Origin of the sequence: Anabaena sp. WFMT (assembly GCF_051781005.1) — a bacterium.
GTDB lineage: Bacteria > Cyanobacteriota > Cyanobacteriia > Cyanobacteriales > Nostocaceae > Anabaena.
In genome coordinates, this window is the sequence record NZ_JBPWOA010000017.1 from 230,686 (window position 1) to 288,356 (window position 57,671).

At 39.3% G+C, this 57,671-nt stretch carries 50 protein-coding genes and 1 pseudogene (2 of these 51 only partly in view); 30 read left to right on the forward strand and 21 right to left on the reverse strand.

Annotation, left to right across the window (positions count from 1 at the left end):
- The 5 genes from ACSQ6I_RS09855 to ACSQ6I_RS09875 all read right to left on the reverse strand — a co-directional run.
- On the reverse strand, positions 1-397 hold the start of the coding sequence (locus tag ACSQ6I_RS09855; RefSeq protein WP_438890163.1) for a CHASE2 domain-containing protein. It extends 1,838 nt beyond the left edge of the window; only the first 397 of its 2,235 coding nucleotides appear in the window; its start codon is at positions 395-397; its stop codon lies off the left edge, out of view.
- Positions 398-402: 5 nt separating this feature from the next.
- Entirely contained in the window at positions 403-1,152 is a 750-nt protein-coding gene (locus ACSQ6I_RS09860) for a DUF928 domain-containing protein (RefSeq protein ID WP_438890164.1), read from the reverse strand.
- A 453-nt stretch (positions 1,153-1,605) separates the two neighbouring features.
- Positions 1,606-2,748 carry a tetratricopeptide repeat protein gene (locus tag ACSQ6I_RS09865; protein WP_438890165.1) on the reverse strand — a complete coding sequence of 381 codons (1,143 nt, stop codon included), beginning with the start codon at positions 2,746-2,748 and terminating at the stop codon, positions 1,606-1,608.
- Between the two features lie 167 nt (positions 2,749-2,915).
- Positions 2,916-6,002 carry a plasmid replication protein, CyRepA1 family gene (locus ACSQ6I_RS09870; protein WP_438890166.1) on the reverse strand — a complete coding sequence of 1,029 codons (3,087 nt, stop codon included), beginning with the start codon at positions 6,000-6,002 and terminating at the stop codon, positions 2,916-2,918.
- Positions 6,003-6,465: 463 nt separating this feature from the next.
- Entirely contained in the window at positions 6,466-12,168 is a 5,703-nt protein-coding gene (locus ACSQ6I_RS09875) for an MG2 domain-containing protein (RefSeq protein WP_438890167.1), read from the reverse strand.
- Between the two features lie 385 nt (positions 12,169-12,553).
- On the opposite strand from ACSQ6I_RS09875, the gene ACSQ6I_RS09880 reads away from it, so the two are divergent.
- The 3 genes from ACSQ6I_RS09880 (at position 12,554) to thyD (ending at position 16,258) form a co-directional block, all read left to right on the forward strand.
- Complete coding sequence (locus ACSQ6I_RS09880) at positions 12,554-14,935, forward strand: penicillin-binding protein 1C (RefSeq protein ID WP_438890299.1); 2,382 nt, start codon at positions 12,554-12,556, stop codon at positions 14,933-14,935.
- 98 nt (positions 14,936-15,033) lie between these two features.
- Positions 15,034-15,183: a hypothetical protein gene (locus ACSQ6I_RS09885; RefSeq protein ID WP_438890168.1), complete on the forward strand. Its 150-nt coding sequence runs from the start codon at positions 15,034-15,036 to the stop codon at positions 15,181-15,183.
- Positions 15,184-15,331: 148 nt separating this feature from the next.
- Positions 15,332-16,258, forward strand: a complete 927-nt coding sequence (gene thyD / locus ACSQ6I_RS09890) for a thylakoid membrane protein ThyD (protein WP_438890169.1) — start codon at positions 15,332-15,334, stop codon at positions 16,256-16,258.
- A gap of 84 nt (positions 16,259-16,342) precedes the next feature.
- On the opposite strand, the gene ACSQ6I_RS09895 is transcribed toward thyD, so the two are convergent.
- From ACSQ6I_RS09895 to ACSQ6I_RS09905, 3 genes are all read right to left on the reverse strand, one after another.
- The gene (locus tag ACSQ6I_RS09895) at positions 16,343-16,591 is read right to left on the reverse strand and encodes a hypothetical protein (protein ID WP_438890170.1); all 249 of its coding nucleotides are present in this window, start codon (positions 16,589-16,591) and stop codon (positions 16,343-16,345) included.
- A gap of 78 nt (positions 16,592-16,669) precedes the next feature.
- Positions 16,670-17,089: a tetratricopeptide repeat protein gene (locus ACSQ6I_RS09900; RefSeq protein WP_438890171.1), complete on the reverse strand. Its 420-nt coding sequence runs from the start codon at positions 17,087-17,089 to the stop codon at positions 16,670-16,672.
- A gap of 92 nt (positions 17,090-17,181) precedes the next feature.
- A complete protein-coding gene (locus tag ACSQ6I_RS09905) occupies positions 17,182-17,538 on the reverse strand; it encodes an iron-sulfur cluster assembly accessory protein (protein WP_438890172.1) in 357 nt (118 codons plus the stop codon).
- Positions 17,539-17,981: 443 nt separating this feature from the next.
- Between ACSQ6I_RS09905 and ACSQ6I_RS09910 the strand changes: the two genes are divergently transcribed.
- The 5 genes from ACSQ6I_RS09910 to ACSQ6I_RS09930 all read left to right on the forward strand — a co-directional run bounded on the left by ACSQ6I_RS09910 (position 17,982) and on the right by ACSQ6I_RS09930 (position 24,743).
- Positions 17,982-19,613 (forward strand): DUF6930 domain-containing protein, encoded by a 1,632-nt coding sequence (locus ACSQ6I_RS09910; RefSeq protein WP_438890173.1) that lies wholly within the window; start codon positions 17,982-17,984, stop codon positions 19,611-19,613.
- Positions 19,614-19,902: 289 nt separating this feature from the next.
- Entirely contained in the window at positions 19,903-20,076 is a 174-nt protein-coding gene (locus tag ACSQ6I_RS09915; protein WP_323311774.1) for a ribbon-helix-helix protein, CopG family, read from the forward strand.
- A 209-nt stretch (positions 20,077-20,285) separates the two neighbouring features.
- The gene (zds, locus tag ACSQ6I_RS09920) at positions 20,286-21,725 is read left to right on the forward strand and encodes a 9,9'-di-cis-zeta-carotene desaturase (RefSeq protein WP_438890174.1); all 1,440 of its coding nucleotides are present in this window, start codon (positions 20,286-20,288) and stop codon (positions 21,723-21,725) included.
- 182 nt (positions 21,726-21,907) lie between these two features.
- Complete coding sequence (locus ACSQ6I_RS09925) at positions 21,908-22,345, forward strand: SRPBCC family protein (protein ID WP_438890175.1); 438 nt, start codon at positions 21,908-21,910, stop codon at positions 22,343-22,345.
- Between the two features lie 289 nt (positions 22,346-22,634).
- Complete coding sequence (locus tag ACSQ6I_RS09930; protein ID WP_438890176.1) at positions 22,635-24,743, forward strand: lipoxygenase family protein; 2,109 nt, start codon at positions 22,635-22,637, stop codon at positions 24,741-24,743.
- Between the two features lie 287 nt (positions 24,744-25,030).
- Here ACSQ6I_RS09930 and ACSQ6I_RS09935 read toward each other — a convergent pair whose 3' ends face one another.
- From ACSQ6I_RS09935 to ACSQ6I_RS09945, 3 genes are all read right to left on the reverse strand, one after another.
- Complete coding sequence (locus ACSQ6I_RS09935; RefSeq protein ID WP_438890177.1) at positions 25,031-25,270, reverse strand: 2Fe-2S iron-sulfur cluster-binding protein; 240 nt, start codon at positions 25,268-25,270, stop codon at positions 25,031-25,033.
- Between the two features lie 15 nt (positions 25,271-25,285).
- Positions 25,286-26,764 carry a cobyric acid synthase CobQ gene (gene cobQ / locus ACSQ6I_RS09940; protein WP_438890178.1) on the reverse strand — a complete coding sequence of 493 codons (1,479 nt, stop codon included), beginning with the start codon at positions 26,762-26,764 and terminating at the stop codon, positions 25,286-25,288.
- A gap of 245 nt (positions 26,765-27,009) precedes the next feature.
- A complete protein-coding gene (locus ACSQ6I_RS09945; RefSeq protein ID WP_438890179.1) occupies positions 27,010-27,414 on the reverse strand; it encodes an Npun_F0494 family protein in 405 nt (134 codons plus the stop codon).
- Positions 27,415-27,532: 118 nt separating this feature from the next.
- Between ACSQ6I_RS09945 and ACSQ6I_RS09950 the strand changes: the two genes are divergently transcribed.
- Positions 27,533-27,970, forward strand: a complete 438-nt coding sequence (locus ACSQ6I_RS09950) for a peroxiredoxin (RefSeq protein WP_438890180.1) — start codon at positions 27,533-27,535, stop codon at positions 27,968-27,970.
- 127 nt (positions 27,971-28,097) lie between these two features.
- On the opposite strand, the gene ACSQ6I_RS09955 is transcribed toward ACSQ6I_RS09950, so the two are convergent.
- Positions 28,098-28,475, reverse strand: a complete 378-nt coding sequence (locus ACSQ6I_RS09955; RefSeq protein WP_438890181.1) for a hypothetical protein — start codon at positions 28,473-28,475, stop codon at positions 28,098-28,100.
- A 43-nt stretch (positions 28,476-28,518) separates the two neighbouring features.
- Entirely contained in the window at positions 28,519-29,394 is an 876-nt protein-coding gene (locus tag ACSQ6I_RS09960; RefSeq protein ID WP_438890182.1) for an ABC transporter permease, read from the reverse strand.
- 221 nt (positions 29,395-29,615) lie between these two features.
- Between ACSQ6I_RS09960 and ACSQ6I_RS09965 the strand changes: the two genes are divergently transcribed.
- Positions 29,616-30,527 carry a hypothetical protein gene (locus ACSQ6I_RS09965; RefSeq protein WP_438890183.1) on the forward strand — a complete coding sequence of 304 codons (912 nt, stop codon included), beginning with the start codon at positions 29,616-29,618 and terminating at the stop codon, positions 30,525-30,527.
- Positions 30,528-30,607: 80 nt separating this feature from the next.
- On the opposite strand, the gene ACSQ6I_RS09970 is transcribed toward ACSQ6I_RS09965, so the two are convergent.
- Entirely contained in the window at positions 30,608-31,627 is a 1,020-nt protein-coding gene (locus ACSQ6I_RS09970) for an ATP-binding cassette domain-containing protein (RefSeq protein WP_438890184.1), read from the reverse strand.
- A 766-nt stretch (positions 31,628-32,393) separates the two neighbouring features.
- Here ACSQ6I_RS09970 and ACSQ6I_RS09975 point away from each other — a divergent pair.
- Positions 32,394-34,277 (forward strand): alpha-amylase family glycosyl hydrolase, encoded by a 1,884-nt coding sequence (locus ACSQ6I_RS09975; protein WP_438890185.1) that lies wholly within the window; start codon positions 32,394-32,396, stop codon positions 34,275-34,277.
- A 28-nt stretch (positions 34,278-34,305) separates the two neighbouring features.
- Here the strand turns inward: ACSQ6I_RS09975 and ACSQ6I_RS09980 are convergent, their stop codons facing one another.
- A complete protein-coding gene (locus ACSQ6I_RS09980; protein ID WP_438890186.1) occupies positions 34,306-35,115 on the reverse strand; it encodes a pentapeptide repeat-containing protein in 810 nt (269 codons plus the stop codon).
- 10 nt (positions 35,116-35,125) lie between these two features.
- On the reverse strand, positions 35,126-35,764 hold the full coding sequence (locus tag ACSQ6I_RS09985; RefSeq protein ID WP_438890187.1) for a hypothetical protein: 639 nt from the start codon (positions 35,762-35,764) through the stop codon (positions 35,126-35,128).
- 206 nt (positions 35,765-35,970) lie between these two features.
- On the opposite strand from ACSQ6I_RS09985, the pseudogene ACSQ6I_RS09990 reads away from it, so the two are divergent.
- From ACSQ6I_RS09990 to ACSQ6I_RS10010, 5 genes and pseudogenes are all read left to right on the forward strand, one after another.
- Positions 35,971-36,969, forward strand: a pseudogene (locus tag ACSQ6I_RS09990) (RNA-guided endonuclease InsQ/TnpB family protein); the annotation flags it as partial.
- A gap of 212 nt (positions 36,970-37,181) precedes the next feature.
- Positions 37,182-38,300, forward strand: coding sequence for a magnesium chelatase ATPase subunit I (gene bchI / locus ACSQ6I_RS09995; protein WP_438890188.1), 1,119 nt, complete (start codon positions 37,182-37,184; stop codon positions 38,298-38,300).
- A 91-nt stretch (positions 38,301-38,391) separates the two neighbouring features.
- Complete coding sequence (locus ACSQ6I_RS10000; protein ID WP_438890189.1) at positions 38,392-38,709, forward strand: hypothetical protein; 318 nt, start codon at positions 38,392-38,394, stop codon at positions 38,707-38,709.
- 176 nt (positions 38,710-38,885) lie between these two features.
- Positions 38,886-40,178, forward strand: coding sequence for a glycosyltransferase (locus ACSQ6I_RS10005; protein WP_438890190.1), 1,293 nt, complete (start codon positions 38,886-38,888; stop codon positions 40,176-40,178).
- Between the two features lie 348 nt (positions 40,179-40,526).
- Entirely contained in the window at positions 40,527-40,799 is a 273-nt protein-coding gene (locus tag ACSQ6I_RS10010; RefSeq protein ID WP_438890191.1) for a hypothetical protein, read from the forward strand.
- A 143-nt stretch (positions 40,800-40,942) separates the two neighbouring features.
- On the opposite strand, the gene ACSQ6I_RS10015 is transcribed toward ACSQ6I_RS10010, so the two are convergent.
- The gene (locus ACSQ6I_RS10015; RefSeq protein WP_438890192.1) at positions 40,943-42,109 is read right to left on the reverse strand and encodes a pyridoxal phosphate-dependent aminotransferase; all 1,167 of its coding nucleotides are present in this window, start codon (positions 42,107-42,109) and stop codon (positions 40,943-40,945) included.
- A gap of 170 nt (positions 42,110-42,279) precedes the next feature.
- Entirely contained in the window at positions 42,280-42,762 is a 483-nt protein-coding gene (locus ACSQ6I_RS10020; RefSeq protein WP_438890193.1) for a hypothetical protein, read from the reverse strand.
- A 392-nt stretch (positions 42,763-43,154) separates the two neighbouring features.
- Here ACSQ6I_RS10020 and uvrA point away from each other — a divergent pair, with 392 nt between their 5' ends.
- From uvrA to ACSQ6I_RS10050, 6 genes are all read left to right on the forward strand, one after another.
- Entirely contained in the window at positions 43,155-46,124 is a 2,970-nt protein-coding gene (gene uvrA, locus ACSQ6I_RS10025; protein ID WP_438890194.1) for an excinuclease ABC subunit UvrA, read from the forward strand.
- Between the two features lie 190 nt (positions 46,125-46,314).
- Positions 46,315-46,647, forward strand: coding sequence for a hypothetical protein (locus ACSQ6I_RS10030; protein ID WP_438890195.1), 333 nt, complete (start codon positions 46,315-46,317; stop codon positions 46,645-46,647).
- Positions 46,648-46,709: 62 nt separating this feature from the next.
- On the forward strand, positions 46,710-47,126 hold the full coding sequence (locus tag ACSQ6I_RS10035; protein WP_438890196.1) for a XisH family protein: 417 nt from the start codon (positions 46,710-46,712) through the stop codon (positions 47,124-47,126).
- The gene (locus tag ACSQ6I_RS10040; RefSeq protein WP_438890197.1) at positions 47,114-47,455 is read left to right on the forward strand and encodes a XisI protein; all 342 of its coding nucleotides are present in this window, start codon (positions 47,114-47,116) and stop codon (positions 47,453-47,455) included. The genes ACSQ6I_RS10035 and ACSQ6I_RS10040 overlap by 13 nt, the downstream gene beginning before the upstream one ends.
- A gap of 545 nt (positions 47,456-48,000) precedes the next feature.
- Complete coding sequence (locus tag ACSQ6I_RS10045) at positions 48,001-48,291, forward strand: hypothetical protein (protein WP_438890198.1); 291 nt, start codon at positions 48,001-48,003, stop codon at positions 48,289-48,291.
- A 114-nt stretch (positions 48,292-48,405) separates the two neighbouring features.
- On the forward strand, positions 48,406-48,807 hold the full coding sequence (locus ACSQ6I_RS10050; RefSeq protein WP_438890199.1) for a hypothetical protein: 402 nt from the start codon (positions 48,406-48,408) through the stop codon (positions 48,805-48,807).
- 131 nt (positions 48,808-48,938) lie between these two features.
- Here ACSQ6I_RS10050 and ACSQ6I_RS10055 read toward each other — a convergent pair whose 3' ends face one another.
- From ACSQ6I_RS10055 to ACSQ6I_RS10065, 3 genes are all read right to left on the reverse strand, one after another.
- Positions 48,939-50,342 (reverse strand): NAD(P)(+) transhydrogenase (Re/Si-specific) subunit beta, encoded by a 1,404-nt coding sequence (locus ACSQ6I_RS10055; protein ID WP_438890200.1) that lies wholly within the window; start codon positions 50,340-50,342, stop codon positions 48,939-48,941.
- Complete coding sequence (locus tag ACSQ6I_RS10060) at positions 50,339-50,632, reverse strand: NAD(P) transhydrogenase subunit alpha (RefSeq protein ID WP_015214883.1); 294 nt, start codon at positions 50,630-50,632, stop codon at positions 50,339-50,341. Before ACSQ6I_RS10060 ends, ACSQ6I_RS10055 begins: the two co-directional genes overlap by 4 nt.
- Positions 50,633-50,776: 144 nt before the next feature.
- Positions 50,777-51,931 carry a Re/Si-specific NAD(P)(+) transhydrogenase subunit alpha gene (locus ACSQ6I_RS10065; RefSeq protein WP_438890201.1) on the reverse strand — a complete coding sequence of 385 codons (1,155 nt, stop codon included), beginning with the start codon at positions 51,929-51,931 and terminating at the stop codon, positions 50,777-50,779.
- Positions 51,932-52,887: 956 nt separating this feature from the next.
- On the opposite strand from ACSQ6I_RS10065, the gene ACSQ6I_RS10070 reads away from it, so the two are divergent.
- The 8 genes from ACSQ6I_RS10070 to ACSQ6I_RS10105 form a co-directional block, all read left to right on the forward strand.
- Complete coding sequence (locus tag ACSQ6I_RS10070) at positions 52,888-53,400, forward strand: DUF2808 domain-containing protein (protein WP_438890202.1); 513 nt, start codon at positions 52,888-52,890, stop codon at positions 53,398-53,400.
- Positions 53,401-53,552: 152 nt separating this feature from the next.
- Entirely contained in the window at positions 53,553-53,687 is a 135-nt protein-coding gene (gene rpmH / locus ACSQ6I_RS10075) for a 50S ribosomal protein L34 (RefSeq protein ID WP_015209090.1), read from the forward strand.
- 25 nt (positions 53,688-53,712) lie between these two features.
- The gene (rnpA, locus tag ACSQ6I_RS10080; RefSeq protein ID WP_438890203.1) at positions 53,713-54,135 is read left to right on the forward strand and encodes a ribonuclease P protein component; all 423 of its coding nucleotides are present in this window, start codon (positions 53,713-53,715) and stop codon (positions 54,133-54,135) included.
- Positions 54,122-54,508: a PH domain-containing protein gene (locus ACSQ6I_RS10085; RefSeq protein ID WP_438890204.1), complete on the forward strand. Its 387-nt coding sequence runs from the start codon at positions 54,122-54,124 to the stop codon at positions 54,506-54,508. The genes rnpA and ACSQ6I_RS10085 overlap by 14 nt, the downstream gene beginning before the upstream one ends.
- A 185-nt stretch (positions 54,509-54,693) precedes the next feature.
- Entirely contained in the window at positions 54,694-55,851 is a 1,158-nt protein-coding gene (gene yidC, locus ACSQ6I_RS10090) for a membrane protein insertase YidC (RefSeq protein ID WP_438890205.1), read from the forward strand.
- A gap of 2 nt (positions 55,852-55,853) precedes the next feature.
- A complete protein-coding gene (locus tag ACSQ6I_RS10095) occupies positions 55,854-56,393 on the forward strand; it encodes a protein jag (protein ID WP_438890206.1) in 540 nt (179 codons plus the stop codon).
- 73 nt (positions 56,394-56,466) lie between these two features.
- Positions 56,467-56,970, forward strand: coding sequence for a YceD family protein (locus tag ACSQ6I_RS10100; RefSeq protein WP_438890207.1), 504 nt, complete (start codon positions 56,467-56,469; stop codon positions 56,968-56,970).
- 345 nt (positions 56,971-57,315) lie between these two features.
- Positions 57,316-57,671: the 5' portion of a DNA cytosine methyltransferase gene (locus tag ACSQ6I_RS10105; protein WP_438890208.1), read on the forward strand. It continues 883 nt past the right edge of the window; 356 of the gene's 1,239 nt are visible here — the first part of the coding sequence; its start codon is at positions 57,316-57,318; its stop codon lies off the right edge, out of view.

The window sequence follows — 57,671 nt, forward strand, 5'->3', positions numbered from 1 at the left end:
CAACTACTTTCTGAATACCAACCAGATTAGATGTAGATTTAAATACCTGTTCTAATTCTGAAGTACCAGGTGGTAAAGGTAAATTCCGGTAAACATCGAGGCCAATGGCTCTTGGTTGTCTGGCTTTGAGTTTGTTGAGTAATTTGGCTAAGATGCGATCGGAAATGGTTGCCTGTTTGAGATTATCCAAGTCTGTTTCATCAATACCAACTATGACAATGCGCTGATCCTGGGCTTCTTGAGGTCGCCAACGCATATATTGGTCAAAAACTCCCCACTCCCAGGACTGTAATAACCCTGCAAAGCGGATGAGAATAATAAACATGGCGATTACAGGGGTGGTAATCCACAAACCGCGTCCTTGCCATAGAAGATGTTTAAGTTTGTCCAGATCCATCTGTACTAAGGTTCCGGGTTTTGTTGACAACACTTAAGGATAGGTTCTTCAGCTATGACCTCTAGACCTACTGATTTTAAAAGTTCTTGCCATTCATCTGGCTTTTGAGTGCGTAATTGAGCAATATTGTTTAAGGTTTCTGGCCACAAATCATTTTTGGCATAAATCTCTGCCTGTTTTAAAGGTGTTGCTTGCTGGAGGTCTTTATTCAATGATGAACTGATAGTTGTTCGTTGGATATCCCCTTCGGTATATTCATCTCCACTTCTGTCTTCAGAATTGCAAATTAGGGTGAAGTACCATTGATATTTTTTGCCTGTTTTGATGCCGGCGGTGGGAGGAATGTTGAGTTGGACTATTCCAGAAGTACTGGGCAGTGTAAAACTTGTCTGATAAATATCATTGTCTTCTTCTGACCTCAGTACAAATTCACCAGTAGTTGCGGTAGTTTTAGGAACATAAAAATATAGGGTGGGATTGTCTGAGCTTGTTTTGATCTGATTATCCCGTCTGGGTGTTAAGGCAGTGAGAGTGGGTTTTCCTTTCTCAAGATGGATACAGGAAAATCCTCGTCTTCCTCCGCCAATTGTCGATTCTGGCTTGCCTCTGGAATCTCCTGATGGAAATTCTAGACTGATTTTGATTGGTAATGGCTGTGCCAGCAACTGTGAAGGAAAGATATGTGCAGTTAACAGGGCTGGCGAAATTCCGATTGCAAGTTTTCCTAGATACTGAATATATTTGTGTCGATTCATGATATTTAAGATTAAGTTTATTACTTTTCTAAGGTAGTGTACTGTATTTGATTAATACATGGTTTTAGGAAAACGTTACAATTAAAGTAAGAATTCAGGAGTCAGCCCTTCGACTTCGCTCAGGGCAAGAAGTCAGGAGTAAAACTGGCTTGGTGTCTAGGTTTCAATTTTGATTCTGTACCTCATTAATCTGCAATCTGCTGTAGGTATATAATTAGGGCTTACTGTTCGCGGAGCGTGCAGTTAGGCATATAAATCTAAAACTTAGATATATCAAGAGTTTGAAGGTTAAAAAGGTGAATCAGGTGCAAGGAATAAGCGTTGAAACTACCAAAAACCTATCACTTGACCAGATTCAAGACTCTTCCTCCTGACTCCTGACTCCTGACTCCTGACTCCTAGCCCTAACCAAAAGACTTTCTCCGCAAACCCTAATTAATTCTGTCAGATTATTTACTGCTGCCGAATTTGTGCAATCAGGTTGATGATGTTTTGGTAGTATGTAGTGTTTCCTTGTTGGTAAAAGAAATTAGCAGATTTTTGGAAATCGTCAATAGCTGCTTGATTATTTCCTAAATGTAGATGGATATTTGCCCGCAGGAAGTAAGCTGTTGCATAATTAGGTTGGAGTTGTAAGGCTCGATTATAGTCTTCAATAGCTCCTTGATAGTTTCCTAACAAGCGATGAAAATTAGCGCGATCGCAATATCCTTCTACTAGAGTGGGATTTAGTTGTAGTAATCTAGTGCTATCGGCAATTGCGCCTTGGTAGTCTCCCAAGTGGCGGAGTGCATTAGCCCGCAAGCCGTACACTATCGGCAGTGTAGGATTAATTTGCAATGCTTGGTTATAGTCTTGAATGGCGTTTTCATAGTCTTCTAGGTTGCTATAGGCTAAACCCCGCTGATGGTATGCTTGGTCATCATCAGGATTGAGTTGGATAGCTTGATTGAAATCAGCGATCGCACTTTGATAGTCTTGGAGGTGAGATATAATCAAACCTCGGTTATAGTAAGCTTCACCAAACTGGGGATTAATTGCTAATGCTTGATTATAATCTGCGATAGCACCTTGATAGTCTTTGAGAGCGTAGCGGCTATTACCACTGTTATGGTAAGCTGCGGCTAAGTTAGGATCTAGCTGTATGGCTTGATTGTAATCAGCAATTGCTTCTGTGTATTGACCGAGAATATAAAAAATATTACCCCGATTACTATAAGCGGCAACAAAATCAGGATAGTACTCTAAAGCTTGGTTGATATCTGCAATAGCTGCTTGATTATCTCCCCGCTGAAAACGAGCTAAACCCCGGTTATGGTAAGCTTTCGCGATATCGAAATTGAGATTTTCTAACCCAGTATTATTATGTCTTACTTGTTGATAATCTGCGATCGCTAAATCAAACTCTTCTAACCCTAAATAGGCATGACCACGATAATGGTAAGCTATATCTAGATAGGGATTTAGCTGTATTGCTTGGTTAAAGAATGTAATTGCACCTCGATAATCCCCGGATAAATTTTTCTTTACTCCCTCTTTTATCAACTCTTCAGCATTCATAACAAGTAGGTAGTCGTGAATATTTGTCGTTAGCATCAGACAAGATTTAATCAGAAATCCAGTCCCCCTCCCCGCTGTTTCGTGGAGGGGTTAGGGGTGGGGTTCTTTGGAATTGATTGGTAATTGAGTAAGTTTGATATAACATCATGAAAAAGCTTTCACATTAAAGGAGGTAAAAGTATATTGCATACAAGCTAGAAAAGCTACAGTTGTAAAGCCAATGCTTTAGATTCTAAAACACAATCAACCCCTTTCACATGATTTAACATCAATTCATCTCGTTGCTGCCAAACTGCAAAAATCCTTTCCCTCCCATCACCTAGAGTTTCTAAATCAATTTTATAAACATCATTTACCTGCTGCAACTTCAAACCCAACAAACCTAAAAGCTTACCAATTATTTTAATACCAGAAACCATTTTCTGATTACTTGATAAATCAATACCCAACGCCCTTTTAATATGTTTACTATTCTGAACAGCTACAGTCTTTAACCAAATAATATCAGCATCATTTTCATCAAAAACCCTTTCAGCTTCCAGAAACTGAAGCATACCTAAAGCCCGCATTGCTTCAACTTTGAGAGTATAAGTCCTTAAATCTGGTAAAAAAACCTTCCCCTCACCCCAAAATAATTGTTGATGCCATTCTTGCTCATCTCTGACATGAAAATATTCACTTTCATGAGTCAAATAATAGTGCGTTAACAACTGTCCATAATACCCTTTATCATCCAACAACTTCAACGAAGGAGTCACTTCAATTCCATATCTATGTCTGAGAATATATTTATTGATTTGGTGTCGTTCCTCATTACTGAGAGAATGTTTAGTTAATAACTGCTCATATTCTACATAATCAATATTCCTAGCTGTAGCTACAGCATTTGCAGCTAATAATTGATTTTGCTGCTTAATTTCCTTAATTTTGCGTTTAATATCTTTAGCCTTTTGACGACTATTTGACCAATCTTTCTGCACCTTCACAATTTCTACAATTAATCTCTTCCGATTCTCCACATCACTAGAATCAGTTGCAAAGAAAGCTAACCTCAAATCCCGCAGAATATTATTTTGAACAGCATTACTCCGCATCATAATCTTATGTCCGTCATCAATCAAACCGTCTTGCATAGATTGACGATAGAGACGAATAGACGCATTTACCCTTGCAGATAACTTAGCCCAAGTTCGTAAATGAATTGGGTCATAAACTAAAGGTAAATCTACATCTATTTTATGTAAAGGACTGAGTAAAGCTAAATTTTCTTTTTGATTTTCCTGATACCAATGAGATAGCAACCGATAATTTGTACTCCCACTACCAATTAAACCAATCCCACGTTTAGCACACCAGACAACACGGGGAACATCATCACGCACTCTGGCTAATGCTTGACGTGCTTCTGAGTCAGGAATTACCCCTTGAAAAATCCCATAAACACGGTCAAAATGTTGAACATCAATACTAATTCCTGTTCCCAAACTAGGAGTAACAAAAACAGTACCATAATCAGTAATTTTTTGATTAATAGCAGCTATAAAATCGACTGCTGCATGACCAGGTGTATTAGTCGTATGGCTACTCACTACCAAAGTTTCAGGAAATTGCTTTCTTAATTTCTGTAACCGCTGTTTTAAATAACTTTCAATCGTTTCACAGCTATAACGTCCGGTGCGGCTATCAGTAGTTACATAACATTTACGTCCAGCAATTAAATCTAATTCCAATTGATGAATTAACGGTGTAGGATTTGGTGAATCATAAAAAGTCACATCCCAACCTTTAGAGGGTTTCCACTGATTCACAACTACCCAAGGCGTGATTTTAGTTCCTGATAAAACTTGTAAATATTCTAGAGAAACATCTGATAAATCCGCATCTTGGGCAATTACTAAGCCCCCAGTTGTAAGAACTGTAGAAATTAATTTTTGAAAGATTCTGAGAATTTTAACCCGTTTTTGTTTACAAGTATTACTGTTTAGTAAATGCCATAAAGATTGCTCAACCTCATCTAAAATTATTATAGCACCATGCCAATCTTCTGGATTAAGTTTCCAAATAGAATCAATGCATAAACCAAAAGATTTGTTAACTGGTAAGGGATAATTAATAATTGGTAATTTTGCTTCTTCTTCTAGATTCCATGCTTCATGACTAATTCCCCATTCAATCCCAATCTTTTCACACAAAAACCGCCCTAAAAGAATGCGGTGTGTAATTAATAAAACAGATTGATTACGACTTTTAGCTTGATTGACAACAGCTTGTAGTCCTGTGGTTTTACCCGTACCTTTCGCTGACTTCACTCCTACTAAACCAGAAGTAGGAAAAGGTAGTTCTCCTAAATAAGGAAGGTTGACAGTAAGTGCAGCAGGAATTGTTAACTCAGTGTGGGGTTTAGTTTGAGCAAGATAAACTTCTAAATCTATACTTTGACGATAAATTCTTTCAAAATTGGCTGCACCTTTCGCAACAATAAATTCATCAACACCTTTTTCCCTACCTGGAAGTTCCACAACTTTTACAGGACATTCTTGCTGTTGCAATAAACCACCAAGTTGGGCAATAGCATTATTGACAGCAGCAATTTTTTTAGCTTGGGTTTCAAAATCAAAGCATATATAAAAACTGCGTTTTGTTGTCGCAAAAATTGTTAAATCAGGTATTAATTGACGACGGGTAACCTTGCCAAATTCATCTTTAACAACTCGATAACCGCTAGTAATACCAGGAATAGCAATAGCTGCATAACCTTGTGTTAACAAAGCTGCTGCTTTTTTCACACCTTCACAAATAATTATAGATATATTATATTCCATCGCCCATTGCCAAAAACCTTCTGCTTCGCCATCAGCAGCAATGGTGATATTGTTAGGCATTGCTATATGATAACGTTGGGAAATTTGCTGCCAAATTTGCAAAGTTACCCGCAGACAAAACACCCGCGTTGGTGTGCTGGGAGGATGTTCATATTTAATAGACTTGCCATTTTGATTTTGTCGGGGTTGGGTTGGTTTAAAGCATCCCCATTCCATCATTTGCCAATTATTCAGAGGATCTCGTCCAGAACACCACCAACCACCTTCTGTAACATGGTTGTAACGCTGTAACCACCCGCTTTTTATCATGCCAGTATTGGTGCGGGGGAGTTGTTCTGAAATTAGTAGGTAATCATAGGCATTGACACCTTGAAGCGATCTAAAATTTAGTCGCGCTAAGTGTAAATCTATACTACTACTCTTGACTAATTCTTCAAGATGTTGGGGGTGTAAATAATGCAGATGCATGGTGAGAGGCACTAAGGGAAGACAACGAGATTAAAACCTTAGCACGCATCTGCTGATTTTTTGCAGAAGATTTTGTGATTTTTTCATGATACTTTTACTACATAGTTGCCAGAAATACCTCGGTTAATACAGAAAGTGCTTTTTTTCCCTGTTGTCCTGTGGAAGTAATAATTTTGTATTGTGATTTTTGTGTGCGATTAATTTTGATTTATCAGTAGATTTTTCGTAAGATAGTAAAAATATACTATTATCTTGTTCCCAGTCTCTGACTGGGAATACAATTATAGAGGCTCTGCCTCTGCTTTAATAGCTACGGTGTACACACAAGAAGGCAGAGCCTTCTAAGAGTCATTCCCATACAGAGTATGGGAACGAGAAAAGTGTCTCGAAGAGAAGAACGCGAAGGAAGAAAGAAGAAGATAAATATGCATTTTTCACAACTCTTTTAGAAGATGTATATTTATTATTTTTTCTCTTCTAAAATCAAAGTTGAATCAGCACTGCGTCCAAACTCCTCTGGTGCATATTGCAGATGTGCTTCTGCACCAGGCCAAAGGAATGTTCCTGGAGTAACGGAACGAACTAAATAATGTAAATTGTAAACTCCTGCTTCGAGATGATCTGCATAGGAAATAATTCTATCTTTATAGATTGTTTTATATCCTAATTGCCAGTTATCAGCTTTTGCTTGTAATGCTGGTGTCGCAGTTTGAAAACTCTCATCTACTGCTTCAAAACCTGCGGGTAATGGATCTTTAATGACGAGATGATCTACAGGATGATCTGTAATAATTTCTAAACCAATATCAAACACTTCTCCTGGTTTTAAGATCAAGGGTTTATCAACAGCATACATTCCCGTTTTTTGAATAACTTTTTCTTCATTTATTTTGCTAATTTCTCGCGTTACTCGTAAACCGTTAAATCTTCCTGGTTGATTTCCTTGTAAGCGATAACTGTAAGCGACTAAATAATGTAATTTGCCTTTTCCAGATTTTTGCAAAAGTAAATTATGGCGACCACGAGGTAATTTATCCATTCCTACATTTAGTTGTAAGCTAGGATTTTGATAACCATTAAATCTAGTTTCTCCTAACTTTTGACCTGCTAATTTTACTGTAGTAACAAAATTAGGTGGTGTTGATTGTAGCTGGCTATATTCTACTAAAGCGGTTAAAGCTTGGGCATTGTTATAAGTTGTTTGCCATGTTCCTTCTCTGCGAAGATTCAGCAGACTTTGAAATAATTTATCAATGATTTCTACGTTGGCTTTTTGGTCAATAAATAAGCGTAATGCTTGGGCTTGTGTTGTAGTCTGTGAATTCATCCAACTCCAGCTAGGAGGTAAATTTACAACTGCATTACGTCCAGTTTCATAGATATTTTTTTGTAACTGAACTCGGATGATTTGCGCTTCATCTTCCCATTCAGGAAATTGAAATAAATATCGTGCTAATTTGATTTGAGTGACAACATCAAAAGCATCACGTTGTTGATAAATATCTGACAAGAAACTATTGCGTTTATCCCCTAATTGTGATAGAGCAATTAAGGAGTTAATTTGCAGTTGTGATTTACAAAGTTTTTGTTTACAAAACTCATATTGTCCAGGGTTAACGAGAACTTTTTGTAAATAGTTTTTCAGTTGAGATAGGATTCTAGAATTGACTAAACCAGGGTAAGCCTGATTAGCTTTTACCAGAGATTCCGCAGCATAAGCAGAAACCCAAGGATCAGATTTTTCTTGTCCGGGGAAAGCAGCAAAACCACCATCAGCAATTTGCAGCTTTTGCAGTTGTTCAATAGCTAGATTGGCTTGTTTTTGAGGATTAAATTCTGCAAATGTTTGATTATATTGTTGTGTAAGGGTTTGCAGATTTGCAGCAATTAATAACTGACTCGCTGCTGGTTCTGCAAATGGTAAATCATTATCACCTAAAACTTGTTTTGCAGGGGCTTTAATTTCGGGAATTAAGGTACTAGCTAATTGAATATCTAAACCTCCTGTTTCCGAGAAGGTATTTTTATCAATATTCAAAGGAATTTTTACCTGTTTTTCACTAACACCAGTTTCTACTACTTGTTCTGTAATTTCTAACGGCTTAATTTCTAAAGGAACTGAAAAAGCATCTGCGGTATTATTTAGCTGTGTTGCAAATGTAACTTCACTTTTACCTACGCTACCCGCAATCATTGGGAAACGGTACGCTTGGGTTGCTGACTCAACTGGTGTTTGTAGGGTTTTAGTTTTAGGGTTATTTTCTGCAAATTGGAGAGAACCGCTAAGTTCACCGTTAATGCTGATGTTTCCAGTGTTTCCGGTGGTATTGGTGACTGACAAACCTCCAAGAATGCGATCGCCTGACCGAGCAAATTGTGGCAAAATAGCATTAGTTATTAATGGCTTTGTTGTGATCAATGTCGCCTCACCATTACCAAAACGCAGATTTCCGTCCGTAGCCACAACCATAACCCGCCATGTAGTTAAATCATCTGGTAATTTAAAAGTGATTCTAGCCTGACCATTAACATCAGTAATTACAGAACCATTGTAATAAGCTAAAGCTTGAAAATCTTGGCGAATGCGAGTATTTGCTAAAGCACTAGATAACCCACCACCATAACCCCAACCTTTAGGTTTATCTAAACTTTGATTTTGTAAAACAACATCTGGACGATTATCACTAAAGCGGGTAGAAATTGGTTGTTCTGCATAAACAGTATCTACCAAATTTGGTGGACGATAACCAGCAAGTTGTAACACCGCTTCATTCACCACCATGACAGTAAATTGTCCTTGGGTAGCGTTTCCTTGATGATCTTTTAATTCCAGTTCTAAAGTTTCTTCATTTCCAGGTTCTAAAGAACTTTGATTTGGCTTAACTTCCACCTTTAAATATTTATCTTCCAAGTTGACTTTAAAAGGTGCAAAACCGATTTTGGCTAAATTTTCTAAATTTTCTGGTTCCACTTGATTAAGTGGTTTACCTTGTCTGATTAACACCGCTTCTATAGCAGCGTTAGGTAGCATTTCTGGCGTAACTGTAAACTGAATTTGTGGCGCACTTCCTTTAATTTTAGTAACTTGCTGATAGAGAGGTTTATCTTTAATTACTGCAAAATATAATTCCCCTTCTGGGTAGGGAGATTGAATTAAAGCAGTAGCAGTTTCCCCAACTTTAAACTCTTGCTTATTTAATTTAACTTCCAATTTATCTTTTTCTCTTTCACCCCAGAACACAGGATTTACACCAGTCACCCAAATTTGTAAATCTGTAGCTGTTATTTCATCTCTACTATCGCTAAAATTAGCCCGAATACGGTATGAACCGGATTCAGTTGGTTGTAAATTTACCATTTGCGGAATATTAGAGGATTTAATTTCTGTTTTGGAAACTGTTTTATATTCAACTTGATTTTTCGGAGTTCGGCTACCTTCAACTATTTGAGTAACACTGCTATATTTTATTTGTTGTAACTCCAAACTTACCCGTTCATTTTCTAATGGTTTTCCTGTCGCGTCAGTAACGATAATTTCTACCGGAAAAGTCTTACCAGCGTCAGCTATAAAATTACTTTTTAAGCCAATAAGTTTATTACTAGGTAAAGCTGTAAAAGTTTGGGAATTAGCAACTGATAAATTAGAAATGTCAGCAACTTGAACATCTACCCGGTAAGTCATTGGGTAAGGTAAATCTTTTGCTACTGTTACCATTTGACTACTTTTACCATTAGCATCTAACTGAGTATTAGTTTGTAAAACATCGCTAGAGAGAGTCGGACTTTCTTCAGGCCAAAACCACTGTCTCCCAAAACTAAATTCCTCCCAACCTTTGGGAATAAAATTAGTCTGCTGACGAGTAATAAAATATTTTGCTTCTCCCCCTTCCACAGGTGAACCAAACAAATAATTACTGGCTACCTTCGCTGCAATTTTGTCATTAATCAGGGCAAATTCTTTATTTAGCTGTAAATCAACTTTGAAATTAGGTGGTTTAAACTCCGCTACTCGAAATTCACCAGATATTTCTCGTCCATTTTTTCCTTTTGCTTCGATTTTATAATAACCTAGGGGTTTATTTTTTTCGAGAGGTAACTCTAGAGAAAAGGTCCCAAATTCATTTGTTTTTTGTGTACCTAAATCAGATTTTTGTCCATTGGGACTTACCAAAGTTAATTTATATTCAGCATTTTTATCTTGCTGAATTTCGCCTGCTTCTAAATAATCTGCAAAAGCCGTAAATGCAGCTTTTTCTCCAGGTTGATATAACTGTCTATCGGAAAAAATTACCCCTCGTGATATCGGTTTACCATCTTCCCAACCAGCATCAATACCATAACCATAACTGCCGCTATACTCTTGAGTTCTGGCAAAAGCCCAATCTTTATTTTCACGGGCAATTACTAATAATTTTGGTAATTTTTCATCCTTTGAATAACAATCTTTTAATTCATCATTATCAACTTTAAAAGTTCCCTTATCATCAGTTTCACCCGTTGCACAAGGTACAGGTTGAGAACTAGATTTTTCATATAATTTTGATTGATAAATTTCAATATTTGCAGCCTTAACTGGTGAACCATTACTAAGATGATGAACCCGAATTAACCCCGATTCTGGAAACCATTGAGAAAATACACCTAAATTAGTTAATTGCACCATTCCATAAGTTGTTGCTTCTCTCCACAATTGTTTATTATTTTCTTGATATTTATTAGTTCGTGCTTGCACTCCATAAGCTAACATTCCCTGATTATCACCTAATCTTGCTTTCAGGGGAACAGTGACATTAACGGACTGATTTTTTTTACCAGATACCTTGAAGCTTTCCCATTTTTCAGGTTTGGGTAATAAATCATTGGCATTATTCGTATAAACTAAATCTGTGGGTTTAATTACACGATAATTTGCTTGATATTTCGATTCTGGTAGATTGACTGTATTAATATTTAGCTGTAAATCCTTATCTTTAGGGAAAATATGTAAATCAGAGGGAACCCAAATATCTCCCGCTAAATCACCAGAATCATATTTAATAGAAACAGGTTTACCTAAAGTTTGCCCAAATTTATCTTTGACATTTTTATTAATAGTAATTGTATAATTAGTATCCGGTTCTAAAGCGTAGGGATTAACACTAACAATTCTATCTTCATCATAGATTTGCAAAACCCTATCAATGTCTTTAGGTGCGGGATTTATTTTAATATTCTCCTTTGCAGAATCTGCTAATAAAATATTATTAAATTCTAGCTGGAGACTGCCTTTAATAAATCTACCATAGGTTCCTCCTGAGTCTGGTAGTCCGTAAGGTTTAATTCCCTGAAATGCTAATGGTGAATAAGTTGCTAACTTACCAACAAACTCTTTATCACTGGGAATATTTCCATAAGCAGGAAGGATACCAGGAGAAAATGTTAAAAGGTAAGATGTGGCTTTTTCTAAATTTCCCTGGGGAGTAATATCATAAACCCAATTTTTAGCTGAAGGGTCAAATTTTTCTAAAGGATCTAAATTTTCTGGTTTTTCTGCTTTAGCTAATTCTACCTTTAACCCTACCCCTTGAGTTTTACCGTTAGGAATTAACTGTAAAAGCTTTTGAACAGAATCTAAATCTAGTTCTAAATTTGATGTAAATTGTAATTTAGGTTTTAAATCGATTGGTTCAATTTCTGCTTTTTCAATCGGGTTAACACCTGGTAAATTGGTGAGTTTAATTGATTCAGTATTGAAAGTCCAGGCTAAATCTTGATCTAAACGATGATTTTTTAAATCTCCTAAACCAGCTTTGAGAGTAACTTGCACTCTTATGGCTTTGGGTAATGCTTTATCAGCTTGAAACCCTACCATGCGCGGTGTTAAAAAGCGAAACTTCCCTGGTAAAGGAGGCCAAATAGCAAATTTAGTTAATAAATTTTCTTGTTCTGGATTATCAAGACTTTCAACAGGAATTAAAGCTTCCTTAAAGCGAATGCGAATTTGACTAAGAGTATTTGCATCTCCCAAAGGACTGATTTGTTCTATCCAGTCGGGTAATTTTGGTGGTGTAAGTGATGCAACCGTTGGTAATTTTTCTTTACCTGGAGTGATACCCACAAAATTACAGCCAGCTATACCTAATATAAAGGTAATGATAAATAAAAAATGTAGTAAATTTCTAATCATATTGTTGAAGAACTTGAAAAACTTTAAATTTGTAGGTTGGGTTGACGTAAGGAAACCCAACATTTTGGAAATAGTTGTAAATAAATTTTGTTGGGTTGCGCTGTTGCTTAACTTGTTTACATAAATACCTAATCTAGTGTGATTATTTCCAATAAACCATACAATTCTTAACATTTCAGGAATATTGATTTTTTTTGCGAAATCTCTTTTACATAACTTGAAACCTCAAATTATGAAATTCAACACTCGTATCCTCAAAACTCTTACTCTCTGTGTCTCTGCGTCTCTGCGTGAGACAAAATCCTATTTTCTTTATCTCAATAGATATAAATTAAAGCTAAAGCGTAAATATAAAACTGTTAAAATCATTTTAGCTTTAATCCTGATGTGTTTGGTAGTGCGATTACTGCCTTATTTTGCACCAATTCATAGTATAGATATTGCCCAAAAGCAATTAGCTATGCAGTTTACAGATCGTAATGGTTTACCGTTAGGAACATTACTAACTCGTGATCAAGAACATACAGCAGTTATAACATTAAATCAGGTTTCACCCCAATTTATCAATGCCATTTTAGCTGCTGAAGATGGCAGCTTTTATCAACATGGGGCGTTAGATATGAAAGCAATTATCCGCGCTATAAAGGAAGCTATTCAATCGAAAAAAATAGTTTCTGGTGCTTCCACAATTACCATGCAATTAGCGCGAATGTTGGATAATTCTCCCCGGACTTTATCAAGTAAATTATCTGAAATTTGGCTATCTTGGCGGTTAGTTGCAGGAATGAGTAAAGATGAAATTCTCTCTGCTTATATTAATCGTCTACCTATGGGGGGAAATATTTATGGTGTGGAAGCAGCAGCACGGACTTATTTTTCTATTTCTGCAAGTGATTTAAATTTAGCCCAAGCTTCTTTTTTAGCCGCAATTCCTAATAATCCTACTTATTTTAATCCTTATGAACATTGGGAACGTTTAAAGACAAGGCAGAAATATGTTTTAAATCAAATGGTGCAGGATAAATATATTACTGAAGCAGTAGCTGAACGCATATATACGGAAAAGGTTGTTTTTCAATCTCGTGAACAGGGAATTATTGCTGCACCTCATTTTTTGTTTTGGTTAGCAACACAGAACACCCCACCCCTAACCCCTCCCCGCAAGCGAGGAGGGGGACTGGAGTTATCTCACCATAAACAGGGAGTGGATTTATTTTCCCGCAAGCGAGGAGGGGGACTGGAGGGAGGGGAAATGGAATCTTCTCCTATTAAGACTACGATAAATCTACCTTTGCAGCAGTTTGTGGAAGCACAGGTACAGCAGGTTATTGATTCTCTTGGTGCTAATAATGTCCATGATGCAGCTGCGTTGATAATTGACAACTACTCTGGGGAGGTTTTAGCTTACGTCGGTTCGCCTGATTATTTTAATGATGTGAAATTAGGACGAAATGATGGAGTACAAGCGTTGCGTCAACCTGGTTCAACTCTCAAACCATTTGTGTATGAATTAGCTTTGGAAAAAGGTGTCATTAAACCTAATTCTATTTTGGCAGATGTGCCTTCTCATTACGCAATTCCGGGGGCGAAATTATATAGCCCTACAGATTATACTAACAGTTTTCTTGGCCCGGTGCGGGTACGTGTTGCTTTAGCAAATTCTTTAAATGTACCTGCGGTAAAGGTGTTGGAAAAGGTTGGTGTGGAAACTTTCTTAAATCGGTTGCATGAGTTGGGGTTTGCACATCTCAATCAAAGTGCTGAATATTACGGTTTGGGTTTGACTTTGGGTAGCGCAGAGGTGAGTTTATGGGAACTTGCTAGGGCTTATGTGACTATGGCCAGAATGGGCAAAAGTACGCCTTTAGTGACTGTGTTGACGGAACCTCACCCCCCAACCCCCCTCTCCGCAAGCAAAGAAGGGGACGCGATTTCCCCTCCTCCCTTGCGGGGTGAAGTAGCGAATTGGCAGTTAATTATTGATATGTTGAGCGATCGCTATGCCCGTGCTACAGCTTTTGGTGTAGACTCGGTATTAAATCTGCCTTTCTCTGCGGCTGTTAAAACTGGCACTTCATCAAATTATCGCGATACCTGGACAGTTGGCTTTACCACTGATTATACTGTTGCTACTTGGGTAGGTAATTTCAACGGCGAACCGATGCGGCAAGTTTCAGGTGTGACAGGTGCTGCACCTTTGTGGAACAGAATCATGTTACATCTGCACGAATATCAAACACCGACAGATTTTCCACCTCCAGATGGGTTAATCCAATTACCCGTTTGTGCTAATTCTGGGTTAAAACCTAAACCTGATTGTACTTCGATAGTTCAGGAATATTTTTCGCCAGCAGATAAAATTGCCTACGAAAATCCTGCTGATTTCCATTTACCACCTGAGTATGATGAATGGTTAGCAAGACAGCCACAATCAAATTCTAATGCTGATAAATTTAGGATTTTATCTCCTCATAATGGGGATTTGTTTGTGGTTTATCCTGATGAGAAAGGTCAGCAAAAACTAGAATTTAAACTGGTTAGCAAATCTAATCTACCTATAGAGTGGTGGCTAAATGGTAGGCAGTTATCTACACAATCAACTAATGCGTTATTTTGGCATTTACAACCCGGCAATTGGACTCTGGAAGCCAGAAGCGGGGAGGTAAGTGATAAAATAAATTTTCAAGTTGAGTTGGCAAATACAAAACCCAACCGTCAAGGTTTTTCTGTAGTCAATCCTACACTTTTCCCCCATTCTAGAGATTGATTAATTTTCCATCAAAAACACAATCTTTTTTCCGGGAATTGTCTGTGAAAATTGATCTAATAAATTAGAACTGAAGTTTTTATCAACTGTATCTAGCTATGACTAACACACAAGAAAATAAATCTGCCAAAAAGACGAAACAGTCTTTTCCTGCTGTTGATATTGGTACTCCTAAAGTGCCAGTTCGCAAAAGCAATGCGAAAAAGCAGAATCGTGAATTACTCAGCGACTGGGAACACGCGAGTTAATTCCCAAAAGACAGTTGACAGGGAAGAGGGAATAGGGAAGAGTAAAACTAAATAGTGGTTAACTTAACAGAAGACGGTACAGGCTGAGAAATTGTTAAATTGAGGTAAAAGTCAAGACTGTACAATAGTGCTTTAGCTTAAGTCAAACATGAAAGTAGCAATTACTGGTGCAACAGGATTTGTCGGTAGTCGTTTAGTAGAACGACTGCATAATGAAGGTCATAGAGTACTAGTGTTAAGTCGGAATACTAACTCTGCCCACAAAGTTTTTCCTTCTCAGGCTTTCCCAAATCTCGAAATTATGGGCTATACACCTGGTGTATCTGGTGCTTGGCAAGATGCTATTGCTGGTTGTGATGGTGTGGTTAATCTGGCAGGAGAACCCATTGCTGAGGAACGTTGGACACCACAACGTAAGCAGGAAATCCTCAACAGCCGCAAACTGGGGACACAAAAAATTGTCGAAGCTATAGCTAAGGCTAACCCCAAACCAAGTGTGTTAGTGAATGCTTCGGCTATTGGCTACTATGGTACTAGTGAAACTGCTACTTTTGACGAAAATAGCCCTTCAGGTCAAGATTTTCTGGCTCAAGTCTGCCAAGAGTGGGAAGCAGAAGCACAAAAGGTAACAAATGCTGGTGTGCGCTTGGTAATTTTGCGTTTTGGTATTGTTTTAGGTCATGGTGGTGCTTTGGGGAAAATGATTACTCCCTTCAAACTCTTTGCCGGTGGCCCTATTGGTAGTGGTCGGCAGTGGTTTTCATGGATTCACATAGACGATATTGTTAACTTAATTCTGCAAGCTTTAACTAAGCCAAACATAGAAGGCGTATATAATGCTACGGCTCCCAATCCTGTGCGGATGACAGATTTAAGTGCAACTATGGGACAGGTGATGAATCGTCCGTCATGGTTGCCTGTTCCTTCTTTTGCTTTAGAAGCGATGTTGGGAGATGGGGCAATTGTGGTTTTAGAGGGTCAAAAAGTCCTACCTATACGCACTCAATCTGTAGGTTTTGAGTATCAATATCCGAATTTGCCATCAGCATTGACGCAAATAATTCGTAATTCGTAATTCGTAATTCGTAATTCGTAATTACTGGTCTTGCTGCGTTTGGATATTTATTTCAAATGATCTTTAGCTACGAATTACGAATTGCTATGACTCATTTTTCATAAATTTCTTAGAAACCCAACTGGTAATTCCGCTGAGAATTGCACCACCCATGAGGATGCCAATAGCTGGGTTAAATAGCGGTATCCACAGTTTATGCCATAAATCTAAACCGAGGTTGATTCCAGAGGCATTACCAGCAACTGCCACGGCAAACCAGATAAAACCCAAAATCACCAGGAATACATCTGCAACTAAAACTAAGTTGAGCCAATTTAATAGTTTGTCTTTCATCTTCTATAAGCTTCGAGAATTAATTATTATAATTCGCAATTCCTATTTAATTACGAATTACGAATTACGAATTACGAATTATTCAAATAGCCATTTTTTGACTTTTGCCAAACTCTGCCAATCTGGTTTTCTAGTTAAGCCATCTTCAATGCTATTTTTAACTTCCGTTTGCCATTCTTCATTGACAAAAATCAACTGTTGTGCAAAGTCAATGTGTTCGCGCAGACCTTTTTGACCTGTTTCCAGCATGGCTAAAGCGAGATTAATTCTGGCTTGTGGGTCTTGGGGATTTAATTTTACTGCTTTATTTGCAGCTTTGTAAGCTAAGTTGGCTTTGTTGTCGAGTAGGTACAGCCAGGAAAGACAAATCCAAGCAGAACTAGCTTTGGGGGAGCGATCGCACACTTCTTTAAATACAGGGATGAGCGATTCTACCGATTCTCCAGCTTTATAACGTTCTAAACCTGTATCAAACAGTTCTTCAATTGTAATAGTCATTGGTCATTAGTCATTGGTCATTGGTCATTGGTCATTAGTCATTAGTCATTAGTTATTCACAACTGACCGCTGACATCCGACCATTGACTATATTACACCCCGAAAGATTTCCCGCAACCACAAGTTTGGGAGGCGTTGGGGTTAGTGAATTGGAAGCCACCGCCAATCATGGCATCACTATAATCGAGCATTAACCCATAGAGATATAATAGACTTTTGCGATCGCACACAATCTTAAAGCCATCATAATCAAAAACGTCATCCTGCGCGGTGATCTTACTAGTATCTTCAAAATCCATCATGTAAGACATCCCAGAGCAACCACCTTGACGCACTCCTACCCGTAAACATAAATCCTGCCCTTGCTTACCTTGGAGCGATTTTACCTGGCGCAATGCTGATTCGCTTAACAGAATGCCGCGTTGTTGAAGCTCAGTTGCTTGTGTCATTTGCTGTTGTCACTCCTTAATTATTATAACGATTACCAGGTATATGCTGTTAATAGCCCCTGGGTTGCTCTTTCAAGTTTTATTCCATTCTAACTGCATTGACAGGTACAGACGTAAATTCTCAACACTTTGTCAACAGCAGAGAAGGGTTTTTATTCTAGAATTGAGAGATTCGGTGTATTTGGAGTATTTTTATTTTTTCAGTCTTGGAGTCGTTTGAGCAACAACCAATTTTCAGGAGTGCTGAGTCCTGAGTAAAAAAGGAAAATTAATTGTACTCATCGTCTGACTGTGAAGTCCCTACCTTCAGGTATGGAAAAAGAAAAAATTATTCCCCTAGTTTTAACTATGGAGTTACTCGTTACTCGTTACTCAGCACTTATTTACTCACCACTACCCAAAATTTACTTCTTCTAAATAGCTTTTTTGATTAACTTTACTCTATGACAAGTTTTAATCGCTCTACCAGTCGTCGGTTGAAGAAATTAACCCAAATTCCTTCTATATGGGAGGGCGATCGCCGTCCGTTATCGTCATCACAAACCCAACCCAGTGAATCAGATGAATCCAAGGGAGAATGCATTCTCTGGGTAGATGGCTCTCAAGGTATTGTTAGAGGCATGGATGTGGTATCTCCAGAACTAGGCCCAGAAGCTATAGTTCGTACCTTAATGCGAGCCATGGAACATCCACACAGTCCAGCTAAACCCGCTAGACCGCAAAGAATTGTGGTGAAAGATCGGGAAATTCAATTTTATCTGCGTGGGGTGCTGCAAGATTTGGATATTGCCATTGACTACACACCAGAATTACCTTTAATTGATGAACTGTTTCGCTCCTTTGCGGATATTCTCGATAGCCAAATCCCCGATTTACCTCCCCAGTATGCACAAATATTGAGAGAGAAGGCTTTTGCAACTTGGGAAGCAGCACCTTGGGAATTTTTAGAAGAACAGCAAATCTTATCCATAGAGATTAATAAATGGGATGTAGGGACAATTTATGCTTCAGTGATGGGAATGCTGGGGATGGAATATGGAATTTTGTTTTATCGCTCAGAAGATTCTCTCAAACGGTTTCGTGCAGATGTTTTAAGAGATGAAGAATCTGGCCAAGGTTTAGAAGAAGCTTTTCTGAAGCAAGATTGTTTGTTTCTCACCTTTGAGCAAATCGACGAAGATGAAGATGAGGATGAAGATTTAGCAGAATTACCACTATCGGAAATTGAACCCACCTTTGGTAACATTCACCCTTTAGAAGGATTGCGGTCTGTTTTGTACGACGAGGAAGCACTTGTAGTTTTTGTGGCTCTAGAAAGCTTACTCCGCTTTGTTCGTGATTACCGTCACCAGTTATATGAAGATGACTTCCCTGCCATTAATCGACGTTATCGCATTTCCTTGCCCCATCCAGATGAAGATACTAAATCAGTTTCTGTAACTGTCTCTACTATGCCAGAGTTGGCAGCAGAGTTAGAGGAAATGGCAGGTTTTGATATCTCAGATGAAGATGATATTGACTCCACAGCTTTCCATTCCTTGCGAGATGACTTGATTCCAGAAGACTCTTTCCTCAGTTTGGGTGTGATTTCTTGGGAGATGTTAGAATCCTTGCGTCAGGAAGTGCATTATCATCCAGCAGATGTGATCAATCAAGTTGGCGATGGATTACCCGTGATTTTAATTCAAACTTCTCGTCCTAAGGCAAAAACCGTCATTGAAAAGATTGAGACGGCTGAGGGACTGAAAGCGATTTGCTTTAATCCAGGTACTGATCCCTTTGATGGCGATCGCTATGACTTGGGTTTGTTACAAACTAATAATCAAGAATTATTTCTGTTTGGAGAATTCCTAGATAACGACCCCATTCATGTCGAAGCCAGGAAAAAATGGAATCAACGCTGTAAAAATACTCAAGGCTATTGCGGCTTGATTATTTCTAAAGGACTGACGGGTGCTTCCCGTGGTAATCCCCAGTTAAAAGATATGATGGCTCTGTTTGAAGCGCGATCGCTCCGTCCCGAAGATTTAGGTATCGGTACTCTCCAACTTATGCCTGAAATGGAATTTGAATAATACTTGATTCAGTTACCACAGGTAAATACCTCATTAGCACTGAGTTCTATACTCCAGGTTTAATCTGTGGTTTTCTCCAATTACCTGAGATGCTTGTTGCTGCATAATTAATGGAGAGTTGCAAATAATTATTAACACATTATCTATGTCTTGAAAAGTGTAAATTCTTTATCAAAAATTTTTAATGATATTAATAACTTTGCAATTTCCTGGAAGCAAAGTCTGATACTATCATTTTTTACTTTTGCAGTGGAATTCTTTATCAATCCATTAATAAACAGCAAATTGCATGATAATGACAAATAAAAAATGGGCCGTCAAACGTATAACTGTGAATCTAGCAACACAAGAAGCAGAAAAGCTAGAAAAATATTGTCAACAAACAGGTAGACCAGCTACTGATATTATTCGGGAACTGATTAGAAGTTTACCTCTTTCTGAAGAATCTAAGGAGAAAAGCTGAGGAATAAATGGGGCAGCAGGAGCAAAGGGAGCAAGGAGAGATGAGGCAGATGAGGGGTAATATCTATCTTTTGCACCCTATACCCTAAACCCCACACCCTCTTCCTGCTTGCTGTATCCAGTTAAGTAGCAAATTCCGACACCAACGCAGTTACAATTTGTAAAGAAACTGATAGCGCTGCGTGGCGTAAGCCATAAAGGAACGAGGGAATGCGTGTTGCAATTGTAGGTGCGGGACTGGCTGGACTAGCAACTGCTGTAGATTTAGCTGATGCGGGTTGTGAGGTGCAAATTTTTGAATCTCGCCCGTTTGTAGGCGGAAAAGTCGGCAGTTGGGTAGATGGTGATGGCAACCATATTGAAATGGGGTTGCACGTATTTTTTGGCTGCTACTACAATCTATTTAAGTTGATGGAGAAGGTGGGGGCTGGGGACAATTTACGCCTTAAAGAACATAGTCATACTTTTATTAACAAAGGTGGATGCACTGGGGCTTTAGATTTTCGTTTTATCACGGGTGCGCCTTTTAATGGGTTAAAGGCATTTTTCACAACTTCCCAACTTTCACTCCAGGATAAATTCCAAAATGCGATCGCTCTCGGAACTAGCCCCATAGTCCAAGGTTTAGTAGACTTTGATGGGGCAATGAAAACCATCCGCAAATTAGATAAAATCAGCTTTTCCGACTGGTTTTATAGTCACGGGGGCAGTAAAGGTAGCATTAAACGCCTATGGAATCCCATCGCTTACGCTTTGGGATTTATAGATTGTGATCATATTTCTGCCCGTTGTATGTTGACCATTTTCCAGTTGTTTGCAGTCAGAACTGAAGCTTCAATTCTACGAATGCTGGAAGGTTCACCTCACGAATATTTACACAAACCAATTGTTGAATACTTAGAAGCAAGAGGCACTAAAATATATACCCGTCGCCAAGTGCGGGAAATTCAGTTTGCTGAGTCCGGGGAAGAAACTCGCGTTACAGGTATATTAGTTGCCCAAGGTGAGACAGAAGAAGTTATCACCGCTGATGCTTATCTTTGTGCTTGTGATGTACCGGGAATTCAGCGTGTTTTACCCCAAGCATGGCGCAAATGGCCAGAATTTGATAATATTTATAAACTTGATGCTGTCCCAGTCGCTACAGTACAGCTACGCTTTGATGGTTGGGTGACGGAACTGGAAGATGACCAAAAGCGGAAACAATTAAATCATGCAGTGGGAATAGATAATTTGTTATATACCGCAGATGCTGATTTTTCCTGTTTTGCTGATTTGGCTTTGACTAGCCCCGCAGATTATTATCGTCCTGGGGAAGGCTCGTTGTTGCAACTGGTATTGACACCAGGAGATCCTTTTATTAAACAAAGTAATGAAGCGATCGCTCAACACGTCCTTAAACAAGTCCATGAACTATTCCCTTCCTCCAGAGATTTAAACATGACTTGGTACAGTGTGGTAAAACTTGCTCAGTCTCTCTACCGGGAAGCACCGGGAATGGACGCTTATCGTCCTGACCAAAAAACACCTATACCTAATTTCTTTCTAGCAGGTAGTTATACTCAGCAAGATTATATTGACAGTATGGAAGGTGCAACTATTTCTGGACTACGTGCGGCTAAGGTGATTCTGGAAAATGTGAAAAAATAGGTGACAGGCTTCCGCCGTGAGCGTCAGCGGCTCGAGTGAGCCTTCGCCGAACTCCGAACGGTGACAGGTGACAGGTGACAGTTAAGAGGGAATAGGAAATAGGAAACTAGAAAATAATGATTTAATCACCAATCACCAATCACCAATCAATCTAAAATCTAAAATCTAAAATCTAAAATCTAATGGCTGAATGGTTAGAGCATAGTGTGCAGGTGGAAGTTGAGGTTCCTATAGAATTAGCATGGAGCCTCTGGTCTGATTTAGAGCAAATGCCTCGTTGGATGAAGTGGATTGATTCGGTGAAAATTTTACCAGATGATCCAGAGATATCCCTGTGGAAATTGAGTACTGGTGGCTGGGATTTTACTTGGAAATCTCGCATTCTCAAAATTATTCCTAATCAAATTATCCAATGGGAATCAGTTGATGGTTTACCAAATCAGGGTGCAATTCGCTTTTATGATCGCCATACTAGCACCGTTGTCAAAATGACCGTTTCCTACGCTATTCCTGGCTTGCTTGGTAAACTCATGGATAATTTGTTTTTGGGAAAAGTGGTGGAGTCCACTATTCAAGCAGATTTGGAGCGTTTTAAAGAATACGCTTTGAATAAAGTCTGAGACAAATATATTTTCTCCAGGACTTACCCAAAAAGGTAGTGTAAATCATGATTTACCGTAGGGGTAATTTATGAATTACCCCTAAATTTCGTAATTTATGCGTAAGTCCTATTTCTTATACAAAAAGTAATGTAATTATTAAAACATCATAAACAAAATGGTAATTAAAATTAAATATGCTAAATATACTGACAGTTAATCTAGTCTTATTTACAAAAAATAAGAAACTCTTGACAAATTAGACAGTTGTCTAGAAATTAATTCTTGTCACTTGAAGAAAGGAGAAAATATGTTTACTTTTAAGAATACACTTGTATTTCTCTATAAAATATTAAATCGTTTTATCCCTACACAATGTAACAGATATGAATATAACTATAGTTATCTAGAGCCTTTGGCTATGACAGATATTCCTGAATTACCAATAATCAATTTTCCTTTATTACCTAAAGATGAACTTCCCAGCGCTCAATGGCTGGGTTTATTATTAACTGTCATCACTATTCTTAATCTCAACAATACCTCTAAATCTACTCATAGCAACGCAAAAAATACTCCTAATAGTAACAACCAAACTGATCAATCATTTTTAGATGGCAAGCTTAGTTCTTTAAAAAACATCAACAACAACATCAGTACGATTAGAAATCAAGAAGATTCAGATGATTATTTAAACAGTTATATTTCAGATTTATTATTAACATTAAAACAAATTGATGATAATTTAAACCTTGATGAGCAAATTCATCCCTATCTCCAGCAAAGACTTTTTGAACAAGCCAATAAAGATATAAAAGTAGTAAAAGTAGAAAAACAGTTTACAGATTTATTAAATAAAAATCCTCAGCCAGTAGTAGCTAAATCGAATAAAGAATCTACCAAAGCATTTTTTAAAGAAATTATCAAATACAATGCTAAATTATTAGAGTTAGCTGAACATCAAACTCCAATTGCAGAAACTTCTGTAGAAACATCTAAAACTTCTGAAAATGGTCTTGAGGATTTCAACAAACAATTTAGAGTTATATCTAAACCAGAAATTGCTAATAAATTTCAAGAAGATTTAGTTTTTGCTTATATGCAGGTAGCTGGACCTAACCCAGTCATGCTCAAGCAAATCAAACAATTAGATCCACGCTTACCAATTACTGGTGAAAAATACCAAGAAATTGTCACCGAAATCGCAGGGGTTGCCGATTCTCTAGAAGCAGCAATACAAGAAGGTCGGCTTTATTTATCAGACTATAATTTATTAAATAACTTAGTAGATGGTAGTTTTCCTCAAGCACAAAAATATGTTGCTGCTCCCATTGCGCTATTTGCTGTACCTCCGGTGAGTAGTTCATCTCGTTATCTACTACCAATAGCAATTAGTTGTCAGCAGTCTATATTTACACCTCTGGAAACAGGAACTTGGATGACTGCTAAGAACATTGTGCAGATGGCCGATAGCAACTATCACGAGTTAGTGAGTCATCTAGGCCAGACACATTTAGTTATTGAGCCTTTTGTTGTTGCAACTAATCATTTACCCAATAATCACTTAATCAAACAACTCCTGAAACCTCATCTTCAGGGTACTGTCCTCATAAATTATGGCGCTCATAAATCTTTAATAGCACCAAAAGGTATTATAGACTCACTGTTAGTTGGTACTATTGAATCTGAACAAAAATTAGCAATTAAAGCAGCACAAAGTTATTTGTTTAATTTTCATGAGGTAGCATTTCCTGATACTTTAAATAGTCGGGGTGTTAATAATGCTAACCAGCTACCAATTTATCCTTACCGAGATGACGGTACACTGATTTGGAATGCTATTTATAAATGGGTTTATGCTTATTTAAGTTATTTTTACACGAATGATGGGTTAATTTTAGCTGATAAAAATTTACAGCGTTGGTCTGGTAAATTAGCTAGTCCCAAAGGGGGACGGTTGCAGAATTTTGGTGAGGATGCGGAAGGAAAAATTAAGACGCTAGATTATTTAGTTAAAACAATCTCGACGATTATTTTTACAGCCAGCGCTCAACACGCTGCTGTGAATTTTCCGCAACGTGGAATGATGATATATACGCCAGCATTTCCTTTCGCTCGTTATACTCCAACACCAACAAATTCCCAAGAGTCGGAAGATTTTATCAATGGTCTACCATCGCTAGAAAAAGCGCAAGAACAGATAAATATCCTCTATTTGCTCGGCTCGTTATACTACACTAAGTTGGGTGAGTATCCCACATCAATTTCTCAAGGCAACCAAAAATTGAAAGTTGCTTTGCAGGATTTTCATCAAGATTTACAAGAAATTGAGCAGCGAATTAATCAGCTAAATAGTGAAAGGATGATAGCTTACAAGTATTTATTGCCTTCCAGAATTCCACAAAGTATCAATATTTAGGGCTAGGAGTCAGGAGTCAAATAGGACTTACGCAAAAAACCGTTCGGAGTTCGGCGTTCGCGAAGCGTCCCGCAGGGAAGGCTCACTCGAGCCGCTGACGCTCACGGCGAAGCCTCTCAAACTCTTATTTCTCTGCGTCCTCTGCGTCCTCTGCGGTATGTCTTCGACACGCTTCGCGAACGATTTTCCGTGACTGGTGCGTAAGTCCTATCAAAAATAATATGGAGTAAGCTTTTTAGCGATTGCGAATGGTTGGTTTATTTACGCTGTGCTGTACTAGCCATTAATTACCAAGTTGGATCACTATACAAATTAATGGTCAATTCCTTTTTTCCTGGTGGAACTGGAGTAATACAAGCACGGATGACTTCCCCATCATCTAGTTCGACGGTGCAAGCATGACAGGTCCCCATTAGACAACCAGTGGGAATGGAGACCCCTGCCCGATCTGCTACATCTAACATGGATTCTCCTACTTCAGCATTAACGGTGACATCATCTGGTAAGAAGTGGATGCTAATATTCATGAGATAAGTGTTTATCTAAGACAAAAACGGAGTTAAGTTTAAATGGCTTTCAATTTGAGTGGCTAAAGAGTCCAAAATTTGCTCTCGCTGTTCTCGGTAATTAGCAACACCTGTGGGTAAAGATTTCAAGCCACGCTGTTGACGGAGACGGTTAAGCCAAGCACGTCGCCAAGGGCCATTATCAAACAAACCGTGTAAATAACTGCCCCAAACAGATTGACAACTATCCACTAGTCCTAAATTAATGTCATCAAATAGGGGTTGGTAGGCTTTAGAATCTATTTCTGGCTGTTCTATGCGCGATCGCCCTTGATGAATTTCAAATCCATTTACAGGTAAGCCCATTTGCGGATAATTGGAAGTAACTTGACGCTGACGAGCAATTTTTTGTCCTGTCATTACTGTTTTGATGGGTAATAAATTTAACCCTTGAAATCTACCAGCTTGTCCCTCTACTCCTTCTGGATCTGCTATCATCTGACCTAGCATTTGGTAGCCGCCACAAATCCCTAAAACTGTTCCCCCAGAAGCAGCATAATGTTGAATTGCTTCCGCCATGCCGCTTTTTTGCAACACTATCAAGTCGGCAATTGTGGTCTTTGTTCCTGGAATAATTACTGCATCAGGGTGTCCTAAATCTTGCTTGGGACTCAAATATTTTACTGAGACTGAAGATTCTGATTCCAGTGGATCAAAGTCGGTAAAGTTGGCTATTCTCGGTAAGCGGATAACGGCTATATTCAGTTCAGCTTGGGCTTTATAAGGTTTGCGTTCCAGTAAGTCTAGGGAGTCTTCGGCGGGAAAAACTTCTTCTAAGTAGGGGATAACGCCAACTACGGGAATACCAGTGCGTTCTTCTAACCATTTGATTCCCGGTTCGAGAATTGAACGTTGTCCCCGAAATTTGTTAATAACTACGCCTTTAATTAAAGCGCGTTCGTCGGGGTCAAGTAATTCTAGGGTTCCGACTACATGAGCGAAAGCACCTCCCCGGTCAATATCAACTACTAAAAGAGTGGGTGCATTTAAATGTTTTGCTACCCTCATGTTAGTTAAGTCACGGTGCTTAAGGTTAATTTCGGCTGGACTACCCGCACCTTCACAGACTAACATATCAAATTCTGTGCCTAGATGTTGTAGACATTCTTCAATTGTTCGCCAACCCAGGTCAAAATATTGCTCATAATAATCTGTAGCACTAACTTTACCTATAGGTCTGCCTTTGAGGATGACTTGAGAGGTCATATCCCCTTGAGGTTTAAGTAAAATTGGGTTCATTTCTACTAAAGGAACGACTCCCGCAGCCCAAGCTTGCACCGCTTGAGCGTAGCCTATTTCTCCTCCTGTGGGGGTAACATAAGCATTTAAAGCCATATTTTGACCTTTAAAGGGAGCCACTCGCCAGCCACGACGCGCCAGAATGCGGCAAATAGCTGTAGTTATCAGTGATTTCCCTGCGTGGGATGTTGTTCCCACTACCATAATTGCTTTCATAATTTGACTATTAGTATTTTTTCGGTGGTGCTGTAATTGGAGGATTGAACCCTGTTAGAGAAATCTGGTGATCAAACTTTAAAAAGAGAAGCTCAATAAATAGGGTCAAGTTTGCTACTTCTCTACCCTAGTTTTTACTTTGCCTTGCTTATCTTAACTTGTCAATTTTTAATCTAAAAGGGTAGTCGAAACCAACGTTGAATTTGAGTAAGAAATTTCCAATCAGCCCCACGTCAATTTTTAATCTAAAAGGGTAGTCGAAACCAACGAGTGATGGCATTATTTAAGCGATCGCTCCATGAGGGTGTACGCCAATTATTTTCGGTAATTTTTTCTAGCACCTGATGACCAAGGGGAGTGAGGCGAAAACCGTCTGTAATGCCCTGTCCATCGACTTCTCGCCGTAGTACTCCCACTTCGATCAGCCAGTCAAAAGCGTTATCACAGTTCAATTCTGATAAAGGGCGTTTGGTGTAACCTTGTTTAACACCTTTTTCCATAGCGATCGCACTCACGGAAACACTCTGAGTCCGCATGGCTGTAAATAAACTGAGATCAAAGGGTGAACAAATGAGCGATCGCTCGGCTCTTAAGAGTGTTTTTGGGGTATAAACAAAGGGTTTAGGGTTGGAAAAATCAATAGTAGTCATGATTTTAGACATTCAGCAGCTAGAAGGTTAATATTTTGTTTCTAACAATTTCTATAAATATTGTAAATTACTGTAAAATTTCAAGTGCATCAACAATCTGAAACAGGAAAGGTTAATTATGCCACTAGCAGTTGGTACAGATGCGCCTGCATTTACCGCTAAAGATACAAACGGCAACACAGTTTCATTATCTGATTTTGCTGGTAAGACGGTAGTTGTGTATTTCTACCCCAAAGATGACACGCCAGGCTGCACCAAACAAGCCTGTAGTTTCCGGGATGCCCAATCTGAATATCAAGGTAAAAATGTTGTAGTGTTGGGAGTAAGTGCTGATGATCAATCTGCCCATCAAGCATTCACCGCTAAATATAACCTGAATTTTCCCCTACTAGTTGACACCGACAAAGCCCTCATCAATGCTTTTGATGTTGATGGTGGTGGTTATGCCAAGCGCGTCACTTTCGTAATTGACCCCAACGGTAAAATCATTCATGTTGACAGTGCTGTGAACACTACTACCCACGCTAGTGATGTTTTATCAGTACTTGGGTTGTAATTTGTCACAATAGCAATTAGCTAACTGACCGAAATTTTAGATTTTCAATTTTAACAAATCCAAAATCCAAAATTATTTAACCTCAACTCCCACCTAAATCAAGGTTAGGGGTTGAGGTTTTTAATTTTCATTTATCTGACGGTAATAATAGCTGCGATGGTGTATTTTCTCCAGATGTAGTCAAAGTTGAAGATGGATTTTGCTTTTGCTGACCTTGAATTAGTTTTTCTTGTCTGGCTTTAAATGCTGCTGCTGCGTCATCCAACTTTTGATTCTGTTGATCAGGATTCCAGTTGAGAGTCCCAAAATTGGCCTGATGAATCAGGTTAAACATATTGAAATCTGAGCCATTACCGGAGAAATTGGTATTGCGTTCGCTCTCCAAACCACCAAGGGGTTGATTAAGATCAGCTAAACTAGGTTGTGCTACTAGCAGGGAAGCAAAGCTAATTCCTGCAAAAGTCGCAACTAAGATTTTGTGAACTGGTAAAAATGGTCTTTTCATGAAATTTCCCCTCACATGTGACTGAGTTAATGATGCTTCTATCTTAAGCAAGAGTTTTGCGTAATTGGGGTTGAATGCTGAGTAAAGCCACCAATGCAAAACCTACCAGGACTAACAATGCTCCTCCAAAGGTAACATCACCCCAAAAAGCGTGCATGACGATATCATTTAATCCCCAGGTGCTATGAAGATACAAATAGCGAATTGGTTCAATTGCATAGCTGAGAGGATTGAGGGTAGCGATAACCTGCAACCAACCGGGCATAAAGGATAAAGGTGCTAAAGCTGTGCTGGCGAAGAGTAAAGGCAGGTTAGTGACAAAAATTACTGCGATCAGTTCAATGTGACCGGGTAAAGCAAAAGCCAAACCGAGAGAGATAGCGGTGACACCCAAAGCTAGAAGTAAGACAATGAGAGCGATCGCACTTAACCCAGCCGCATCCGGTAAACCAGCCCCTAAAAACGCTGCTGCTGCCACAATTACAGCCGCTTGCAGTAAACTTTGGCTGATAATAAAGATAGCAGAAGCAAAGACAATCGAGAACCGAGAAGCTAAAGGTGCAACCAGCAACCGATTTAAAAAACCAAATTCCCTATCAAACATCACAGGTAATCCGGCATTCAAAGCCCCAGCAAAAGCCGTAAAAACAATTACGCCCGCTGCCAGGAATTGTCCGTAATTTGTCGTACTTCCAAATAAACCTTTAGGGGCATTTTGGAATAATGCACCAAACAACACCAACCACATCACCGGTTGAATAATTCCTGCTACCAGACTAGAAGGACGGCGTTGTAATTGGATAAATAGACGACGAGTTAAAGCTAGTGTTTCTTGGACTAATTCACCAAAAAAACTGGGAGTAGTCTCTGTAACTACCGTAGGTGCAGCTAATTGCTGCCAATTCATATCAGTCTTCATAGCAATTTTGTCCAAAGTGCAAATACACAGTGATAAAATTAATCAGTAAAAATTATAAATATTTTTGCAATTTTTAATAAGCAAAGAATATTTATAATTCTTAACACCTTATTATAACAAAAAATCATTGATAGACTGTTCACAAATCCATCACCTAGATCAATTATTGTTTTTTGTGTTTCTATAAACTCTCTGATAGAGTAATCAACAGTTAAAGTTTTATGACTCGACAGCCACATGATCAATTTGCCAAAGAATATTTACAGGAGTTATTAACTTCTTTAGGTAATGTAGAAACCAGCAAAGATGTTAAAAGCGAAGTTCGGGAAATAGATGTTTGGTTTGTTCCCAATAATTCAAATCCGTCTGATGAGTTAGAATTAGGATTATTAGCAAAAATGGCAGTCACAAGCTGTCTATTTGAACCGTTTCGTAATGCTCCAAGTGAAATAGAGATTAGGAGTTGTTTGCTAAAATTATATACCGTTCATAGCGATTTATTGCGACAAGCTAAACGGGAAAAACGGTCTATAGCTGAAGGACAATTACCATATTTATGGATTTTAACCCCTTCATGTTCTGTAAGAATGCTGAATGGATTTAGCGCACAACTGCAACAGTCACTTAATTGGTGTGAAGGTGTTTATTTTCTGCCAGAATTCTTAAAAACAGCTATTGTCGCTATCAATCAGTTACCGATTAGTCAAGATACTCTATGGTTAAGAGTGTTGGGAAAAGGAAAAACCCAAAAGCAAGCTGTAGAAGAATTGGTTAAACTATCAGAAGATACTGAAAAATGGGATCACCTACTAGAGATTTTAGCGTCTTGGCGCAAAAATATAGAGGTGAAAGATAATGTAAATGATGAAGAGAGAGAATTAATTATGAACTTATCACCAGCGTATCTTAAACAACGGGAAGAATGGCGACAAGAAGGTAGACAGGAAGGTAGTTTAGACGGACAGCGTTTAATAGTAGTGGGTTTACTAACAGGTCGTTTTGGCGCTTTAGATGAGGAATTATCTACTATTGTTACTCCAATTATGGAGCTTTCTTTAACAGAAAGAACTGACTTACTGCTTAATTTGTCGAATGTTTCTCGTGAGGAATTATTAGCTAGGTTTGGAAGTTGATTTCACTAAAATGGTGAGGATTTAGGAATTAGGAGAAAAAAATCTTCTTTCCATCTCTCAATTCCTAATTCCCAATAAACCTATCTCATATTTTGCTTTTTCTCCGCTTTAGGATCACGGTTAGCAACAGCAGCTAATTCCGCATCCATCAAAGTTTTGCCAGTTGCAGCCAGGTAAACATCATCTAAACTAGGACGAGATTGAGCAATACCAAAAATCGGTAAACCGACATTATTTAAGGCTTGCTGAATAGTAATTAAAGCATCATTTTGGGGTGTAACTACCAAATTTAAGGAGTTACCTTGGGCGTTATTGATGATGATTTCTTGGACAAAGGGTAAAGCCTCCAGCAGATTTTTAGCTTTGTCTGCTTCTTCGCTGGGTGAAAATTCGCGAATACGGAGAGTAATGCGATCGCCCCCAACTTGGTCTTTTAACTGCGAAGGTGTACCATTAGCAATAACTAGACCGCGATCTATGATTGCTACCCTATCAGCTAAAGCATCAACTTCTTCTAAATAATGGCTGGTAATCACAACCGTTGTCCCCGCAGCGCGTAATTTCCGCAGAAATTCCCATACCACAAAACGACTCTCAATATCAAGCCCAACCGTTGGTTCATCCAACACCAACACATCTGGAGAATGAAGTAGACCAGCAGCCAAATCTAGGCGTTTGCGTAAACCACCAGAATAGGTTCCGGTTTTTTTATCTGCGTATTCTTGTAAACCCAGTAAATCTAATACAGTGTTAATCCGCTGTTTGATAACCGCACGAGGAATGTGATAAAGTGCCGCTTGCAATTGTAGCAACTCCTTACCCGTCAGCATCTTATCTAAAGCTACTTCCTGAGCTACATAACCCAGCTTTTGCCGTACTAATTTGGGGTGTTCTAACGCCGAAATTCCCGAAACCTCGATTTTGCCAGCATCAGGGGTTGTCAGCGTACACAAAGCCCGGAGAGTAGTAGTTTTCCCTGCACCATTAGGGCCAAGTAAACCAAAGATTTCCCCAGGTTGTACCTGAAAAGAGACATCTTTGACAGCCTCAACAGTACCGTAGCGTTTTTGTAGATTTTCAATTAAAACGGCGGGAGCCATGACAGCTATAATCCCTAACTATACAATTCTCAACAATCTATCTTCTATTGTACGAGTTGGGCGTTAGCTGTGATGAGTTCTGTTCTACTATTCTTGAGAAAATTTAGATTTTGCCAATCTCAGGGCTAAAGCCGCTGAATTTTATGCTTACCGAGTAATTTTATCAGAATCAAAGGGGAATATCCCTGTGGGGAAGATGTACTTGTCTATGGAGAGAGGTTTCTAGTATACTTTGCGACTTCTCAGATATTCTCTCATCAGGGCTGGTTAAGGGTATAAATTATTACTGTGATATCATTACTACTCTCCTTAACCTTTTAAGTATCATCTAAACACTCTCTAAAGTAGGATCTCTGTTTTGAGTTTTCTTGTTAACCTGAGACCTAAGTTATTTAATTGAGGTTATAAACAAGACAAATAATAGCCCCTCATCAAGAAAATATATCGGCTTTATACAAGAGCAATCAATAAATCTTCGTATTTATCAACCTATAGCAGTATGCATTTGAATGAAATACACCATAGCCCCCTCATCGCTTGCGGGGGTTGGGAATGGGGTTCCTGTATCTCACTCAACCGAGAACCGCTATATTCATAAACAAATTGTGTTTACTACTACCTCATCAGCGATTCTTCTCCAACGATATCTGCCCAGTCCGCAAAACATAACTATCTTTCCTTATTGGCAATATAATCGTTAATTTTGCCATTTAAGTTTTCCTGTTATTCCAACTCATTAATATTAGTTAACTTGAAGGATTTCACAATGGTTGAGAAGCAATTATCTAAATTGAATCTAGAGACATTTTTTCCTGATTCTGGTTTTTACCCATCTCCGATTGCTTGGGAAGATCAGGTATTCTACTTTATAATGCTAGATCGATTTTCCGATGACAAAGAAATTGGATATAAGGATATTGATGGAAATAGAGTTCCCGCTAATAGCACTCATACAACTCCAATGTTTACAAACCAAGACACAGGAAATGCAATTGCAACTCCTGATAATGCTGAACGTTGGCGTGAAGCTGGGGTCAAATTTGTGGGAGGCAATCTCCGGGGTTTAAAAAGTAAAATAGGTTATTTAAAACGCTTGGGTGTAACAAGCATATGGATTAGCCCAATTTTCAAACAGGTAAACTTTCAAGAAACCTACCATGGCTATGGCATCCAAAATTTTCTTGAGATTGACCCTCATTTCGGAACACGGGAAGATTTGCAAGAGTTAGTTAAAACTGCTCATGCCAATGGGATTTATGTAATTTTAGATATTATCTTAAATCATACTGGTAATATTTTTAGTTATGACCCCAACCGTCAGCCCAACTACAAAGATAAAGATGGTAATTTTGATCCCCGTTGGGATGGAAATCTTTATCCAGTTCAGGGATTTAATGATCAATTTGGTTTTCCTACTATACCTTTTCAAAAAACTGACCCCAACAATCCATCAACTTGGCCAGATAAAAATGCAGCCGTTTGGCCAGTTGAATTACAAGACCCGTCTTTCTATACCCAGAAAGGAAAGATAAATAATTGGGATTACGACCCAGAGTATTTAGAGGGAGATTTTTCTGATTTAAAAGATGTTAATCACGGTCAGGGAAACCTTGATAATTATAGTCCTTCTGCTGCACTTAAATATCTATGTCAAGCCTATAAGTTTTGGATAGCTTATGCAGATATTGATGGATTACGTATTGATACTGTTAAACATATGGAAATAGGTGCTACTCGCTTTTTTACTTCAGTTATCCATGAGTTTACACAAAGTATTGGCAAGGAAAATTTCTTTTTAGTTGGTGAAATTACTGGAGGACGAAAAAGGGCATTTATTACTTTGGAAGAAACTGGTTTAAATGCAGCTTTAGGAATAGATGATATTCCTGATAAGCTGGAATATATGATTAAAGGATATCGCAATCCCAAAGACTATTTTAGTCTATTTCGTAATTCCGAACTTGTTAATAAAGAATCTCATATCTGGTTTAGAGATAAGGTTGTCACGATGTTTGACGACCATGATCAAGTTCGTAAAGGCGAAAATAAAGCCCGATTTTGTGCTGATCTATATAGTGAAAAAGTCTTATTTAATGCTTTAGCACTAAATGCAATGACTTTGGGAATTCCTTGTATTTACTATGGTACTGAACAATGCTTTGATGGCAGTGGCAATAATGACCGTTATTTGCGGGAAGCCATGTTTGGTGGTAAATTTGGAGCGTTTAGAAGTAGAGGAGTACATTTTTTTAATGAGGATAATTGGGTTTATCAGGAGTTAGCAAATATTTTGCAAATTCGCCGTGAGAAAAAAGTTTTACGTCGAGGTCGCCAATACTTACGCCAAATTTCTGGAGATGGACAAAACTTTGGATTACCAGAAATGATTGGAAATCAAATCCGCGCTGTTATCCCCTGGTCTCGTATTCTCAGTGAGAAAGAGATGCTTTTGGCGATTAATACTGACTACACCCAGATGCAAACAGCCTGGGTAACTATTGATAATGATTTGCACAACAAAGGTGATATCCTCAAGTGTATATATTCTACTGATCCAGAACAGTTAGGTGAACACGTACCTGTAGAAACTAAGAATGGTAAGTCTGTTTGGATAGCGGTTCCAGCACATGGATTTGTGATTTATGAGTAAAATAGTTTCATCGTTTTTGTACGGTGTTCTAGCTGTGGTTCCTTGATGAATCAGGCATAATTGTATCTTGTAAATTCGCACCCTTAAGGTTAGCACCCTGGAGATTTGCACCTCTGAGGTTAGCACGCTGAAGATTTGCACCTGCTAAATTTGCATATCTTAAATTAGTCCAACTTAAATCAGCATTCGTCAAATTAGCCTCACTCAAATTAGCTTTGAATAAGTATGAACTCCCCAAATGCACTCTAGTTAAATTAGCTTTAGACAAATTCGCTTTGTAAAGGTAAGCTGTCATTACTTCTGCGTCATACAAATTCGCTTCACTCAGGTCAGCAGCAATTAAATTAGCACCAATTAAGTTAGCAAAACTTAGGTTACTACGGATGAGTTTGGCTGCTGCTAAATCTGCATCATTTAATATAGCGTTGCTAAAATTAGTACCAATCAAATTAGCATCTGTAATCACAGCACCTCTAAGATTGGCATCACTCAAATCAGCACCGATTAAATTTACCTGACTTAAATCGGCCTGTGTGAGGTCTGCACCGCTGAAATTAGCAATACTCAAGTTAGCTTGACTCAAGTTAGCTTCAATTAGCTTGGCTTGAGAAAGGTTAGCACCGGTTAAATTCGCAAACATCAAATTTGTTCGCACTAGTAAAGCGTGACTTAAATCTACTTTGGTTAAATTAACTCCTTGGAGATTTGCACCCCGGAGGTTTTCTCCTTGCAGATTAGCGGTGCTGAGGTCTATTTCAATTTGGGGATTTTGCTTTCTCCATTCTATCCAGGTAATTGCACCTGCTTGAAGTAAGGCTAAATGCTTTTGATTTGCCATTTTTGCTCCTTTATTCCTGACGCTGACTCTGGGGTGTACGACCAGGTACATTTTCGATCGCTGTTAAAGCTCCTGCTGCACCGGCTAAGATATCTCGTTCATGTCCACCTAAATAAAGCCGGCCAAAGCTACCTACGGCTTGTACCTCTAAAATGTTAATTGCTGCTGCTTTCTCTGCTTCATTGGCAGCTAGTGCAGCGTAAGCAGCTGGTTCAACTTCTAAGACATACAGGGTTTGTCCTGCGAGTAGCAGTTGTCCTCTGCGTGTGCGGTTAATCAGTTGGGTTTGGTAAGCATCAATATTGCGAATAATCTGGCTAGAAACTACACGGGGTTTGAGACAGTCTTCTTTTTTGACCCTCAGCATTGCTAAAATAGCTTGGCCTGCGGCTCGTGTTTCCCCTTGAGAACCAGAATGAATTTCTAAGAGTCCATACAATCTCTCTACTACCTGTACTCCTGGACGGACAGAAGCCGATTTAAGGGCAACATCTGTAATTTTATTGATTTCGATACCCGGTGAAATTTCAATCCACAGGGATGTATCCCCTGGTAATGGCAAGAATCCTTGGGCTACTGTTCCCATATATGCGGCGTGTTGAGGTTGCAGATTGTCTAGAAATACAAAACTGCGTAGTTCTATGCCCAAGGTTTCGCTCTCCAGTCATGAGGGTAAATGTTGTCTATATGCAATATATGAGTTTACCATAAGCCACCGAATGCCCCTTCCTCAACGAAGTAGGGAGGGGATGAAAGGTGGAGATTTTAACAATTTCTGTGTTATGATTACGCCGTTTAATTGAGCATAAAGATGCTGGTATTTGAAGCAAAACTGTCAGGGACGAACGAGCAGTACGGGAAGCTAGTGCAGAAAGAGCATGGTCTGCAATTGCTCGTTTTTTTGATAACTGCAAGAAAAATAAGCCTGGGAAAAAAGGATTTCCAAAGTTTAAGAAAGAACAGACTCACGGTTCTGTAGAATACAAAACCTCTGGATGGAGACTTTCTGATGACCGCAGGTATATCACTTTTTCAGATGGTTTTAGAGCAGGAACCTTTAAGCTGTGGGGAACCCGTGACTTGCATTTTTATCAACTTAAACAGTTTAAGAGGGTGCGGGTTGTACGTCGTGCAGATGGTTATTATTGCCAATTTTGCATTGACCATGAACGAGTTGAGAAGCGAGAACCAACAGGTAAAACTATTGGTATTGATGTGGGATTGAACCACTTTTACACCGATAGCAATGGGGAAACAGTTGCTAATCCTAGACATCTTCGTAAATCAGAGAAATCCTTGAGACGTTTGCAGCGTCGGATGTCTAAGACTAAAAAAGGTTCTCAAAACCGAATTAAGTTTAGAAACAAACTTGCACGTAAACACCTCAAAGTAAGTCGCCAGCGTAAAGACTTTGCTGTGAAGACAGCAAGGTGCGTGGTGAGGTCTAACGACCTTGTGGCGTATGAAGATTTGATGGTGCGGAATATGGTTAAGAATCATCGCTTGGCTAAGTCGATTAGTGATGTTTCCTGGTCACTGTTTCGTGAATGGGTTGAGTATTTTGGTAAAGTTTTTGGTGTGGTGACAGTTGCAGTCCCGCCTCACTTCACTAGCCAAAATTGCTCTAACTGCGGTGAGGTTGTCAAAAAGACTCTTAGCACTAGAACTCATATCTGTCCTCATTGTGGACATATCCAAGACCGGGATTGGAATGCAGCACGGAACATTTTAGAAAAAGGTCTAAGTACGGCGGGTCACGTCGGAACTCACGCCTCTGGAGACATCGACCTCTGCCTGGGTGGGGAAACTCCTCCAAGTAAGTCGGGTCGTGGAAAGAGGAAACCCAAAGAGTAATCTTTGGAATCTCCACCTTCTCTGCGAGACGCTACGCGAACAACAATGTAAGGTGGGGAGGATGTCAACGATAAAAGCTACATGAGCAAAATAGAATCTGAGGTTTAAGGTACTGATTAATTATTTTGCTACTCTGCTTCCCTGCCCCTTAGCCTCCCCAGATGTGGCAAAATAAAGAATTGTAATAACAAAAGTATTGTTAAGGTAATTTAGTGACTTCAACTGCTCAAACTACAGTAAGTGCGCGTCGCGCGGTCTTTCCATTTACAGCAATTGTCGGCCAGGAAGAAATGAAACTGGCGTTGTTGTTAAATGTGATTGATCCCAAAATTGGTGGTGTAATGATTATGGGCGATCGCGGCACCGGAAAATCTACAACTATCCGTGCTTTGGCAGACCTGCTGCCAGAAATCCCCGTAGTCGCCAATGACCCCTTCAATAGTGACCCCAATGACCCGGATTTGATGAGTGATGAAGTCCGTCAATTACTAGCAGAAGGGAGGGAAATTCCCATAGATCACAAAAAGGTGCAAATGGTAGATTTACCATTAGGCGCAACAGAAGATCGGGTTTGCGGTACTATCGACATTGAAAAAGCTTTATCTGAAGGTGTGAAAGCTTTTGAACCAGGGCTACTGGCCAAAGCTAACAGAGGGATTCTTTATGTTGATGAAGTCAACTTATTAGATGACCACTTGGTAGATGTACTCCTCGATTCTGCTGCTAGTGGTTGGAACACTGTGGAACGGGAAGGTATTTCTATCCGTCACCCAGCGCGGTTTGTTCTGGTTGGTTCGGGAAACCCAGAAGAAGGGGAATTGCGTCCTCAGTTACTCGACCGTTTTGGAATGCACGCGGAAATTCACACGGTGAAAGAGCCGGCTTTGCGGGTACAAATCGTGGAAGAACGGGGAGAATTTGACCAAAATCCTGCTGTATATTTAGAACAACACAAAACTCCCCAGGAAGCATTACAACAGCAAATTGTCAATGCTCAGGAATTATTACCAAAAGTTAACCTTGACTATGACTTGAGGGTGAAAATTTCGGAAGTTTGTTCAGAATTGGATGTAGACGGTTTGCGGGGTGACATTGTTACCAACCGCGCTGCTAAGGCTTTAACTTCATTTGAAGGACGGACAGAAGTTACAGTTGATGATATTCGACGGGTAATTACATTATGTCTGCGTCACCGTTTGCGGAAAGACCCCTTGGAATCCATTGATACTGGCTATAAAGTTGAAAAAGTGTTTTGTCGCGTTTTTGGTGTGGAATTACCAGAAGATTCAGCACAGAAAAACGGCACAGGCATGAAAGCTGGGGTTAGGTAATGGGTAATGGGTAATGGGTAATTGGTAAAATTTTTACCTGTTCCCCCCCCTAACTACATAATTGATTCTGCACAATTACTTTAGATAATATATGAGATTTTTAAATATCTGTATCAACACTGTTATTTTATCTAGTCAATATAATCCCCCGCGATTTATTGAATTATTGATGCTTTCTCTGGCGATCGCAATGCTAGGAATTACAACCATAGTACCAGATATGGCTTATCTAGTGCTGGGCTTGAGTTTCGTCGTCGGTGCATCTATTTCTATTTTAGTGCGGGAATGGATATCTACCATAGCCCACGTTAACCCACCCTCGCCTCAAAGATTTATTACGCAATTAACAGCATTGTTGTTACTGGGTATCAGTATTTATGGTTTTGCTGATTTAATTCGGACTCTCTAAACGGATTTGATGTTGGGACTCACCTTTGCAATTATAGCTGGAGATTTTGCGCTTCACTATGTTGCACTTAGAATGACAGCGGTGTTTTTACGAAAGACTTTGATGTTGACGTTTTTTTAGACTACCTTGCCAAGAAAGTGTACATAAGTTATCACTAAAGAAAAAACGATTAATTTATGAAACTCAGTTTGTGCATGATTGTCAAAAATGAGGAAAATAACCTACCAAAATGTTTGCAAAGTGCCAAAAATGTGGCAGACGAAATTGTAGTTCTCGATACAGGTTCAACTGATAAAACACCCCAAATAGCTGCACAATTTGGCGCAAAAGTACATTATTTTCAATGGTGTAATGACTTTAGTGCCGCTCGTAATGAAGCTTTAAAATATGTGACAGGAGACTGGATTTTAGTATTAGATGCTGATGAAAGTCTGACACCAGAAATAGCGCCTTATTTGCAAGAAGCAATTAATATAGAAGATTATTTATTAATTAATCTTGTCCGTCAAGAAGTTGGTGCAACTCAATCACCTTATTCTTTGGTTTCTCGACTCTTTCGCAATCATCCAGATATTCGCTTTGAACGCCCTTATCATGCGCTAGTTGATGATAGTATTACGTCAATTTTAACTAAGGAAACCTATTGGCAAATTGGCTATTTACCAGAAGTGGCTATTCTCCATGCTGGATATCAAAAAGCTGTAATTAATCAACAAAATAAATATGCGAAAGCCGCAGCAGCTATGGAGGATTTTTTTGCAGCTAATCCCCATGATGCTTATGTTTGTAGTAAGTTGGGAGCTTTGTATGTGGAAATGGGTAAAATTAATGAGGGTATGGAATTATTAAATCATGGGTTAAATCAGGCAATGGGAAAACGCAGTTCTACAAAGAAAACACCTTTGCACTGGCTGAACGATTCTCAATTAAAGAGAGTTGAAAATTCTATTAATCAAAATATAAATGAAACCAATTATGATATTTTGTATGAATTAAATTATCATTTAGGAATTGCTTATACACATTTAAAAAATCTACCTCAAGCTATTTACCATTACCAAGCTGCGGTTAAATTGCCGATTTATCCTCTGTTGAAGTTGGGAGGATATAACAATTTAGGAAATTTGCTCAAAGCTACGGGAGATTTGCAAGGAGCGAAAATTGCTTATGAAACGGCTATAAAAATTGACTCTAGTTTTATAACTGGTTATTATAATTTGGGGATGGTATGTAAAGCCATGAATTTATTCGCTGAGGCTATTGATTGTTATGACCAAGCTATACAATTAAATCCTGATTATGCAGAAGCTTATCAAAATTTAGGGGTAGTGCTGTTGAAAGTTGGCGATGTTGAAAATAGTTTAGCAGCTTTTGAATATGCGATCGCTCTCCATGAGCAACACAACCCCCAAGAAGCACAACGTCTGTGTCAAGGATTACAACAAATGGGATTAATTCGTAATTCGTAATTCGTAATTCGTAATTCGTAATTCGTAATTCGTAATTCGTAATTCATAATTATCTCTTCTGCTCCCTGACTCCTGACTCCTGACTCCTGACTCCTGACTCCTGACTCCTGACTCCTAACCCTAACGGAAAGACTTTTTCAGCAACTCCTAATTATCTCCTCTTTTCCCTGTTCCCTTTTATCCCATGACTTCTTTCATATTTTAATACTGACTAAAGTCATGGTTGCTTTAGTGACTTTGGTAACTAGTAAATTCAAAATTAAACTTATAGGATAGCTGGTGTGACAAGTCAAACAATAACAAGGTTTGATTTACAACCTGAAATAAGTTGTTGATAGGAAAATTTTGATGAAAAAAATTATTACTGCTATCACTGGTATCATGCTTGCTATACCTTTAGGCATGACTATTGTACCAGAACCAGCATCAGCACAATATAGACAAGTACAGGTTGTTCAACGTCGAGTTGTCAATCGTAGACCTGTACAAGTTATTCAACGTCGAGTTGTTAACCGTAGACCTGTACAAGTTCAAACAAGACGTAGAGTCTGGGTTGCTCCTTATTGGACGCAACAACGTGGACGGAGAGTTCGGGTTCCTGGTCGCTATGTGTGGAGATAATCATAGCAAGAAGGTCGGGGCGTTTAGCCCATGCTGAGTCTTAAGTATACACCCAGTTCCTTGAAAATCGTTGATCCTCCTAACTCTCTGTAATCAGATGTGTTAGGGGGATCTTATTTGTCTCATCATGGACAAATTGATGATTAAATTCGAGAACGCACAAATTTCTCTAATCTATCCATTCCCTTTTCTATAGTCGCCATATCAGTAGCGTAGGAAAGACGAATGTTGTCATCAGCACCAAAAGCTACACCGGGAATAACTGCAACTTGATGTGCTTCTAATAAAGCGTTGCAAAATTCCAGGGACTTTAAACCGGTTTTACTGATATCTGGGAATAGGTAAAAAGCACCATCTGGTTTAGCGGTACTCAAGCCGGGAATGGCGTTAAGTCTATCTAGCATTACCTGACGACGTTTAGCGAAAGCTTGACGCATTTCTTCTACACAGTCTTGGGAACCTTCCAAAGCTGCGATCGCACCATATTGAGCAAAGGTACATACATTTGATGTACTATGCCCTTGAATGCTACTTGCAGCTTTAATAATTTCCACCGGACCAGCTAAATATCCTAGTCTCCACCCAGTCATTGAGTAAGCTTTCGCAAACCCGTTACTAATCAAGGTGCGTGCAAAAATTTCTTTTCCTAGAGAACCGATGCTGATATGTTCTGCACCGTCGTAGAGAATCTTTTCGTAAATCTCGTCAGAAACAACTAAGATGTCTGCATCAACTATTACTTGCGCCAAAGCTTTAATTTCTGCTGGCGTGTAGACCATCCCTGTGGGGTTAGATGGGGAGTTGAGGATGAATAACTTAGTTTTTGGGGTAATGGCGTTTTTGAGTTGTTCCGGGGTAATTTTGTAACCTGTGGAAGCATCTGTATGTACAATTACAGGTTTACCACCTGCCAAAATCACCATTTCGGGATAACTCAGCCAATAAGGTGCAGGGATAATTACCTCATCACCAGTTTCAATTAGCGCCATCATCAAGTTATACAGAGAATGTTTACCGCCATTAGTGACGATGACATTTTCCGATTTATAATCAAAACCGTGATTATTTTTGAGATTTTGGGCGATCGCTTCCCTTAACTTTGGTTCTCCAGCTGCGGGGCCATATTTGGTTTTCCCTTCATCCAAAGCTTTCGCTGCTGCGGCTTTGATATGCGCTGGGGTGTCAAAATCCGGTTCTCCGGCGCTAAAACTACAAACATCTATACCCTCTGCTTTCATAGCCTTAGCTTTAGCTGCGATCGCTAAGGTTATGGAGGGTGTCACCTGACTTACTCTTGCTGCCAGCTTCATTCTACTTTATTCGACAAATCTCTATCCTATCTAAGGATATCCCAGAATCCCATCCACGATTTGCCTTTTGAGATTTTCGTCAGCACAAAATTTATCAATAAATGCTAGAAGCACATTTTGGCGTACTTCTAGCTGGTGGAGTTTTAGTATTTATTGACACTGGTTTATCATCAATCAAAATCACCTCTTTCTGATTTATTCCGCATCAGTTCTTTTTCAATTTCACTACGTTCATAATCCCTAGTACCAAAAGTGCGTTTTTGGGGTTCATTACCCAACTCTTCTCCAGCGCGTTTGAGCATATTTATAGGATTTTTTTGTCTACTTCCTGTTCCCAAATCTTTAGGAATTACTTCACCTGCTCGCTTCCCACTTTCGATATAATCATCACCAATCTCTGGTGTTGTATAAACTTTTTCTTTCCTCCGATTTTGATTTGAATAAAAAGGTCGAAAAGGCTCATTTACAGCTACTCTACGGTCTTGAGTGGAATAATATGGATGAGTTATTTCTACTTTGTGGGTTTTTTCCGAGAAATAACCAGCCGCTTGCGCTGAAAGCATCGGTAAGCTAATTAACCAGATGAAACTAGTTAAGATGATCAGAGCAAGTTGACGATGCATTTGATGAAATAATCTCTTGATTTCCATCATTAGGCAAATATCCTTGTGACTATTTTACAAATGCCTAAATTTTAAAAAAATGTCATTTAAATAACGTCTTCCCCTGGGTTGGTTAAATTTATATAAAAAGTAATGTACTTGAAGAAGAAATAAATTGCCTAAAAATATCCCCAACGTCTCTAGGACTTACGCAGGATGTGACTCAAAGCCTAATTCTGGCGTAGGGGTAATTCATTAATGGCAGCTACTTTAGGTATGTTTTGCGTAAGTCCTGGTTACATACCCCGGTTTTTCAAGTCGTTCTACTGATGTTGTCTAGCAAATTCAGAAAATATCTGAGACGTATAGTTCTAGCATATCCTGAGTAAAGATAGTATTATGAAGAACTGTTTCACTGTGCAACATTCCTTCAGGCTGTCAATATGTCAGAAAACCTAGCAGCATCTTTAAACGGTAGTCTTCCGTACCACCACAACAGCCAGAATACTATTCGCATTCGCGGTGCTAGGCAGCATAATCTGAAAAATATTGATTTGGTATTGCCGCGCGATCGCTTGATTGTCTTTACTGGCGTTTCTGGTTCGGGTAAATCTTCTTTGGCTTTTGATACCATTTTCGCGGAAGGGCAGCGGCGTTATGTGGAATCTCTCAGCGCCTATGCACGGCAATTTTTGGGTCAGTTGGATAAACCGGATGTGGAAGCAATTGAAGGTTTAAGTCCGGCGATTTCTATTGACCAAAAATCAACTTCCCATAACCCCCGTTCGACGGTGGGGACGGTGACGGAAATTTACGATTATCTGCGCTTGTTATATGGTCGCGCTGGTGAACCCCATTGTCCCATCTGCGATCGCTGTATTGCCCCCCAAACCATTGACCAGATGTGCGATCGGATTATGGAATTGAGCGATCGTACCCGTTTCCAAATTCTTGCACCTGTCGTCCGGGGTAAAAAGGGAACTCATCGCAAACTTTTATCTGGTTTAGCCGCGCAAGGATTTGTACGCGTGAGGGTAAATGGAGAGGTGCGAGAGCTATCAGATTTCATTGAATTAGATAAAAATATTACACATACAATAGAACTGGTTATTGACCGCTTAGTTAAAAAAGACGGTATTCAAGAGCGTTTGGTCGATTCTCTTTCTACTTGCCTTAAGCAATCTAACGGAATTGCTATAATTGAGGTATTAGATGACACATCTGATAAGGTAGCGCTGGAGCGACCTGATAGTAAGTATATATCAACCCCAGGAGAAAATCAAGATATTTCCGCACAAGAATTATCACTAGAAATGGTGTTTTCAGAAAACTTTGCTTGTCCAGAACATGGTGCAGTAATGGAAGAATTATCACCACGTTTGTTTTCTTTTAACTCACCCTATGGTGCTTGTCCCCATTGTCACGGTATCGGAACTTTAAAAAGATTTTCCTCCGACTTAGTGATACCGAACCCAGATTCGCCCATGTATGCGGCAATTGCCCCTTGGTCAGAAAAAGAAAATTCCTATTATTTAGAGTTACTTTATAGTCTGGGACAGACCTATGGATTTGAATTGCAGACCCAGTGGAGTAAGTTAACCGCAGAACAACAACAGATAGTTTTGTATGGGGAAGAAAAACCTAAACGTGCCAACAGTTCACCAGAGGCTACCGCAGAGAAGCAAAAAGCACCAAATTTTAAAGGCGTAATTCCGATTTTGCAACGCCAATATGAAGGCGGTTCCGAACTAGTTAAGCAAAAATTGGAAGAATATTTAATTGATCAACCTTGTGAAGTTTGCGGTGGCAAGCGATTAAAACCAGAAGCTTTAGCAGTGAAGTTGGGACAATTTGGAATTTTAGATTTAACCAGCGTATCAATTCGAGATTGTCGGGAAAGAATAGAAAACTTAAAATTGAGCGACAGACAAACCCAAATTGGTGATTTAGTTCTCAGAGAAATTAAAGCCAGATTGCAATTTTTATTAGATGTTGGTTTAGATTATCTCACCTTAGATCGTCCTGCCATGACCTTATCAGGTGGTGAAGCTCAACGCATTCGGTTAGCCACACAAATCGGTTCAGGACTAACAGGAGTTCTTTACGTTTTAGACGAACCCAGCATTGGTTTACATCAAAGAGATAACGGCAGATTACTGAAAACTTTAACCAAATTACGCGATTTAGGAAATACCTTAATTGTCGTTGAACATGACGAAGAAACCATTCGAGCGGCTAACTATATAGTTGATATTGGTCCCGGTGCAGGAATTCACGGTGGTCATATAGTTGCCCAAGGTGATTTAGAGGCATTGTTAACAGCAGAAGATTCTTTAACCGGTGCTTATTTATCAGGTAGAAGGGTAATTAACACCCCAGCCAAAAGAAGAGAAGGTAATGGACGCAGTTTAACCATTAAAAATGCTAGTCGTAACAACTTACAAAATATTGATGTCGAAATTCCTTTAGGAAAACTTGTCTCAGTCACCGGTGTCTCAGGTTCTGGAAAATCTACCCTAATTAACGAATTACTTTATCCAGCCTTACAACACCATTTACTCAAAAAAGCTCCTGCACCAAAGGATATGGATGAAATCAAGGGATTAAATTCCGTTGATAAAGCGATCGTTATCGACCAATCACCCATTGGGAGAACTCCCCGTTCTAACCCCGCAACATATACAGGAGTTTTCGATATCATTCGTGATGTCTTTTCCCAAACCATCGAAGCCAAAACCAGAGGTTATAAACCAGGACAATTTTCTTTCAACGTCAAAGGTGGACGTTGTGAAGCTTGTAGCGGACAGGGTGTAAACGTGATTGAAATGAATTTTCTCCCTGACGTTTATGTCCAATGTGAAATTTGCAAAGGTGCAAGATATAACAGAGAAACATTACAAGTTAAATATAAGGATAAATCAATTTCTGATGTTCTCAACATGACAGTTGAGGAAGCTTTAGATTTTTGTCAAAATATTCCCAAAGCTGTGACAAGATTACAAACTTTAGTAGATGTCGGTTTGGGTTATGTGCAGTTAGGACAACCAGCCACAACTTTATCCGGTGGGGAAGCGCAACGAGTCAAGTTAGCCACAGAATTATCTCGACGTGCGACAGGGAAGACTCTTTATTTAATAGATGAACCAACTACAGGATTATCTTTTTATGATGTCCACAAACTGTTAGATGTTTTACAAAGATTAGTGGATAAGGGAAATTCGATTTTAGTAATTGAGCATAATTTAGATGTAATTCGTTGTTCTGACTGGGTAATAGATTTGGGTCCAGAAGGAGGAGACAAAGGCGGAGAAATTATTGCCGCCGGAACGCCGGAAGATGTGGCCAAAAATCCTCGTTCTTATACTGGGCAGTATTTACAGCAGGTGTTGAAACAATATCCAGTAGTTGTCTAAATCAGGATTTATGGCTTGCTCCAGGGACACTACATGAACGCTATCAGGATTTAAATATTTACAAGATGATCTCGTTCCCAGTCTCCAGTCTGGGAATGCTGTATTGGAGGTTCTACCTCCATTATTATAGATTTTGTTAGGTTTCTTTTTAACGAACCGCAGAGACACAGAGAAGACAGAGGATAAGCGCTTGCGCGACTGCGGCGAGCGAAGCTATCGCACCCCCTCAACTTCCCCCAACATCTTTTTTTACCTCACGCAAAGCCGCAAAGACGCAAAGGAAGAGGTTAGCGATCGCACTCCCTCAACTCCCAAACAGCGATCGCACCCCTCCACTTCCCAAACAGCGATACCTTTCCTGCGGAACGCTACGCGAACGGTCAGCTTCGCTATCGCACCTCCTCACCCTCCTAACAACGAACTGACAAAAGCCCTTTGGGCATCCAAGAAACAGCGCTTACGCTATCGCACTCCCTCAACTCCCCAAGTAGCGATTCCTATGGAGCGCTTCGCTATCGCCTGAGTATATGATATAATTGTACTATTAAGATTAATGCATATTTACTCAATATTATCAAGAAAACAATGCCAGCAAAAGATATTTACCATGATGCTGTTAAAAACGCTTTAATTAAAGATGGTTGGACGATTACGGCTGATCCTTATAAAATTAAATATAAAGATGCTGAATTATTTGCCGATTTATCCGCAGAAAAACCGATTGCAGCAGAACAAAATGGACGAAAAATAGTTGTTGAAATCAAGAGTTTTCTTAGTCCTTCTCCCATGAGAGATTTTGAACTAGCTTTAGGGCAATATATTTTATATCGTAATTTAATTAACCTCACAGAACCAGAATATATAATTTATTTGGCTATTAAAGAAAGTACATATCAAAACTTTTTTATAAGAGATTCAATCAAAGAGATTGTCGAACTAAATCAAATTTTGATGATTGTAGTTAATGTTGAAAAAGAGGAGATATTACAATGGATAAACTAGAACAATATCAAGTAGCAATTAAACAAGTTCTCACAGAATATCATAATTGGGTTTCTGGTGCAGCAAATTTAACTGATGAAAGTTGTTTAGTTTTTGATGATAATAATTATCACTATATTTGGTGTTTTTTGGGTTGGGATGGCAAAAAAAGAACAAATAATATCCAAGTTAATATCAGAATTAAAAATGATAAAATTTGGATTGAAGAAGATTGGACAGAAGAAGGAATAGCTAATGAATTAATGAAGTTAGGTATTTCTAATCTTGATATTGTTTTAGCGTTTCATCCTCCTGAAGAAAGGAAATATACTGAATTTGCTACTGCTTAAATGTTATAGCAATCGCATATCTTCGCCCAAACATCACTTTTAACCAACACAAAAGAGCGATCGCACTCCCTCAACTTCCCAAAAGCGATCGCATCTCTTCAACCTCCCAAATAGCGAACTGACAAGTCAGCGCTTGCGCTATCGCACTCCCTCCAACTTCCCAAATATTCTTTTTTAACGAACCGCAGAGACGCAGAGAACGCAGAGGAAGGATCGCTCATTTTCCCCCAATATCCTTTTTTAACGAACCACGAAGACACGAAGAACACGAAGGAAGAGGAGAAGAGAGAGCGATCGCACTTTAGAAGTTTTGGACATTGCTTGCCCTAAGTAGTATACTTTAATTAAAGCAAGATTTTTGGTATAATAAATAAATCAATTTATAAGTATCGACGATACAATTTTATTCTTTGCATTAATAGCTAATAGTAACCAAAATGAATCACAATAAGCAGCCTGGATGTTTATCTACCATCTTAATGTTATTATCTTTGATATGTTTTGTTTACTTTTTTTATCTGAATTGGTGGGTTACTATAATACTGATGATGTTTTCTGTATTTATAGCTGATATGATCACTCAAAGAATAACTGGTAAAAATTCCGAGCAGATAAAAAAGGATGAGAAAGCTAAAGACCTCAGCTTAAACTTAACAGTGGTAATTTTTCTTTCAATTATAATCTCTGGGGTGCTTTATGTAATGATGAATCCACAGCAATTTGAAAAGTCTTCCTATCAAAAGTATCAAGAATGCTGGGAACAAGATAGACGAGAAAGAGCCAAACAAATGTATGGAGGTGTTCCTGATTCACGTCAATGTGATGAATATAAATAATGTTAAATTTCATAGGGAAAATCATAAATTATATTTATTATATAAGACTAGCCGAGGTTTTTACTTATGTTACCTTTAAAATGTATATAAATTGAGTTCAAAAATTTCTAAAAAATGAGCATTACTACCAACTTGTATCCTAGTTTTCCCGTATCCAATTTTGAGCGTAGCTTGGCTTTCTATGATATTGTAATGGCAACATTAGAAGTTCCACGCTGTAATCAACTTGAATCACAAGGTATACGTGAAGTAGAATACGGTTTAGATGAAGATTTAAAAAGGTTGTCCATTATTGAATCTCCAAATTATTCTTCTGAAAATATCCAAATTTTTAGCAGTTCGGTTAGTTTTCGAGCTAAGGATAAAAGTGCCGTAGGTGCGTTTTTTACAACTGCTATTGCAAACGGAGCTAATGAAGTTCAAAAACCTGGCTTCAGTGCAGATAATTCTTATAGTGCTTCTGTTAAAGACCCAGATGGTAATGAAATAGGAGCTTATTGGCCTAACTCAAATTGATTATGCCAACGAATCTACTACTTCTTTACTTAAATAAAAAACTTGCCTTGAAATTATCAAATCAAAAGGCAAGTTAATTTTTCATTCTTTTCTTTTTCTTCTCTTCGTGTTCTTCGTGTCTTCGTGGTTTATTACAGTTGCTTCACTTCTGAAACCAACTTAGCCACCATATCCTTAGCACTACCAAACAACATCGTTGTCTTATCCTTATAAAACAACTCATTATCAACACCGGCAAAACCGGCACTCATACCGCGCTTAATCACAATAGTTTGCTTTGCCCGATCAACTTCCAAAATCGGCATCCCATAAATAGGACTATTCACATCACTACGCGCTGCTGGATTGACCACATCATTAGCACCAATCACTAACGCCACATCAGCTTGTTCAAACTGGGGATTAATATCCTCCATATCATACAACTGCGTATAAGCCACATTAGCTTCTGCCAATAATACGTTCATGTGTCCTGGCATTCTCCCCGCAACAGGGTGAATCGCATATTTCACATCCACACCCATGCGTTCTAGTTGATCTGCCAACTCACGGACGCTATGCTGTGCTTGGGCAACTGCCATACCGTATCCTGGGACAATTACCACAGAACGGGCATAACCCAACATCATCGCCCCTTCTTCGGGATCAATACTGCGGACTGTTTGATTACTTGCACCAGCAGCAGCACCACCAGTAGCAGTGGAAACTGAACCAAAGGCACTAAATAAAACGCTGAATAATGACCGGTTCATAGCCTTACACATAATTTCGGTAAGGATTAAACCAGAAGCGCCCACCAAAGCACCGGCGATGATTAACATATTGTTCATCACCACAAACCCAGCCGCAGCCGCAGCCACACCTGAAAGGGAGTTTAACAGGGAGATTACCACGGGCATATCACCGCCACCAATGGGCAGTACAAACATGACACCCAACACCAAGGAAACAGCCACCACTGCTAAAAAGATGGGTAAACTATCCGGTGAGATGATTAAATATGCACTTCCGGCTAGATATGAACCCAACAGCAAGAGGTTAAATGGTTGCTGCAAAGGAAAGGTAATGGGTGTACCACTTACTAAACCTTGCAATTTCGCAAAAGCCAGAAAACTACCTGTTAAGGTAACACCACCGATTAACACATCCAATAGCATGGAAATGTTGACATCGAGGGGGATAGGTTGAGAACTTCCTAATAACCGCCAAAATTCTGCTACAGCGATAAGTGCGGAAGATGCACCACCCAAACCGTTGAGTAAGCCCACCATTTGTGGCATATCAGTCATTTGCACTTTGTAAGCTGCGATCGCACCAATAATAGAACCAATCGCCAAGCCTATCAATATCATCTCGTAATTTAAGACTTGCTGATCTAGCATTGTAGCGACAACTGCTAACAGCATTCCCACCGCAGCGACAAGATTACCGTTTCTGGCTGTAGCTGGAGAACCGAGTTTTTTCAAACCGAGAATAAATAATGATGCAGCGACTAAGTACGTCAGCTGAATCCCAGTTGGTAAAAAGTCGCTCATGCTTTAACTTCCTTTTTCTTGAACATTTGCAGCATTCTGTCTGTAACGAGAAAACCACCGACAACGTTAACCATTGCCAAAATTACAGCAATTAAACCGAGAATGACTGATAAATTGGTGTTTCTCTCCCCAGCAGCGAGGATTGCGCCAATTACAGAAATACCGGAAATGGCGTTTGAACCGGACATTAAGGGGGTGTGTAAAGTTGGGGGAACTTTGTTGATGACTTCAAAGCCGATAAAGGAGGCTAAGACAAGTACGAATAAGGCAGCAAGTAATGCTTCTGTCATGATGAATTTTAGGTTGAAGAATTATGTCTCACGCAAAGGCGCAATCGCGCTTCGCGATCTCGCAGAGTAGGCGCAAAGATGAGTTATTAGTCCACCTGCGTGGACTTTGCCTGTGTAGCTGTGATTTATAATCGCCGGGTTTAATTACACCGCTACTGCTTGCAAAGCGTCCTTGACCCGTTGGTTTCTAATTTCCCCCGCGTGAGTAACACAAGCTGCGTCAACGATGTCGTCACCAAAGTTGATTTGCAAGGCTTTGTCTTTAATCAACAGTTGCATTAAAGATGTGACGTTCTTTGCATACAGTTGGCTGGCGTGTACTGGCATTGATGATGGTAAATTAATGGGGCCAATGATGGTAACACCGTTCCAAACAATGTCTTTACCTGCTTCTGTACAAGCGCAGTTTCCACCTTGTTCTGCGGCTAAGTCTACTATGACTGAACCTGGTTTCATCTGAGCTACCATTTCTTGGGTTACAAGTTGTGGCGCTTTTCTTCCTGGTACTTGGGCGGTGGTAATGACAACATCAGAGTTTTTGACGTGTTCGGCGACTAGTTCTTGGGTGCGTTTTTTACTATCTTCGGAAATTTCTTTGGCGTAACCACCCGCAGCCACGGTTTCTTCTTCTAGTTTGACTTCGACGAATTTCGCACCTAAGCTTTGTACTTCTTCTTTAACTGCTGGGCGAATATCAAAGGCTTCTACGACTGCGCCTAATCTTCTAGCAGTTGCGATCGCTTGCAATCCCGCTACACCTGCTCCCATAATAAATACTTTAGCTGGTGCGATCGTCCCCGCCGCAGTGGTTAACATCGGGAAATATTTTGGTAAGGCCGCAGCCGCAATTAATACAGCTTTGTAACCCGCTAGTGAAGCTTGGGAAGATAAAGCATCCATGCTTTGCGCCCTTGTAGTACGGGGAATTAATTCCATACTCAAAGCTGTAATTTGCCGATTTGCCAATTGTTGCGCTATTACGGGATTACCCAAAGGATTGAGGAAGCTAATTAAAACAGATCCGGCCTTGAGTAATTCAATCTCTGATCGTCCATCTTCTCTTTCCTGGGGAGGGCTGACTTTGAGCAAAATATCCGCTTCTCCCCATAATTTGGCAGTATCAGCTACAACTGTCGCTCCTGCTGCTTCATAGTCAGAATCACTGAAAAATGCTTTTTCTCCCGCACCTGTTTCTACAAAAACCTCTAAGCCTTGTTTGACTAATCTGGACACGGTGTCGGGAATTAATGCTACACGACGTTCACAAACTTCAATTTCTTTAGCAACTGCTATTCTCATGCAATCTCCTGAAGATAAATACCTAAATATCTACTAACTATGGAATTTCTCTGTTGATGAAGGATTCACCGCACTTATAGAGCATAGGTGATTAATCTCAGCCCTCAGTTTTTCTAGTAGATTTCACCTTGAACTTTGTCTTTCCCACTCTTCTTTTCTCCAAGCAAAGCTTCACTCTGCCGCTTACATAAGTCACAATTCCAGATATTTGCACACAAACTAATTTACTTATTGCACATCTTATGGTGATTTTCTGATGTTATATCTATGTCTTCAGATTATTTTCGGGATTGATAATGTGGAGTCTTTTTGGTTGGCATCTTGAAGTATTCATCAAATTTCGTCAGATTGATATTTTTCCAATTAATTCTTAATTATTTAAACTTTCATTGCTGTTGTTGAAAACTTTACAAAGTCCACAAAAACTAACAATTAGTGTTGTAGTGTAAATGAATACTGGAGTTTGCTCAGTAAAATACACAGCTTTTCAAAATAGAATATCCTGAATTTTAGTTAGTATGGCTAACTTCTGGAGAGTTTGAACTTAAGTACAACTTTGCTAGGACTTACGCACTCAGCCAAGTTGAGAACGGTAGAATAGGCATTTCAACTTATGGAGAGATTCTTCGCTGCGCTCAGAATGACAGTTTTCCGTTTCAGTGCGTGAGTCCTGTTCGCGTAAAATGCTGGCGAATTGAGGATAGAAGTTTATACGCAAAGGTAAGTGCAGAGGTACACAGAGAATTCGCTCCGAATGAATAATGGAATGTCTTCACTGAGTTTTTTTATAAAACAGGAACTACGTACATAGGTAGGATGAATCTTTTACGAAAAAAAGGCACTTTGGCTTTTATATATCGTCTATTCTGATGAATACAGTAGTAAAGTTTAGTTAAGAATACTAACTCTCTGTTACTTAAGATCATAATTTACCATTTCCTAGAGGAAGCATAACTATGCGACGTGTACTTTCTGCCTTGGCTGTAACTGGCTGTTTATTGACAAGTCTTCCGGCTATGACTTGGGCGCAGAGCCTACCTGGTTTAACGCTATTTAGCGGTGTCAAAAGAGAAAATCAGTTGCCCTTCCGGTTAGATTTTGGCGGTCAAACTAATGCCTGGGATAGATACATACTCAGACTTCCTGCCGAAAAAATGAAGTTGGCAGTAGCTCAATTTGCCATTACTTACCCCAAATATTACAAAGGCAGCTTTGACACCAAAAAAGTTGAAGTCATAGTCAAAGGAAAAAGCCTTCCCCTGTCTGAAGTGAAATGGGACAAAGAAGGGCGGGTGCTGGAGATATTTCCTGAAGAACCAGTACCAGCTGGTAGTAACGTTGAGTTAGTTTTAAATAACGTGCAGAATCCAACCTTTGGAGGGATTTACTATTTTAACTGTCAGGTTCTCTCCCCTGGAGATGTGCCACTACTACGTTATCTTGGCTCTTGGATTATTAGTATTTCCTAACCAGGGAACTCTTAACTCTGAACAGGCAGGAGAAAGATAAATACTCAATCCATTCCCCTGCGACTCTATCCAGAAATATGTTGAGATTGCCTGTAAAGTGGTACGATAGCAGATTGTGACTTTTTATAAAAATCGTCTAAGAGGAGAACGGTATGCAAAGAACGTTGGGCGGTACTTGCCGTAAGAGAAAAAGAACCTCTGGTTTTCGCGCTAGAATGCGGACACCAGATGGCAGAAACGTAATTAGCGCCAGAAGAAGAAAAGGTCGTCATCGTCTGAGCGTTTAGGGTACATTCAGTCAATAGAGCAACTGTGGCTTTGCCCAAAGCATATAGACTAAAATCCCGCAGGGATTTTCAGGCAGTTTTCCGGGAAGGAATTCGGTGTCATAGCTCTCATTTCACTTTGAGAGCTTTAAAGCCGTCGCGTTCAAAAGAACCTTCTTTGGATACTGCCCCTGCAACTACACAAGTAAATGGCAATAAAAATTTAGCCAGTACGCAAATTGGCATTTCCATTAGTACCAAAGTCAGTAAAAGGGCAGTAGTTCGCAACCGAATTAAACGCCAAATTACAGGTGCTTTGTATCAATTATTGCCTAAATTATCCCCAGGATGGCGGCTAGTATTGATTGTGAAGCCAAAGTCAGCAGAATCTGAGTGCGTAAGCCAACAATTTCTGCAAGAATTAGAGCAGTTGTTGGCAAAAGCTGAGGTAATAAATGGGCATTCGTGAAGAAATTTATTATGAGGGTGGTCCCCATATTGGGGATTTAATTCTCAATCTGCTGATTGGTCTAACCGTGATTGGTCTACCACTAACTGTTGGGGCAATTGTGAGAGCGTTATGGCTACGTTTCCGCATTACTGATCGAAGAGTTGGTGTAACGGGTGGTTGGCTGGGACGCGATCGCACAGACGTAATTTACTCAGAAATAGTCAAAATCGTCAAAGTCCCTCGTGGCATTGGCATCTGGGGAGATATGGTACTAACTCTCAAAAACGGTACTCGTTTAGAAATGCGGGCTGTTCCCAACTTCCTAGAAGTTTATGACTACATTAATGAAAGAATTGCTGCTAAAAACCCAGAATATAGCAGTTCTAAGTAGTTACAGTGCCGAGTTAAATACTTTCTCATTCTTACTTGATGATTTATTAACTCAGCCACCCAATTTAGCATTCTCTTTTCATATCATGTGCGGCTATCCGTAGCTAAGGGTAGTCGCTAACAAATCACGATTTAGATAAATTAGATTAAGTTCAGTTAACAGTACCTCAGGTTGGATTCAGAATAATGGATTTTGGTATCGGGTTCCTCTCGAACAACGTGATGCTGCCAATCATAGATTTTTTCTATGGTATTGTGCCTAGCTATGGATTGGCTATAGTTGCCTTGACATTGATAATCCGCTTTGCGCTCTATCCCCTGAGTGCTGGCTCCATTCGGAGTATGCGACGAATGCGGATTGTGCAACCCTTGATGCAAAAGCGGATGGCAGAAGTCAAAGAGCGTTATAAAGATGATGCTCAAAAGCAGCAAGAGGAAATGGTCAATGTTCAAAAAGAATTTGGCAACCCATTAGCCGGATGCTTGCCGCTGCTGTTACAGATGCCAGTATTACTAGCACTGTTTGCCACTTTGCGGGGTTCACCATTTGCGGGAGTTAATTACTCCGTTAACTTGCAAGTCTTCCCTGCCGAACAAATCGAACAAATTCAACCCCAAGCCTTTGCCACTCCCCCGCAAAACATTTATATTGCTGATGGAGATCACACAAAAATTACTGCTATTCTTCCCAGTGGTAACAAATTGGCTGTGGGAGAAAAAACTAAGATTCAATATCAGACAATTGAAGGTAAACCCTTTGATTTGCTCTTAGCAGAACATCCAGAAACTAAATTAACCCCTGAATGGAAAATCATGAAAGGGGAAGAAAGGGTCAAAATTGATGCTGACGGCAATATAGAAGCCTTACAGCCAGGAGAAGTGACAATTCAAGGCTCAATTCCTGGACTGGCGGCAGATAAAGGATTTCTCTTCATTGATGCTCTAGGTAGGGTAGGCGCACAAGATCCAGATGGCACAATCCACTGGGATATTGTAGCGATGATTGTCTTCTTTGGTATCAGTCTTTACGTCAGCCAATTGCTTTCAGGGCAAAATTCCAGCGGTGGAAATCCCCAGCAGGATACAGTTAATAAGATTACCCCAGTCATCTTTTCGGGAATGTTTCTGTTCTTCCCGCTACCAGCTGGTGTACTGATGTACATGGTAATTGGTAACGTTTTCCAAACTCTGCAAACCTACATTCTTTCCCGTGAACCTCTATCTGAGGAATTGCAAAAGATGGTAGAAGTGCAGGAGAAGGAAAAAGAAAAAGAAGCTGCAAGCGCAGACCAAAAGACGTTGCCCTTTGAGCCAAAAAGTTCTAAGAAAAAGGCTACAGGCTGATTATGAGTGATATTTCCATGCAGCGTGGTGAAGAATGGTTAAAGCAACTGCTGCAACTCATTGGTGTTTCTACTAATGTTAAAGGTAATTTAGGGTCTGCTCCAGCTATCGGAGCAGATTCTCCTGAACCGGATAGCCACTGGTTGACAATTGAGCAAACCAATTTGATGCCGGAACAAATCAGGATGTTAATAGGTGCTGGTGGTTCTGTGTTAGATGCGATGCAGTATTTAGCAAATTCGGTGCTGAATCTGAACGAACCAGAGGATGAGCAAGCATCTTATACCATTGAATTAAATGGCTACCGCATCAGACGACAAGCGGAAATTAGCAATTTAGCTGAAATTGCGGCTCAAGAAGTGCGCTTTTCTGGTCGAGAGGTGGAAATAAAATCTCTCAGTTCGGCTGAACGGCGACAAATTCACAGCTTTTTGAAGGATTTTCCTGATTTAGAAACCTTCAGCCGTGGCAAGGAACCTCATCGCCATTTGGTGGTTCGTCCTGCGACTGAACCACCAACAGATCCTGGTTATGAGAGCTAAAATAAGAGATGTAGTGTCAGCAATTTTGCTGATGATCAACTGTAATTTTTCGTGAGGATTTCTCACAAATCCTATGGACGCTATTTTTATTCCGCAGCTAACTAAAGCCCCGGAGCGAACAGAGGAAATTCAAGTTAATGAGTCTCTGCCTGGTCTGGAAACTTTAACCCCTGTGCGTGGAACTATCCAAGTTCAGCATCAGGGTACTTATTTAGAGGTATCCAGTAAGGCAGAAACAATTATCACTTGTACCTGTAATCGCTGCTTGCAGCAATATAATCAACGGTTGGCTGTTAATACTAAAGAAATTATTTGGTTAGAGGAAAATGCTAATCAAGCGGAACACTTACCTTTAGAAATGGAAGTGGCTGTAGAAGATTTAGTAGAAACGGTATCACCTACTGGTTATTTTTATCCTAGTGAATGGTTGTATGAGCAGATGTGTTTAGCTATTCCGCAGCGTCAGTTGTGCGATCGCAATTGTCCTGGTATTTTAGATACTGTTGCTAGTTCTGAGGAGATTGTTGATAGCCGTTGGGCTTCTTTGCAAAGCTTGAAAAAGCAACTTCCAGAATAGTAAAATTAACTCAAATTCCCTACTTGAGTTATGTGCAGTGAAACCATATATTTTTCTGCGAATTAGTTTGGGTTTTACGTGGAAAACCTTATCAATTTAATCACACTAAACTTGATCCAACTAATAAACATTCTTTAACAACTTTGGAGCAAAGGAAAAAAATTTTCTATTGCTCTTTTTTTCTTGTTCTTTTAAATCTTGATAAATCGCCTGTAAGTCATTGTTAAATCGACTAGAATGGGCTTCTCTAATTTGATAAATTTCTTGTATAATCGGATCTTCCCACATATATTATATATCAATTATTCAGAAGTTAAATACAATGAACAACTACAGTAATTGTTTATGATAACAAACCAACCTGTTGCTATTGATTTATTCGCGGGTGCGGGAGGCTTTGGTTTAGGTTTTAAGATGGCAGGTTTTTCTATTCCTATATCTGTTGAAATTGATGCTTGGGCTTGTGATACACTGCGTTATAACCAGCCTGAAATGACAGTTATTCAAAATGATATTCGTAATTTTAACACCCTAAATAGTGTTAAAGATATCTGTCTCTACAAGCCAGACATTATCATTGGTGGTCCTCCATGTCAAGGTTTTAGTATTGCTGGTCCAGCCGAAAAAGACCCGCATGATCCTAGAAATACTTTATTCATTAACTTTGCTAAGTGGATAAGTTTTCTGGAACCTAAAGCATT

Bases quoted from the DNA above. Each gene is read 5' to 3' on its own strand.
- ACSQ6I_RS09860 (WP_438890164.1), bottom strand. From the start codon at position 1,152: ATGAATCGACACAAATATATTCAGTATCTAGGAAAACTTGCAATCGGA.
- ACSQ6I_RS09865 (WP_438890165.1), bottom strand. From the start codon at position 2,748: ATGCTAACGACAAATATTCACGACTACCTACTTGTTATGAATGCTGAA.
- ACSQ6I_RS09870 (WP_438890166.1), bottom strand. From the start codon at position 6,002: ATGCATCTGCATTATTTACACCCCCAACATCTTGAAGAATTAGTCAAG.
- ACSQ6I_RS09875 (WP_438890167.1), bottom strand. From the start codon at position 12,168: ATGATTAGAAATTTACTACATTTTTTATTTATCATTACCTTTATATTA.
- ACSQ6I_RS09880 (WP_438890299.1), top strand. From the start codon at position 12,554: ATGTGTTTGGTAGTGCGATTACTGCCTTATTTTGCACCAATTCATAGT.
- ACSQ6I_RS09885 (WP_438890168.1), top strand. From the start codon at position 15,034: ATGACTAACACACAAGAAAATAAATCTGCCAAAAAGACGAAACAGTCT.
- thyD (WP_438890169.1), top strand. From the start codon at position 15,332: ATGAAAGTAGCAATTACTGGTGCAACAGGATTTGTCGGTAGTCGTTTA.
- ACSQ6I_RS09895 (WP_438890170.1), bottom strand. From the start codon at position 16,591: ATGAAAGACAAACTATTAAATTGGCTCAACTTAGTTTTAGTTGCAGAT.
- ACSQ6I_RS09900 (WP_438890171.1), bottom strand. From the start codon at position 17,089: ATGACTATTACAATTGAAGAACTGTTTGATACAGGTTTAGAACGTTAT.
- ACSQ6I_RS09905 (WP_438890172.1), bottom strand. From the start codon at position 17,538: ATGACACAAGCAACTGAGCTTCAACAACGCGGCATTCTGTTAAGCGAA.
- ACSQ6I_RS09910 (WP_438890173.1), top strand. From the start codon at position 17,982: ATGACAAGTTTTAATCGCTCTACCAGTCGTCGGTTGAAGAAATTAACC.
- ACSQ6I_RS09915 (WP_323311774.1), top strand. From the start codon at position 19,903: ATGATAATGACAAATAAAAAATGGGCCGTCAAACGTATAACTGTGAAT.
- zds (WP_438890174.1), top strand. From the start codon at position 20,286: ATGCGTGTTGCAATTGTAGGTGCGGGACTGGCTGGACTAGCAACTGCT.
- ACSQ6I_RS09925 (WP_438890175.1), top strand. From the start codon at position 21,908: ATGGCTGAATGGTTAGAGCATAGTGTGCAGGTGGAAGTTGAGGTTCCT.
- ACSQ6I_RS09930 (WP_438890176.1), top strand. From the start codon at position 22,635: ATGTTTACTTTTAAGAATACACTTGTATTTCTCTATAAAATATTAAAT.
- ACSQ6I_RS09935 (WP_438890177.1), bottom strand. From the start codon at position 25,270: ATGAATATTAGCATCCACTTCTTACCAGATGATGTCACCGTTAATGCT.
- cobQ (WP_438890178.1), bottom strand. From the start codon at position 26,764: ATGAAAGCAATTATGGTAGTGGGAACAACATCCCACGCAGGGAAATCA.
- ACSQ6I_RS09945 (WP_438890179.1), bottom strand. From the start codon at position 27,414: ATGACTACTATTGATTTTTCCAACCCTAAACCCTTTGTTTATACCCCA.
- ACSQ6I_RS09950 (WP_438890180.1), top strand. From the start codon at position 27,533: ATGCCACTAGCAGTTGGTACAGATGCGCCTGCATTTACCGCTAAAGAT.
- ACSQ6I_RS09955 (WP_438890181.1), bottom strand. From the start codon at position 28,475: ATGAAAAGACCATTTTTACCAGTTCACAAAATCTTAGTTGCGACTTTT.
- ACSQ6I_RS09960 (WP_438890182.1), bottom strand. From the start codon at position 29,394: ATGAAGACTGATATGAATTGGCAGCAATTAGCTGCACCTACGGTAGTT.
- ACSQ6I_RS09965 (WP_438890183.1), top strand. From the start codon at position 29,616: ATGACTCGACAGCCACATGATCAATTTGCCAAAGAATATTTACAGGAG.
- ACSQ6I_RS09970 (WP_438890184.1), bottom strand. From the start codon at position 31,627: ATGGCTCCCGCCGTTTTAATTGAAAATCTACAAAAACGCTACGGTACT.
- ACSQ6I_RS09975 (WP_438890185.1), top strand. From the start codon at position 32,394: ATGGTTGAGAAGCAATTATCTAAATTGAATCTAGAGACATTTTTTCCT.
- ACSQ6I_RS09980 (WP_438890186.1), bottom strand. From the start codon at position 35,115: ATGGCAAATCAAAAGCATTTAGCCTTACTTCAAGCAGGTGCAATTACC.
- ACSQ6I_RS10000 (WP_438890189.1), top strand. From the start codon at position 38,392: ATGAGATTTTTAAATATCTGTATCAACACTGTTATTTTATCTAGTCAA.
- ACSQ6I_RS10005 (WP_438890190.1), top strand. From the start codon at position 38,886: ATGAAACTCAGTTTGTGCATGATTGTCAAAAATGAGGAAAATAACCTA.
- ACSQ6I_RS10010 (WP_438890191.1), top strand. From the start codon at position 40,527: ATGAAAAAAATTATTACTGCTATCACTGGTATCATGCTTGCTATACCT.
- ACSQ6I_RS10015 (WP_438890192.1), bottom strand. From the start codon at position 42,109: ATGAAGCTGGCAGCAAGAGTAAGTCAGGTGACACCCTCCATAACCTTA.
- ACSQ6I_RS10020 (WP_438890193.1), bottom strand. From the start codon at position 42,762: ATGATGGAAATCAAGAGATTATTTCATCAAATGCATCGTCAACTTGCT.
- uvrA (WP_438890194.1), top strand. From the start codon at position 43,155: ATGTCAGAAAACCTAGCAGCATCTTTAAACGGTAGTCTTCCGTACCAC.
- ACSQ6I_RS10035 (WP_438890196.1), top strand. From the start codon at position 46,710: ATGCCAGCAAAAGATATTTACCATGATGCTGTTAAAAACGCTTTAATT.
- ACSQ6I_RS10040 (WP_438890197.1), top strand. From the start codon at position 47,114: ATGGATAAACTAGAACAATATCAAGTAGCAATTAAACAAGTTCTCACA.
- ACSQ6I_RS10045 (WP_438890198.1), top strand. From the start codon at position 48,001: ATGATGTTTTCTGTATTTATAGCTGATATGATCACTCAAAGAATAACT.
- ACSQ6I_RS10050 (WP_438890199.1), top strand. From the start codon at position 48,406: ATGAGCATTACTACCAACTTGTATCCTAGTTTTCCCGTATCCAATTTT.
- ACSQ6I_RS10055 (WP_438890200.1), bottom strand. From the start codon at position 50,342: ATGAGCGACTTTTTACCAACTGGGATTCAGCTGACGTACTTAGTCGCT.
- ACSQ6I_RS10060 (WP_015214883.1), bottom strand. From the start codon at position 50,632: ATGACAGAAGCATTACTTGCTGCCTTATTCGTACTTGTCTTAGCCTCC.
- ACSQ6I_RS10065 (WP_438890201.1), bottom strand. From the start codon at position 51,931: ATGAGAATAGCAGTTGCTAAAGAAATTGAAGTTTGTGAACGTCGTGTA.
- ACSQ6I_RS10070 (WP_438890202.1), top strand. From the start codon at position 52,888: ATGCGACGTGTACTTTCTGCCTTGGCTGTAACTGGCTGTTTATTGACA.
- rpmH (WP_015209090.1), top strand. From the start codon at position 53,553: ATGCAAAGAACGTTGGGCGGTACTTGCCGTAAGAGAAAAAGAACCTCT.
- ACSQ6I_RS10085 (WP_438890204.1), top strand. From the start codon at position 54,122: ATGGGCATTCGTGAAGAAATTTATTATGAGGGTGGTCCCCATATTGGG.
- yidC (WP_438890205.1), top strand. From the start codon at position 54,694: ATGGATTTTGGTATCGGGTTCCTCTCGAACAACGTGATGCTGCCAATC.
- ACSQ6I_RS10095 (WP_438890206.1), top strand. From the start codon at position 55,854: ATGAGTGATATTTCCATGCAGCGTGGTGAAGAATGGTTAAAGCAACTG.
- ACSQ6I_RS10100 (WP_438890207.1), top strand. From the start codon at position 56,467: ATGGACGCTATTTTTATTCCGCAGCTAACTAAAGCCCCGGAGCGAACA.